This window comes from Uliginosibacterium flavum, assembly GCF_040566545.1.
GTDB lineage: Bacteria > Pseudomonadota > Gammaproteobacteria > Burkholderiales > Rhodocyclaceae > Uliginosibacterium > Uliginosibacterium flavum.
The window spans coordinates 1-55,652 of record NZ_JBEWZI010000008.1 but is presented as its reverse complement, the minus strand read 5'-3'; the positions used below and the strand labels follow the sequence as shown (position 1 = coordinate 55,652).

At 60.3% G+C, this 55,652-nt stretch carries 52 protein-coding genes, 4 tRNA genes and 1 pseudogene (1 of these 57 running past the window's edge); 27 read left to right on the top strand and 30 right to left on the bottom strand.

Annotated elements, in window-relative coordinates:
- The 4 genes from ABXR19_RS09030 to ABXR19_RS09015 form a co-directional block, all read left to right on the top strand.
- Positions 1-448, top strand: the 3' portion of a protein-coding gene (locus ABXR19_RS09030; protein WP_435594312.1) for an NADH-quinone oxidoreductase subunit B family protein. Its footprint begins 311 nt before the window's first position; 448 of the gene's 759 nt are visible here — the last part of the coding sequence; the start codon falls outside the window, past its left edge; it ends in the stop codon at positions 446-448.
- Positions 445-852 (top strand): formate hydrogenlyase maturation HycH family protein, encoded by a 408-nt coding sequence (locus tag ABXR19_RS09025; RefSeq protein ID WP_354600791.1) that lies wholly within the window; start codon positions 445-447, stop codon positions 850-852. The genes ABXR19_RS09030 and ABXR19_RS09025 overlap by 4 nt, the downstream gene beginning before the upstream one ends.
- The gene (hycI, locus tag ABXR19_RS09020; RefSeq protein ID WP_354600790.1) at positions 845-1,300 is read left to right on the top strand and encodes a hydrogenase maturation peptidase HycI; all 456 of its coding nucleotides are present in this window, start codon (positions 845-847) and stop codon (positions 1,298-1,300) included. The genes ABXR19_RS09025 and hycI overlap by 8 nt, the downstream gene beginning before the upstream one ends.
- 173 nt (positions 1,301-1,473) lie before the next feature.
- On the top strand, positions 1,474-2,763 hold the full coding sequence (locus ABXR19_RS09015) for an MgtC/SapB family protein (protein ID WP_354600789.1): 1,290 nt from the start codon (positions 1,474-1,476) through the stop codon (positions 2,761-2,763).
- Here ABXR19_RS09015 and ABXR19_RS09010 read toward each other — a convergent pair whose 3' ends face one another.
- The gene (locus ABXR19_RS09010) at positions 2,764-3,120 is read right to left on the bottom strand and encodes an ArsR/SmtB family transcription factor (protein WP_354600788.1); all 357 of its coding nucleotides are present in this window, start codon (positions 3,118-3,120) and stop codon (positions 2,764-2,766) included.
- Positions 3,121-3,260: 140 nt separating this feature from the next.
- Here ABXR19_RS09010 and ABXR19_RS09005 point away from each other — a divergent pair, with 140 nt between their 5' ends.
- From ABXR19_RS09005 to xisR, 8 genes are all read left to right on the top strand, one after another.
- Positions 3,261-4,274 (top strand): efflux RND transporter periplasmic adaptor subunit, encoded by a 1,014-nt coding sequence (locus ABXR19_RS09005; protein WP_354600787.1) that lies wholly within the window; start codon positions 3,261-3,263, stop codon positions 4,272-4,274.
- Entirely contained in the window at positions 4,271-7,492 is a 3,222-nt protein-coding gene (locus ABXR19_RS09000) for an efflux RND transporter permease subunit (protein ID WP_354600786.1), read from the top strand. The genes ABXR19_RS09005 and ABXR19_RS09000 overlap by 4 nt, the downstream gene beginning before the upstream one ends.
- A 14-nt stretch (positions 7,493-7,506) precedes the next feature.
- Complete coding sequence (locus tag ABXR19_RS08995) at positions 7,507-7,731, top strand: YgaP family membrane protein (RefSeq protein WP_354600785.1); 225 nt, start codon at positions 7,507-7,509, stop codon at positions 7,729-7,731.
- Between the two features lie 38 nt (positions 7,732-7,769).
- Positions 7,770-8,006, top strand: coding sequence for a YgaP family membrane protein (locus ABXR19_RS08990; RefSeq protein WP_354600784.1), 237 nt, complete (start codon positions 7,770-7,772; stop codon positions 8,004-8,006).
- Between the two features lie 82 nt (positions 8,007-8,088).
- Positions 8,089-8,165, top strand: a tRNA-Pro gene (locus tag ABXR19_RS08985).
- 59 nt (positions 8,166-8,224) lie between these two features.
- A tRNA-Arg gene (locus ABXR19_RS08980) sits at positions 8,225-8,301 on the top strand.
- Positions 8,302-8,329: 28 nt separating this feature from the next.
- Positions 8,330-8,405 (top strand) — tRNA-His (locus ABXR19_RS08975).
- A 498-nt stretch (positions 8,406-8,903) separates the two neighbouring features.
- Complete coding sequence (gene xisR / locus ABXR19_RS08970) at positions 8,904-9,140, top strand: excisionase family protein (protein WP_354600783.1); 237 nt, start codon at positions 8,904-8,906, stop codon at positions 9,138-9,140.
- Here xisR and ABXR19_RS08965 read toward each other — a convergent pair.
- The 7 genes from ABXR19_RS08965 to ABXR19_RS08935 all read right to left on the bottom strand — a co-directional run bounded on the left by ABXR19_RS08965 (position 9,115) and on the right by ABXR19_RS08935 (position 15,872).
- Positions 9,115-9,774, bottom strand: coding sequence for a hypothetical protein (locus tag ABXR19_RS08965; protein WP_354600782.1), 660 nt, complete (start codon positions 9,772-9,774; stop codon positions 9,115-9,117). The genes xisR and ABXR19_RS08965 overlap by 26 nt on opposite strands.
- Before the next feature lie 393 nt (positions 9,775-10,167).
- Complete coding sequence (locus ABXR19_RS08960; protein WP_354600781.1) at positions 10,168-10,428, bottom strand: hypothetical protein; 261 nt, start codon at positions 10,426-10,428, stop codon at positions 10,168-10,170.
- Positions 10,421-10,903, bottom strand: a complete 483-nt coding sequence (locus tag ABXR19_RS08955; protein ID WP_354600780.1) for a hypothetical protein — start codon at positions 10,901-10,903, stop codon at positions 10,421-10,423. The genes ABXR19_RS08960 and ABXR19_RS08955 overlap by 8 nt, the downstream gene beginning before the upstream one ends.
- A gap of 58 nt (positions 10,904-10,961) precedes the next feature.
- Positions 10,962-11,390 carry a hypothetical protein gene (locus ABXR19_RS08950; protein WP_354600779.1) on the bottom strand — a complete coding sequence of 143 codons (429 nt, stop codon included), beginning with the start codon at positions 11,388-11,390 and terminating at the stop codon, positions 10,962-10,964.
- Positions 11,391-11,604: 214 nt separating this feature from the next.
- Positions 11,605-14,448: a hypothetical protein gene (locus ABXR19_RS08945; RefSeq protein ID WP_354600778.1), complete on the bottom strand. Its 2,844-nt coding sequence runs from the start codon at positions 14,446-14,448 to the stop codon at positions 11,605-11,607.
- Between the two features lie 8 nt (positions 14,449-14,456).
- Positions 14,457-14,666: a hypothetical protein gene (locus ABXR19_RS08940; RefSeq protein ID WP_354600777.1), complete on the bottom strand. Its 210-nt coding sequence runs from the start codon at positions 14,664-14,666 to the stop codon at positions 14,457-14,459.
- Positions 14,667-14,798: 132 nt separating this feature from the next.
- Complete coding sequence (locus ABXR19_RS08935; protein ID WP_354600776.1) at positions 14,799-15,872, bottom strand: site-specific integrase; 1,074 nt, start codon at positions 15,870-15,872, stop codon at positions 14,799-14,801.
- A 60-nt stretch (positions 15,873-15,932) separates the two neighbouring features.
- Between ABXR19_RS08935 and ABXR19_RS08930 the strand changes: the two genes are divergently transcribed.
- Positions 15,933-16,008, top strand: a tRNA-His gene (locus ABXR19_RS08930).
- Positions 16,009-16,078: 70 nt separating this feature from the next.
- On the opposite strand, the gene ABXR19_RS08925 is transcribed toward ABXR19_RS08930, so the two are convergent.
- The 11 genes and pseudogenes from ABXR19_RS08925 to ABXR19_RS08880 form a co-directional block, all read right to left on the bottom strand.
- Positions 16,079-16,930: an alpha/beta hydrolase gene (locus tag ABXR19_RS08925; RefSeq protein WP_354600775.1), complete on the bottom strand. Its 852-nt coding sequence runs from the start codon at positions 16,928-16,930 to the stop codon at positions 16,079-16,081.
- Between the two features lie 216 nt (positions 16,931-17,146).
- On the bottom strand, positions 17,147-18,229 hold the full coding sequence (mltB, locus tag ABXR19_RS08920) for a lytic murein transglycosylase B (protein ID WP_354600774.1): 1,083 nt from the start codon (positions 18,227-18,229) through the stop codon (positions 17,147-17,149).
- A complete protein-coding gene (locus ABXR19_RS19690; protein ID WP_435594311.1) occupies positions 18,226-18,501 on the bottom strand; it encodes a DUF4129 domain-containing protein in 276 nt (91 codons plus the stop codon). The genes mltB and ABXR19_RS19690 overlap by 4 nt, the downstream gene beginning before the upstream one ends.
- A gap of 288 nt (positions 18,502-18,789) precedes the next feature.
- Positions 18,790-20,181: pseudogene (locus tag ABXR19_RS08915) on the bottom strand (transglutaminase TgpA family protein); the annotation flags it as partial.
- A 45-nt stretch (positions 20,182-20,226) separates the two neighbouring features.
- The gene (locus ABXR19_RS08910; protein WP_354600772.1) at positions 20,227-20,442 is read right to left on the bottom strand and encodes a hypothetical protein; all 216 of its coding nucleotides are present in this window, start codon (positions 20,440-20,442) and stop codon (positions 20,227-20,229) included.
- 362 nt (positions 20,443-20,804) lie between these two features.
- Positions 20,805-22,223 (bottom strand): ATP-dependent RNA helicase DbpA, encoded by a 1,419-nt coding sequence (gene dbpA / locus ABXR19_RS08905; RefSeq protein ID WP_354600771.1) that lies wholly within the window; start codon positions 22,221-22,223, stop codon positions 20,805-20,807.
- A gap of 212 nt (positions 22,224-22,435) precedes the next feature.
- Positions 22,436-22,987 (bottom strand): hypothetical protein, encoded by a 552-nt coding sequence (locus tag ABXR19_RS08900; protein WP_354600770.1) that lies wholly within the window; start codon positions 22,985-22,987, stop codon positions 22,436-22,438.
- A gap of 178 nt (positions 22,988-23,165) precedes the next feature.
- Positions 23,166-23,657 (bottom strand): hypothetical protein, encoded by a 492-nt coding sequence (locus tag ABXR19_RS08895; protein WP_354600769.1) that lies wholly within the window; start codon positions 23,655-23,657, stop codon positions 23,166-23,168.
- A 276-nt stretch (positions 23,658-23,933) separates the two neighbouring features.
- Positions 23,934-25,505 carry a hypothetical protein gene (locus ABXR19_RS08890; protein WP_354600768.1) on the bottom strand — a complete coding sequence of 524 codons (1,572 nt, stop codon included), beginning with the start codon at positions 25,503-25,505 and terminating at the stop codon, positions 23,934-23,936.
- Positions 25,502-26,074 carry a sigma-70 family RNA polymerase sigma factor gene (locus tag ABXR19_RS08885; RefSeq protein WP_354600767.1) on the bottom strand — a complete coding sequence of 191 codons (573 nt, stop codon included), beginning with the start codon at positions 26,072-26,074 and terminating at the stop codon, positions 25,502-25,504. The genes ABXR19_RS08890 and ABXR19_RS08885 overlap by 4 nt, the downstream gene beginning before the upstream one ends.
- A gap of 185 nt (positions 26,075-26,259) precedes the next feature.
- A complete protein-coding gene (locus ABXR19_RS08880) occupies positions 26,260-28,026 on the bottom strand; it encodes a vWA domain-containing protein (protein WP_354600766.1) in 1,767 nt (588 codons plus the stop codon).
- Between the two features lie 174 nt (positions 28,027-28,200).
- Between ABXR19_RS08880 and ABXR19_RS08875 the strand changes: the two genes are divergently transcribed.
- Positions 28,201-28,782, top strand: a complete 582-nt coding sequence (locus tag ABXR19_RS08875) for a phosphatase domain-containing putative toxin (RefSeq protein ID WP_354600765.1) — start codon at positions 28,201-28,203, stop codon at positions 28,780-28,782.
- Between the two features lie 27 nt (positions 28,783-28,809).
- Here the strand turns inward: ABXR19_RS08875 and ABXR19_RS08870 are convergent, their stop codons facing one another.
- Entirely contained in the window at positions 28,810-29,229 is a 420-nt protein-coding gene (locus ABXR19_RS08870; protein ID WP_354600764.1) for a hypothetical protein, read from the bottom strand.
- 180 nt (positions 29,230-29,409) lie between these two features.
- On the opposite strand from ABXR19_RS08870, the gene ABXR19_RS08865 reads away from it, so the two are divergent.
- Positions 29,410-30,234: a GGDEF domain-containing protein gene (locus tag ABXR19_RS08865; RefSeq protein ID WP_354600763.1), complete on the top strand. Its 825-nt coding sequence runs from the start codon at positions 29,410-29,412 to the stop codon at positions 30,232-30,234.
- A 208-nt stretch (positions 30,235-30,442) separates the two neighbouring features.
- Here ABXR19_RS08865 and ABXR19_RS08860 read toward each other — a convergent pair whose 3' ends face one another.
- The 6 genes from ABXR19_RS08860 to minC form a co-directional block, all read right to left on the bottom strand.
- A complete protein-coding gene (locus ABXR19_RS08860) occupies positions 30,443-31,711 on the bottom strand; it encodes an ATP-binding protein (RefSeq protein ID WP_354600762.1) in 1,269 nt (422 codons plus the stop codon).
- Entirely contained in the window at positions 31,708-35,028 is a 3,321-nt protein-coding gene (locus ABXR19_RS08855; protein ID WP_354600761.1) for a CHASE domain-containing hybrid sensor histidine kinase/response regulator, read from the bottom strand. Before ABXR19_RS08855 ends, ABXR19_RS08860 begins: the two co-directional genes overlap by 4 nt.
- Positions 35,028-36,002 carry a Bug family tripartite tricarboxylate transporter substrate binding protein gene (locus tag ABXR19_RS08850; protein WP_354600760.1) on the bottom strand — a complete coding sequence of 325 codons (975 nt, stop codon included), beginning with the start codon at positions 36,000-36,002 and terminating at the stop codon, positions 35,028-35,030. Before ABXR19_RS08850 ends, ABXR19_RS08855 begins: the two co-directional genes overlap by 1 nt.
- A 538-nt stretch (positions 36,003-36,540) precedes the next feature.
- Positions 36,541-36,807 carry a cell division topological specificity factor MinE gene (minE, locus tag ABXR19_RS08845; protein ID WP_354600759.1) on the bottom strand — a complete coding sequence of 89 codons (267 nt, stop codon included), beginning with the start codon at positions 36,805-36,807 and terminating at the stop codon, positions 36,541-36,543.
- Between the two features lies 1 nt (position 36,808).
- Positions 36,809-37,624 (bottom strand): septum site-determining protein MinD, encoded by an 816-nt coding sequence (gene minD / locus ABXR19_RS08840; protein ID WP_354600758.1) that lies wholly within the window; start codon positions 37,622-37,624, stop codon positions 36,809-36,811.
- Positions 37,625-37,671: 47 nt separating this feature from the next.
- Positions 37,672-38,436, bottom strand: coding sequence for a septum site-determining protein MinC (minC, locus tag ABXR19_RS08835; RefSeq protein WP_354600757.1), 765 nt, complete (start codon positions 38,434-38,436; stop codon positions 37,672-37,674).
- Between the two features lie 249 nt (positions 38,437-38,685).
- On the opposite strand from minC, the gene ABXR19_RS08830 reads away from it, so the two are divergent.
- Genes ABXR19_RS08830 through ABXR19_RS08790 form a run of 9 tightly spaced genes read left to right on the top strand, consistent with a single transcriptional unit; the run spans position 38,686 to position 48,017 of the window.
- Positions 38,686-39,843 (top strand): methyl-accepting chemotaxis protein, encoded by a 1,158-nt coding sequence (locus tag ABXR19_RS08830; protein ID WP_354600756.1) that lies wholly within the window; start codon positions 38,686-38,688, stop codon positions 39,841-39,843.
- 21 nt (positions 39,844-39,864) lie between these two features.
- Positions 39,865-40,233 carry a response regulator gene (locus ABXR19_RS08825; RefSeq protein ID WP_354600755.1) on the top strand — a complete coding sequence of 123 codons (369 nt, stop codon included), beginning with the start codon at positions 39,865-39,867 and terminating at the stop codon, positions 40,231-40,233.
- An 11-nt stretch (positions 40,234-40,244) separates the two neighbouring features.
- Entirely contained in the window at positions 40,245-40,559 is a 315-nt protein-coding gene (locus tag ABXR19_RS08820) for an STAS domain-containing protein (protein ID WP_354600754.1), read from the top strand.
- Positions 40,552-42,573: a chemotaxis protein CheA gene (locus ABXR19_RS08815; protein ID WP_354600753.1), complete on the top strand. Its 2,022-nt coding sequence runs from the start codon at positions 40,552-40,554 to the stop codon at positions 42,571-42,573. The genes ABXR19_RS08820 and ABXR19_RS08815 overlap by 8 nt, the downstream gene beginning before the upstream one ends.
- A 9-nt stretch (positions 42,574-42,582) precedes the next feature.
- Entirely contained in the window at positions 42,583-44,220 is a 1,638-nt protein-coding gene (locus ABXR19_RS08810) for a methyl-accepting chemotaxis protein (protein ID WP_354600752.1), read from the top strand.
- An 8-nt stretch (positions 44,221-44,228) separates the two neighbouring features.
- Entirely contained in the window at positions 44,229-44,753 is a 525-nt protein-coding gene (locus ABXR19_RS08805; RefSeq protein ID WP_354600751.1) for a chemotaxis protein CheW, read from the top strand.
- An 18-nt stretch (positions 44,754-44,771) separates the two neighbouring features.
- Positions 44,772-45,617 (top strand): CheR family methyltransferase, encoded by an 846-nt coding sequence (locus ABXR19_RS08800; protein WP_354600750.1) that lies wholly within the window; start codon positions 44,772-44,774, stop codon positions 45,615-45,617.
- A complete protein-coding gene (locus tag ABXR19_RS08795; RefSeq protein WP_354600749.1) occupies positions 45,614-46,762 on the top strand; it encodes a protein-glutamate methylesterase/protein-glutamine glutaminase in 1,149 nt (382 codons plus the stop codon). The genes ABXR19_RS08800 and ABXR19_RS08795 overlap by 4 nt, the downstream gene beginning before the upstream one ends.
- 10 nt (positions 46,763-46,772) lie before the next feature.
- Positions 46,773-48,017 carry an EAL domain-containing response regulator gene (locus ABXR19_RS08790; protein ID WP_354600748.1) on the top strand — a complete coding sequence of 415 codons (1,245 nt, stop codon included), beginning with the start codon at positions 46,773-46,775 and terminating at the stop codon, positions 48,015-48,017.
- Between the two features lie 109 nt (positions 48,018-48,126).
- Here the strand turns inward: ABXR19_RS08790 and fliR are convergent, their stop codons facing one another.
- From fliR to fliO, 4 genes are all read right to left on the bottom strand, one after another.
- Positions 48,127-48,915, bottom strand: coding sequence for a flagellar biosynthetic protein FliR (gene fliR, locus ABXR19_RS08785; RefSeq protein WP_354600747.1), 789 nt, complete (start codon positions 48,913-48,915; stop codon positions 48,127-48,129).
- 113 nt (positions 48,916-49,028) lie between these two features.
- A complete protein-coding gene (gene fliQ, locus ABXR19_RS08780) occupies positions 49,029-49,298 on the bottom strand; it encodes a flagellar biosynthesis protein FliQ (protein WP_354600746.1) in 270 nt (89 codons plus the stop codon).
- 88 nt (positions 49,299-49,386) lie between these two features.
- Positions 49,387-50,133 (bottom strand): flagellar type III secretion system pore protein FliP, encoded by a 747-nt coding sequence (fliP, locus tag ABXR19_RS08775; protein ID WP_354600745.1) that lies wholly within the window; start codon positions 50,131-50,133, stop codon positions 49,387-49,389.
- The gene (fliO, locus tag ABXR19_RS08770; protein WP_354600744.1) at positions 50,123-50,533 is read right to left on the bottom strand and encodes a flagellar biosynthetic protein FliO; all 411 of its coding nucleotides are present in this window, start codon (positions 50,531-50,533) and stop codon (positions 50,123-50,125) included. The genes fliP and fliO overlap by 11 nt, the downstream gene beginning before the upstream one ends.
- 619 nt (positions 50,534-51,152) lie before the next feature.
- Between fliO and parC the strand changes: the two genes are divergently transcribed.
- The 3 genes from parC to ABXR19_RS08755 all read left to right on the top strand — a co-directional run bounded on the left by parC (position 51,153) and on the right by ABXR19_RS08755 (position 55,566).
- Positions 51,153-53,513, top strand: coding sequence for a DNA topoisomerase IV subunit A (gene parC, locus ABXR19_RS08765; RefSeq protein WP_435594310.1), 2,361 nt, complete (start codon positions 51,153-51,155; stop codon positions 53,511-53,513).
- 153 nt (positions 53,514-53,666) lie between these two features.
- The gene (locus tag ABXR19_RS08760; RefSeq protein ID WP_354600743.1) at positions 53,667-54,317 is read left to right on the top strand and encodes a class I SAM-dependent methyltransferase; all 651 of its coding nucleotides are present in this window, start codon (positions 53,667-53,669) and stop codon (positions 54,315-54,317) included.
- A 496-nt stretch (positions 54,318-54,813) separates the two neighbouring features.
- A complete protein-coding gene (locus ABXR19_RS08755) occupies positions 54,814-55,566 on the top strand; it encodes a hypothetical protein (protein WP_354600742.1) in 753 nt (250 codons plus the stop codon).
- Positions 55,567-55,652: the final 86 nt, after the last annotated feature.

Genomic DNA, 55,652 nt, shown 5'->3' with positions numbered 1-55,652 from the left:
TTGCAGCGGCGGCATCTTCCATGACCTCTACAGCGTCTGGGGTGGTACCGATCAGATTGTGCCGGTCGATGTTTATATTCCCGGCTGCCCGCCGACCCCCGCGGCCACGATTTACGGTTTCGCGGTCGCGCTGGGGCTGCTCAGTCAGAAGCTCAAGGGCACGCATCACGAAGAGGTTCCAGGCGAACTGGCCAGTTTGCGTCACCCCGGCGTTCCGCTCGATGTGCGCGTACTGTTGGAGCGGGAAGCCCGGCGCATGGCGGGCTATCTGCACGGCGGGCAGATTGCGGATGATTTCATGGGATTGCTGGCCTCCGCCGGAACGCCTCAGAACTTCGAAACGCAGGTGCATCAGCACTTGGCCAGCAAGGACGATCCACGCCTGAGCGAGATTTTTGGAAGATTGCAGGTGCTTTGCTCATCAGCTATCGGCGCTAGTCCGACATGAGCGGCAAGGTCATTTTCTATCAGCTTGGCCAGAAATTTCTGGATCGCCAGGAGGATATGCCGGACGAGGCGAAGCAGGTGGTGTATTACTCGCTGGCCATCGGTCATCACATCGGGGTGATTGATTGCCTCAAGCCGATTCTGGAGTGCCCTTTGCCGGGGTACGAGCAGTGGATTGCCCGACTGCCCGCCGGGGATGCGCGGAGCAAGCTGGAAGGGCTTCTGAAATGGGGCGAAATCACCATCGACAGTACCCACACGCACATGCTGGCGAGTGCGCTTGAAGCGGCGCGTGACCAGTTTTCAGCTGAAGAGGCGCAGTGGGCCGGGCAGTTGATTCAATCGCTGGCTGCGATCGAAGCTGAGCCCGCGATTTACCTGATTGCGAAGCGGCGCGATGCATAAAGTCATTTTGACCGTCGGCAACAGCATGATGGGCGATGACGGGGCAGGGCCGCTGCTGGCAGAGCTGCTGACCAAAGCGCCTGCATCGGGCTGGACCGTGATTGATGGCGGTTCGGCGCCCGAGAACGTGGCGCACCAGGTGCAGGAACTGGCGCCCCAACTGGTGGTGGTTGTTGATGCGGCCGACATCAATCTTGAGCCCGGCGCAGTGCGATTGATCGACGATGCTTGCATCGCCGACATGTTCATCATGACCACGCATAATCTGCCGCTGAGTTTCCTGATCGAACGTCTCAGGGAAACCGTGCCGGAGGTGCTCTTCCTCGGCATTCAACCCGACGTGGTTGTCTTTGGTTTTCCGATGACCGATCCGGTTCGGTTGGCGGTGGAGGCCATACATGCGGACTTGTGTTCAGGGCAGGCGCCGCAAGCTTACGCCAGGCTGTAAAGCTACTCTGGTCGGCGCTCTTCGGTGTGGGTTGTGTGGAGATGATTGTTCCGCCAGGCTGTGCAGGCACATTGCTTGAAGATCTTTGTCTGGTGGGGCTCTTCGATGCACGCTCAGGTGCCGTTGGTTTGCTGCCGTTATAGTGCTCAAGAATTCTGCGAGAGGAATCCGGCATGTTTGAGCAGACGCCCGAGTTGGGTACCGCCCAGTTGTTTGCGATTGCCCTGCTGATCGGTGCGCTGGTCGGCACCGAGCGCGAGAAGAAAAAGGTCGACACCCAGCGCCCGTCTTTTGCGGGCATCCGCACCTTCATGCTGCTCTCCGAGGCCGGCGCTCTGTCGGCCTGGTTGTCGGTACAGACGAGCATGCCGCTGATTTTTGGCGTGACGCTGACGGGCTTGCTGATCCTGATCGCCTCGGCCTATCTGCTGGAGAAGCGCGCTGACCCGGCTTCGGTCGGCCTGACGACCGAATTGGCTGCACTAACGGTATTCCTGCTTGGCGCGGCCGTCATGTTCGGGCACGCGGCGGTGGCGGTGGGGCTCGCGGTGGTGAACACCTCCTTGCTGGCCTTCAAGGATCCGCTGCATGGCGCAGTGCAGAAACTGGGCAAGGAAGATATTTTTGCCGGTCTCAAGCTGCTGATCGCCAGCTTCATCGTGCTGCCCCTCTTGCCACATCAGGCCATCGATCCTTGGAACGCGCTGAATCCTTACAAGCTGTGGTTGCTGGTGGTGCTGATCTCGGCGCTGTCGCTGATCGGCTACGTTGCCACGCGCTGGCTGGGCAGCGCACGCGGTGTTGCGGTCACCGGTTTGACCGGTGGGCTGGTGTCATCCACCGCCGTCACCTTGTCGATGGCGCGCGAGAGCCGTGCGGGGGGCGAGGCTGTGAAGGATGATGCCTATGCGGCTGGCGTGCTGATGGCTTGGATCGTGATGTTCGCGCGCGTGCTGGGGATGGTGGCGCTGCTCAATCCCAGCCTGCTGAAGCCGCTGCTGTGGCCGTTTGGCGCGATGCTGGCGGTGAATGTCGGCTTTGCCGGCTGGCATTACCTGCGCAGCCTGAGCGCTGCCGGGCATCAGGCCGACACGATGGGCGAGGTGCCTCTGAAAAATCCGTTCAGCCTGTGGGCGGCCACCAAATTCGGTTTGCTTTTTGCCGTCGTGTTGTTGATGGTCGAGATCGCCCGGCGCAGTTTCTCGACGGCCGGGCTGATGTATGTGGCCGTGCTGGCGGGCACCACCGATGTGGATGCGATTACCTTGTCGATGGTGGATTTTGCGCGTGAGCCGGGGCTGCTCGGGACTGCCGCGCAGGCCGTCGTGGCCGGCGTGCTCTCCAATACCGTGGTCAAGGCAGGGCTGACGGTGGTGCTGGGCAGTCGTGGTCTGGCGCGGCGCATGATCATCGCAACCGTGGCGATGATGGCGGCTGGCTTGTTGGCGATCTGGCTGGTCTGATCAGCCTTTGGCGACTTTGCCGAGCTGTTTTTTGAGTGCCGTGGCGCTGCTGACTTGTTGATCGACGATGCGCGCGACATTGCCGCAGACGAGGTCGCACAGGTCGAAGGTTGCTGCATCGGCTATACCGTAGAAGACGGCCGTGCCGTGCGCGGCGCGGGTGACGAGGCCGGATTCGAAGAGCAGGGCCAGGTGTTTCGAGACGTTGGCCTGGCCGCAGCCGGTCAGTTCGGTGATCTGGCCGACGTTCTTCTCGCCGTCGCGCAAGGTGTTGAGGATGCGCAACCGGGTCGGCTCGGAGAGCGCACGGAAATAGGTTGCGACGTGAGTGAGGGCGGATTCGTCCAGTGCCTGCATGCAGAAGTGTCCTTGTGTTGAGCCTGCGTCCATGGCTGTTGTCCTCATTATATTGCGTGTTCGGAAATTTTCTTTGATTGACAATATAACTATGTGGTTATAAGGTAGATAAAGTCAAATTCATTTCGCGGGAGGAAGCCATGTGGGTCAAGTTGCTGGGGAGCATTGTGGTGCTTGCGCTGGGCGCGGGCAGCACGTTAGCGGCTGATCCGCTGGCGACGGCGGACGTCGCTTTGCGCCAGGTGCCCACGGCCTATGCCACCGATGGCTTGGTGCAGGCCGTACGCCAGAGCCAGATCGCGGCGCAGGTGCCGGGCCGGATCTTGCAGGTAGCCGTGAAGGCTGGTGATCGCGTGGCGGCCGGGCAGTTTCTGCTGCGCATTGATGACCGTGAGCAGGCGCAGAACGTGGCGGGCCAGCAGGCGCAGGTTGCCGCAGCACAGGCGCAACTGGCGAACGCCGAGGCCAACCTGACGCGCACGCGCGAATTGGTGACAAAGAAATTCATGAGTTCGGCCACCCTGGATCAGGCCGAGGCGCAGGCGCGTTCGGCGCGTGCGCAGGTTAGTGCTCTGCAGGCGGGCGCCGGTGCGGCCAGCGCGGGACGCAGCCACACGGTGATCAGCGCGCCGTATGCGGGCGTGATTTCGGCTGTGAATATCGAGCAGGGCGACATGGCGTCGCCTGGCGTGCCGCTGATGACGCTGTACGCGCCGGGTGATTTGCGGGTGTTGGCGCAGGTGCCGCAGGCGCGGCTGGCTGCGGTGCGCAGCCAGAGCCGGGCGCAGATCGAGGTGGCGCCGGGCAAATGGCTGGCCGCTGGCGCGGTGAAGCTGATGCCCGCTGCCGACGCGGCAACCCAGAGTACCGAAGTGCGTCTGGAGCAGATCCCGCAGGAGGGTTTGCTGCCTGGCGCCTCGGTGCGCGTGCTGCTGGCCACGGGCGAAGCACAGCGTCTGGTGATTCCGAATGCGGCGGTGTTGCATCGCGGCGAACTGGTTGCGGCTTATGTGCAAACTGCGGATGGCCGCTTCCTGCAGCGTTTGCTGCGTTTGGGTGAGCAGTTTGGCGCAGCCGGTGTCGAGGTGCTGGCTGGGCTGAGCGTGGGTGAAAAAGTCGCGCTTGATCCGGTGCGGGCGGGGATGGCGCGATGAACCCGAAAACCACATTGGGAATTTCCGGGCGCATTACTGCTCTGTTTCAGGACAATGCGATCACTCCGCTGCTGGCCCTGGTTTTGTTCCTGCTGGGGGTGTTTGCCGTCGGCGTGACGCCGCGCGAGGAGGAGCCGCAGATCGACGTAACCATGGCGAACGTGTTGGTGGCTTTTCCCGGCGCCTCTGTGGGCGATGTCGAGTCCATGATCGCTACGCCGGCCGAGCAGGTGCTCTCGCGCATGCCGGGGGTGGAGCACGTGATGTCCGTGTCGCAACCGGGGCAGGCCATCATCACGGTGCAGTTCAAGGTCGGCGTGCCGCGCAGCGAAGCGCTGGTGCGGCTGCACGACACCCTGCAGAGCAATCGCGACTGGCTGCCGCGCAATCTGGGTGCGCAGGAACCAGTTGTCAAACCGTCCGGCATCGACGATGTGCCGGTGCTGGGCCTGACCCTGTTCTCGCGCGACGAAAAAATCTCGGCCTTCGATCTGGAACGCGTTGCGCATGCGCTGGAGGTGGAGCTCAAGCGCGTGCCGGGCAGTCGCGACATCCGCACGATTGGCGGACCGGGCCAGGCCGTGAATGTGTACATGGATGCGGATCGCATGCGCCGCGCCGGGGTGTCGGTCGGCCAGATTCAGGCGGCCTTGAATCTGCGCAACGCGGGCGGGCCATCCGGTGCTTTGGTTGAGGCGAATCGGCGTCTGGTCGTTGAGACCACGAGCTTCCTGCAGTCGGCGCAGGACGTGGCCGAAGTGGTGCTGACCGTGCGCGCCGGCAAGCCGGTGTTTCTGGGTGATGTGGCGCGCGTGGAAGCCGGTGCGCCGCAGGCTGAACGCTATGTCTGGCATGGCGTGGTGGAGCAGGGTAAGGCGACTGAATACCCGGCGGTGACGCTGCAGGTCACCAAGAAACCGGGCGAGAATGCGGTGGACGTGACTGATCGCCTGCTGGCGCGCGTCGAGGCGCTGCGCAACACGGTGCTGCCGGCCAGTGTTGAGGTCACGGTAACGCGCAACTACGGCGAAACCGCCAATGACAAGTCGCAGAAACTGATCCAGAAGCTGCTCTTTGCCACGCTATCCGTGGTCGTGCTTGTGTGGCTGGCGCTGGGCCGGCGCGAGGCGGTGATTGTCGGCGTGGCGGTGATTCTGACCCTGGCAGCGACTTTGTTCGCAAGCTGGGCCTGGGGCTTCACGCTGAATCGCGTCTCCTTGTTCGCGTTGATATTTTCCATTGGCATTCTTGTGGACGATGCCATCGTCGTGGTCGAAAACATTCATCGCCACCGCCTGCTTGATCCGCACGCCAGTTTTTTCGAGCTGATGCCGCGCGCGGTCGATGAGGTGGGTAGCCCGACCATTCTGGCCACACTGACCGTGATCGCCGCGCTGTTGCCGATGGCCTTTGTTACCGGCTTGATGGGCCCCTACATGGCGCCGATCCCGATCAATGCCAGCCTTGGCATGCTGATCTCGCTGGCGGTGGCCTTTGTGGTGACGCCCTGGCTGGCTGGCAAGCTGATGGCTCATGTGGCGCATGCCAGTCCGGAGAACGGCTCTCAGCCTGCCTCTCGGCTGCATGTGCTCGCAGAGCGCCTGTTTACGCCATTCTTCGATCCGCGGCGGGGTGCGCGCAATCGTCTGCTGCTGTGGCTAGGCGTTCTCGCCCTGATCCTGATTTCGCTGGCCCTGCCAGTGGGCAAGCTGGTGATTCTGAAGATGCTGCCCTTCGACAACAAGAGCGAATTCCAGGTGATGGTGGAGTTGCCCGCCGGCACGCCCTTGGAGCGTACGGCTGCGGTGACGCGCGAGCTGGCCGCGCAGATTGCTACGCTGCCGGAGGTAACGCGCTATCAGGCCTACGTCGGTACGGCCAGCCCGATCACCTTCAATGGCCTGGTGCGTCAGTACGCCCTGCGCACGCAGCCGGAGCAGGCTGATATTCAGATCGAACTGGTCGACAAGCATCATCGCAGCCGCCAGAGCCACGCCATCGCGCAGGCGATCCGGCCGGCGCTGGAGGAAATCGCAAAACGTGCCGGGGCCAAGATCAAGGTTGTCGAAGTGCCGCCGGGGCCGCCGGTGATGGCGCCCATCGTCGCAGAAGTTTATGGCCCGGATGCGGCGGGTCGGTTGAGCGTGGCGCGGCGCATTGAGGCAACTTTCGCCAGCACCGCCGGCATCACCGCCGTGGATGGCAGTGCGATTGCCGATACGCCCAAGCTGCGCCTGCACGTGGATGTGCGGCGCGCGGCCAGCCTGGGTGTGAGTCAGGCGCAGATCGCCGAGACCCTGGGTACGGCGCTGGGCGGGCTGGATGTGACCTACTTGCGCGACGGCCAGGCCAAGTACCCAGTACCAGTGCGCCTGCGACTCGCCCCGGAACAGCAGGCGCGTATCGAGGACGCATTGCGTCTGAGCGTCAGCTCGGCAACCGGCGCGCAGGTGCCGCTCTCCGAAGTGTTGCGTGTCGAGCAGGGTCTGCTTGATCAGCCGATTTATCACAAGGACCTGCTGCCGGTGAGCTATGTCGTGGGTGATGCCGGTGGCACCATCGACAGCCCGCTCTACGGCATGTTTGCGCTGCGCGAGAAACTCTTCAATCATGCGCTGCCCGAAGGTGGCGAGCTGGCCGAATGGTGGATTCATCAGCCCGATGATCCCTATCGCGGCTACGCCGTCAAATGGGATGGCGAATGGCAGATCACTTTCGACACCTTCCGCGACATGGGTACCGCCTATGCCGTCGGCCTGATCCTGATCTATCTGCTGGTGGTCGCGCAGTTCCGCTCGTACCTAGTGCCACTGATCATCATGGCGCCGATTCCGCTCACCATCATCGGGGTGATGCCCGGCCACGCCATCATGGGTGCGCAATACACCGCGACTTCGATGATCGGCATGATCGCGCTGGCCGGCATCATCGTGCGTAATTCCATCCTGCTGGTCGACTTCATCCAGTTGCAGGTGGGCGAGGGCACGGGCTTCGATGCTGCGGTGATCAATGCCGTGGCCGCGCGCGCCAAGCCCATCGTGCTGACCGCGCTGGCCGCCATGCTCGGTGCCCTGTTCATTCTCGACGACCCCATCTTCAATGGCCTCGCCGTGTCGCTGCTGTTCGGCATCGCTGTGTCGACCCTGCTTACTCTGGTCGTGATTCCGCTGTTGTATTACGTCGCGTATCGCCCCAAAACCCAAGCACCCAACTTGTAAAAGGAACACACTCCATGACCACCGAACGCATCGTCCGTATTGCAGCCGGCGCATTTATCCTGATTTCACTCGCCCTTGGCGCTGAAGCCAGCCCGCTTTTCGTGAGCAAGCATTTCCTCTGGGTTACCGCCTTCGTCGGCGCCAACCTTTTCCAGAGCGGCTTTACCGGGTTGTGCCCGCTGGTGAATATTCTGCACAAACTGGGTATCAAGGATTCGGCAGGCTCTTGCTGTAAATGAGCGCTGCCGCCAATACACGTCATCTCAAGGAGTGAGACATGAAAGAAAACGTAGGCAGTAAAGATCGCGCTGTGCGCATCGCGGTGGGGGCGGTTCTGGTGCTGTTGTCCCTGTTGGATAATATCGGCTTGATGAGTTCCATCGGCTCATGGGGCTGGATCGGCATTGTGCCGCTTGCGACCGGTCTGCTCAATTTTTGCCCGCTGTATTCAGTGCTGGGCTTCAGCACCTGTCCGGTCGAAAAGCAGCACCATTTCGGCGAGAAGCAGGACTAAGCGGCGCAATGCTGCCGGCGCGAGAAATACTTTCGTGCCGGTCTTTACTTGCTAGGGGCGCTTCGCATACAATTTCGTCCCTCGGGGCGTAGCGCAGCCCGGTAGCGCGCTTGCTTTGGGAGCAAGATGTCGGAGGTTCGAATCCTCTCGCCCCGACCAAGGCCCCCCAAGCCGCAGGCTTGGATGGTCAATACCCGAGGAAACTGTTCGACGAGGAACTGCCCGTAGCTCAACCGGATAGAGCAACGGCCTTCTAAGCCGTAGGTTAGGGGTTCGATTCCCTTCGGGCAGGCCAGTAAGGTGCAGTAAAAGTTTTACCAGTGGCGGCATTAGCTCAGTTGGTAGAGCACTGGATTGTGATTCCAGTGGTCACCGGTTCGAACCCGGTATGTCGCCCCAAGAATACAAGCACTTAGGCCAATCTTAACGGATTGGCCTTTTTGCTTTTTGGGGTTTGATTTGATCTGCTCAAAAGGTCAATACAAGGTCAGGTTTTTGTTCTGACCTGCGCGTAGCAATCTGCGCTTACCGCACAAAAATTGCCACACCCCTATCTCAACAAGCGACTGACTCTGGCGACGAAGCTTTTGTTTGAGCATCGCGCTGTTTGCCGCATGAAGCAGTCTAGCAAACCGGGTACTCATTAGCTGGCTGGACAGGAGGTCTCACTTCCCTGGGGGTGCTCAGATTTTTTTTGGCCATTTTCTGAAAAATGTCCTCTTTTGATTATTTTTGTCAGTGCTTGGGCGATGCACAGCTCCAGTGTAGGTGGATTCTTTGCGTGTGGTTGAGGAGACATAAGTCATTCAGATCCACGTCAAGCATTCGAATGACGCGCCGCTGCCAGTCTTCCCGCTCAAAGATAATTCAGATTTCTAGCAGCTGGGAGTGCATTTCATGACATCCATCGACATCAACTGGATCCGCGCCGATGCGTGGGCAACGCTCACAGGCAACACCTCAGACTTTGTCAGGCAGCGTATCGAGAACGATTGGATCGAGGGCGTGCATTACAAGCGCACCGGCTCACGAACACTTTGGCTGAACGTCAAAGCAATCGATAGCTGGGTGGAGAAGCACGAGTGTGTTCAAAGCGAGGACCGCTGTCTTAGAGCTCCGGTCCGGCGGCGGTAGGGTAAGGCAAGGTCTGCGCCTCGCTGTCCGAGCCACGCTGTTCCAGCCGGCGGGCGGTGTGCCAGGCCCAAACACTGACGATCCAGACGGAGTCGCGCTCCACTACTTGCGGCTCGGGGCTTGGGCTGTTGATCTCTTGCCGGACGGCTCGGATCCACTTCATGCCTGTGTTCTCGGCCACGCCGTGCTTCCGGATGGCTGCGGCTTGGGTCATGCCGCCGAGGAAGACATCGTCAATGAGGGTGTCGCGGATGGTGGCGCGGTTGGCGGCGCTGGCTCGGGCTTTGGTGTCGCTGTTGTTTGGTATCAGTAGGCCCGGAGTGCCGTTTAACGCGTACTTCCTCGGGGCGCGCTCCCCGCGCAGCCTGGTAAAGTAGCTGATGCTGATACCCAGCCGCTGTGCGGCAGCCTCGCGGGTGATGGTCTTGCCTGTGGCGGGGTCGGGGTAAAGGTAGGCATCGACGGCGTTGTCGATGGCGGTTTGGTCGAGTTTGGATGGGAAGCCGCGCCGACCGAGCCAACTAGCCTCTGCTCTCTTCTCTGACGTCCAGTCTCCTGTGGCCCTTACGAATGCCTCGGCGATGCGCCGTAGGGCCTTGCGCGGTAGGCCTGTTCTACCACTTATTTTACGCATAGCCAGTCTGGTGAAAAACGTTCTCCCCGGTTCCGGCATCTCTTGTAGGTCGTGGACTCTGCTGCTAGCCCAGTCTGCCGCAGACAACCACTCGCGCAGCGCGTCGCACCTCTCGCATAGGCTTCGGTCTCTCATTACCCCAGCCTGTAGGTCCTCTTCGGCTTGCTCCCGCAGCGCTGTCAGATGCTCTACATCGTCTTCTGTGACGTACGCCTGAACGAGCTCCGGGCTATAGCTGATGCGATTCAGATCTGACCGAAATAAGCGGTAGTGCAGTACATCCAGCCACGCGGCCAGACTCACGCCTGTTCTTTCCTCTGTGAGCTGAAGGAGCGACTCTACTTCGCTGTCTGGTCTCACTCTTGGCCTGTCTTGAGGGCTCTCGTCATGAACTTAATCATTAAGGTTTTTCAATAAATGCGCAATGCGTTGCATCAGTTTTTTGCTGTCGCGAAGCATTGCGTAGGATGCCTGTCCTGTTGTGCCGTAAAAGTCATGTTTTCGGCTAATCATTTTCTGCGCCCGTTCGCGGAGTTGTTGGCGACGTTCTTCCGTCATTTTTCGAGTGATGTATTCCCATGGCCTAGTTCTGAGTGCGGTTTCGCGCGAGCGAACCCGGTAGGCGTCGTCCCGTTCGTAAACCCCCTTAGCCATCGTGAGTTCCTGCGGCGGGCGGTGTCGCTTGGGGCGATGCAACGTTGACCTGAATTGCGGTATTGGGGGTACGGGGTTGCGTAATGCGTATTTGTACTTCTGAAATTCGGACAACCTCGCGTAGCAAACTCAGCGCGTGGCTAGATAGGCGGTGCTGGGTGTCGCGCGGAGTGCCTTCATGTACAGATAATTCTTGCCAGTGTGCCGCAGCTACCAATAGTGCTTTGCGCATGGCCGTTAGGTCCGCCTGGATGTCCAACAAATCCCCGCTTTCAAGTTTTCGCGCCGCTTGAGAAAGGCTGATGTTGAATGCCTCGGGATCAAGTTCTGCTTTTGCTTTTTCGTCTGTGAGCGAATGACAGAGCAGCAAGCTACCCAGCTTTAGACTGTCTTGTGCAGTGAAGCGCCTTGCGATTGTTGCTGTGTGATGATGTGTGTTGCGAGCCACAAGCTGTGTGTTGGTTTTGTTGTTCATCTTGGGTCCTTGTCGGTTGGCGTAGCAGCCTGCCTTCAGGCAGGCTGCGAAGGAGCGATTAGCCGCCAGGTGCTTGATAGTGAGGGACGGTGATTTTGTAATATCTGAAATGCCGTCTGTCTCCGTGAATGATCTCCTCCCAAAAATTCCAGAAATGTTCGGGTGTGTCGTGCAGAACGCCAAAAACGGGCGGGCTGGCAATTCCAAGAATTTTCTTTGCCAGAGCTAACCGGCTCTCCGGCTCATCGAGTTGGGAAAGCTGAAAGGCCGCGCCTTGCTGGTATAGCGGAAACTTTCCTTTTGACGCGAGTGGGTAGTCAAAAAACGCATCAGCATCTTCGAAAAAAACCGGGTTTGGTGTGCCGGGAGCGATCCTGATCCACACGCCTTCAGCGAAGGTTGATATTTCGACCATGTACGTTGGAAAAACAGGATCGCCTGGGGTGTGGCCTTTGCAAGAAAGTCCGCTTTTAGAGCAAGTTTTCATTGGTAATACTCCATAGCCGCATTGTTGTTAGAAGCCTTGAGTCTTTGCGGCGTGATGCCCAAGGTCTTTGTTGTGAAAACGTTGTGTTTGGTGCGGCTTTCGGAGCAAGAGAGCAAGAGAGCAAGGGATAAAGTGGTTATAGGGGGTGGTATTGATACACAGCAGAAAAAATAATTGTAGGTAGATAGGACTGAAAACGAGCCCCCCAAACCCCTTAACCCTCGGACAGGGTTGCACCTGCGCGCTCAAGGCTAAATACCCGCGAACCCTCCCGCATGCCGGCATCAACGAGCTTTCTCCCGGCCACCACGACACCAATCAGCCCAGCCAGCCAACGTCCAAGTGCGCGCGAATTCGGTTTACCGTTCAGTGCCGCGACTTGTTCCAATACGTCAAAAAGAGCGTCGGTATGTCCAGAAAGCTCTCCAGTCGATGCTGGTTGCAAGTAGCCATGCTGATCGCAGCGGGCGTTCTGCCATAGGGAGATGAGATCCCCCGCTTTGGTGCGTTTGTTGCCAAAGGACTCATACCATGCGTCGTGCAGTACGCGCAGCCGTTCGGTTTCAGGGCTGGTTCCCATGTTGTCAATTAGTGTGGCGATAGGGTCTGCGAGTGTGGGGATGTCAATTGGAAGCGAACCGGCTGTAGCTTGCTGATCTACCCACTGAGCGAGCCACGCTAATGGAGCTCGAACGATGGCGTCCCATTCGGGAAACGAACCGAGTGCGTCTTCTGGCATTGGAGAGTTCGCACTCTTCCATCCACGATAAATGGTCAAGAATGCGGCCAAAATTGCTTGCCTGTTTTTGTGTACAAGAGCGGTTGGGATGAAAGGAAATTTACGCAGAGCGGGGTTTTCATCGTTGGTGGAGAGCCTAACTAGCAGACAGCGGCGGCTGTTGTCACAGGAGACGCGTATGTTGTTGCCGGTCAAAATAATCTGCATGCGATTTGCAACGGTCTGTGTTTTCGAGTGCCCGAGGATGCGTCCCGAAATTGTCGATGACGTGGTGTAAGCCGATACTGTTGCAGAACCAAATTCGCTGCCAGTCTTTACGTTGTCGAGAGTTACAACACCGCCACCGTTGAGACATTTCGCAAATAAGAGTTTGTCGAGGTCTGGCTCTAGTAATGTTCCTGCGCTAACGAGTGAAGGAGCGCTATGACCAAGAATTCCGCAAAGCTCAGCCAGCATTGTTTTTCCGCTTCCTGCCGTGTGCGCGACGAATGCGGCCATTGGGACTGTTGAGCAGGCGCTACGCCAAGCACTTGTCGCTAGTGTGGCAACGAATGCGGCGCGATCTTCGGGCGTACTGAAAGGAAATAGGCGGATGGGTCCAAGAATGACGCGGAGAGCGTCAAACAGAGCCGCGTCGTCAGGCTGCATATCAACAATGCCCCATTCCTGATCTGAGAGTTGAATGCCGAGTGTTTGCGTGGCTTCGTCATAGCCTGGCGTTAGCATGGGTCGGCCGTCTGGCAACACGCAAGGGCCTGTGACAAGATTTCGTAATGGAGGTAGGGCGAAGCTGCCTGCCATTATCAGTATGTCAGTCACCAGTCGATCAGGCGCGTTGATCCGGATGGGTTCGTTGCCGCCAGCGCGGTGCTTCTTAAAGACACAAAGGTTCTCAAGCAAAAGCCGAAGCTGCTCAAGCGAGGCTCGCTTGGCATTGCCTCCACCATCAATGCTGACGAGTGACTCATTCATCCAGAACCATTCGCCGGTTAGTCCGAGTGATTTTGCACAGGTTCGTTCTGCTTTGTCATATTCCCCTTCGTGCAGGACAACCGTGGTGCGTTGGTGTTGAAGACGGTATTTCGTGCCGCCATGGGCATGGCTATAAATCACGGGGCAGCGGCCATCAACGCAAAGAAATACCGCGATATCACCTTTCCCGTCACGATATTCAGGCTCTAATGGATCGTGGAAGTAGCGGCCGTGCCATTGCTTGGGGTTTTCGAGCAGATTTGAAACTAGGATTTGTTGCCCGTCCTGTGTTGTTAGCACAAAGTCAGGCGTCAAGACTTGATGAACCACCGCTACGCGAGTGGTCTCCTTGGCGATTTCATACGATGTCCCGCGATCCATCATCTGGCGAGCCGTGCGCTCACTCCACTCGGCGCGTTTAGCGCCACACTCAGACGTGATTTTGTCACGCTCTCTGCGCTTTATGGCCTCGATTTGTTTGTGTTCGGTGGGCGTAAGGTCTGCGATGCAGGATGTGTCAAGCGGGGAGGCTTCATGGTGAAACGATTCAATGACGCGATGCTGTTCAAGCCCCACACCCATTTCTGCCCCGAAGGAATACCAGAGGCGTTCAGGTTGAAAGACGCAAAAGTCGATTTGTGCTGCTACAAGCGCCTGGCCGACCTTTCCAACTTTATATTTGGCCTGATCGGCAAGCCAGCAGCGCCCTTTGATAATAAGGGCGAGGCGTGAAATATCGCTCTGGTTTTTTAGCATGATAAATACATGCCAACCGCGGCCTGACGTCAGCGAGGTGTTGCCCTCACTGATGAATGATGAGGATGAGGACACTACAAGTATGCCGGCTGCCTCAAACTCGGGAAACAGTTTGACGATAGCTTGGCGTACTTCGTTTGCGGAATTAAAGTTGCTGTCGTCTAAATCCAATCCAAGCAAACCAGTGCAAGGGGACCAATGGATGCACTCACGGCTACGAGTGAGGCCGCCATCGGTTGCGCGAGATTTGGTTGTAAAGCGCTGTGCTGCGCCGTCTGTGTCAGCGAATTGCCCTAGGACGAGTGCTTCTCGCGAAGGGTTGCCTTCGCGAAGTCGCTGTGACAGATCTGCCAAAGTTACTGAGATAGATCGTTCGGTGCCATTGCTAAGTGAGCCACGAACCTCTTTTTCGAGGGAGCCCTCTTTGAGCGAATACATTTTGCCGATGTCCCGGCTGCTTTTGATGATGGTGACTGGAAAGCAAGATGCCATGATGTGAGTACCCTTGTGTTTTTTTTGTTGGGTATGGACGATCTGGTTTTTGAAGCAGTGCCGAGGCCTCGTCAAAAAAACGGCGATGCCTGACTGCACGGTAGATGTCAGATCGTGAGTTCTGCTGCGTTTAGCGCGCGCCCGAGGACGCGTTCTAAATCAGCTTTACGTATGCCGCGATGACGAGTGGATATTGCGACGATCGGGACGGTTAGTGTCCGACGGCGCGCAGCAGCGCGAAGTGCTTCAAGTGTCTTGCCCAGCAGGCGTGCTGCAACAGGCAGGCTGACGATGTCAGACGTGATGGCGTTTTGCATGAATTACCCTTGTTGTTTTTTTTATCGGGGAGAGACAGCTGCCCAAGTGTAGATCTCCGAGTTTGCATAACGCAAGGTGCTTCTGGCTGACTCTGTGCAGCACAGTACAACGGGAGTTCGTTCCTCGTGCTATTACCCCAGCTTTTTGGCGAGATCCTCTGCGCGGGGATGGTAGTACCGCTTGAGCATCCGAACATCGTTGTGACCGCTGACGGCGGCAAGTTCAACGATGTTGGGCAGTTTGTCTGCGAGCCGAGTGACCGCGATGTGGCGTAGGTCGTGGAAATGCAGATCAGTTAGCATTCGTGGATTTTCGGCGCAGCCGCTCTCTGTGATCTCCTCTAAATAGGCTTTCTGGGCGCGAGCGATCGCCCGTTTGAAGGACAGGTGTAGCGAGTTTGCGGTGATCGGAAATACAGGGCCACTTAGCGAGCGCGGGAGGGAGTGAAAAATCGCCAGTGCTCTGGTCGAGAGAGGCACGTCACGGCTTTGACCATTCTTGGTTATGGGGAGATGCGCAACTTGGCTTCGGAAATCGATATTCTCCCAGCGGAGAGTAAGTAATTCGCCGCGCCGCATGGCCGTTTCTAGCGCAAGTTCAACCGTTGGCTTCAGCCAGATGTTTCGGGCGGCTTCGCAGAACTGGCCGTTTTCGCAGCGTATGGCGGTGTCCATTGCTGCGAGCAGAAGCGCTTCCTCGCCATCAAGGAATAATCGATTTCTGGCGTTCGTGACCACAGGCATACGGATCGACTTGATTGGGTTCTGCAGCGTCGTGAAGCCCCACTCTTTCCGAGCGATGGTGAATAAGTGTGAAATTAAAGCAAGTTCAAGACGTGCTGTTGCGGGCGCTGCGCCTTCGCGTAAGCGGCCGTCGCGGTAGCTCGCGAAGTCAGAAGGTTTGAGTTTTGAGAGTGCTGTAGAGCCTAGTTGGTGCTTCTTCCACTTCGCGATCCGGTGCTTTTCGATGGCAGCCCCGCGTTTGGTTATCGTCACTTCCTTTTCGTAACGTGCTAGGGCAACGCGAAGAGTCGTGGTGTCAGCTTCTGTATGCTTGATGAAGGTGCCACGGATCATTTCTGACTCGGTGATTTTTGCCCAAGCCTCGGCGTCGCATTTTCTTGTGAATGTCTTTTCTAGCGCAGGGAAGTCGTTACGTTGAATGCGAGCTTGGTAGCGCTCGCCGCGTTTGCGAATTGATGCCATTCTTTGCTCCCGAAAGGTCAGGAGCAGGTCAAATCAACAGACAGTAGCAGTAACCCAGTGGCGGCATTAGCTCAGTTGGTAGAGCACTGGATTGTGATTCCAGTGGTCACCGGTTCGAACCCGGTATGTCGCCCCAAGAATACGAACGGCCCTGTGAGTGATCACAGGGCCGTTTTCATTTCCGGGTCCGGTGAAGTCGATCCGGTTTATGGTTTTGTGTTGGGCTTCACTCCTGCCAGCTTTACCATCAGTGCCTCAGTGTAGGCTGGAAAAGTGTGGATGTCGTTGTGGCCGGCGTCCGGCAGGATCAGCAGTTCGGCATCGGGTCGTAGGGCTTTGAGTTGCTGGCTGTGCTTGACGCTGACCAGCGGGTCTAGTGCGCCGTGGATCATGAAGATCGGCTCGCTGACTTTGGCCAGCCATTCATCCGCGCGCATCGGGTAGCGCGTGGCGAAGGCCGGAATCCACGGGTAATGATCCTGACCGAGCTGCACGAAGCTGCTATAGGACGAGACGAGGATGAGCTGGGCGGCCTCGACTTCGGCGGCGAGTTTAACGGCCAGCCCGCTGCCCAGTGAGCGGCCATAAATGACGATGGGACGGCCGGCGTATTCTCCTGCGATGCTATGCCAGGCGGTCAGTACGTCGGCGTGCAGTTCGGTTTCGCTGCCGATGTGGCCGCTGCTTTTACCGAAGCCACGGTAATCGATCATGAACAGGTCGTAGCCGGCATGGCGGTAGAAATCGGTGCCAGGCAGCCAGATGTCCAGATTGCCGGCATTGCCGTGCAGGAAGAAGATCAGGCCTTTGGCGTTCGGCTGGCGAAAATGCAGAGCCGAGAGTGTGGCGCCGGGGACTTCGATCTGGCGTTCGATCACATCCGGCTTGTTGAACTGGAAGTCTGGCGCGAGCTTGACCGGGAAGAACAGCGCGGACTCCTGGCGTGCCAGCATCAGGCCGATGAGGGCGGCGTAGAGCAGAACGATGCCCAGCACGACAAGCAGGGCGATGTGCCACCCTGCGATGCGGGATGTCCTGGCTTTCGGGGCGGCGTTCATGGTGGGAGTGACCGGTTATAAAGCGTGGTGTGAGTGCCTCTCAAGAAACATAAACGTAAGTTACTGTTTTTATTAAGAACACCTATTCCACGATTTTGGTGGGATTGGGGTGCTGAAGAGCCGCATGCAGCTTGGCTCTTCAGCCTGCCTGCCGTGAGAGCGAGGCTGGGAGCGCCTCTTCAGTGCATGAGGCGCAGGGCCTCATCTGGCAGTTCTTCAGCGTCGCTTGGCGGTTTTGCCGGGCTTGCGTGGCGCAACCTTGCGGCCTTGCGCTGGCGAATGGCTCAGCTGTGTCAGGTCGCGGCGCGCTTCAAACTCCAGCTTCACGGCTTGCCCCAGATCGTGGACCGACATGGCGTAGAAGCTGCTGCGGTTGTAGCGCGTGATGACGTAGAAATTCTGGAAGCCGAGCCAGTATTCGGTCTGAAAACCGGGGCTGACCATGTCGACCAGGGTGACCAGTTCGCTGGCCTGCTCGGGCAGATTGCTGTGCACGCCGGCCTGACGCAGCATCTGGCCATTTACGGCGGGCAGGATGCCGGCATCGACCAGCACTTTGGCCTGGGCTTCGTCCTCGACTTGTGCTGCCATTACGATGCGCGCGCCGCGCTGCCAGCCGTGGCCGGCGAGGAAGTTGCCGACGCTGAAGATGGCGTCGCGGGGGCTCTCGCGCAGGTCGATGCGTCCGTCCTGGTCGCCGTCGACAGCAAAGTTGCGGATGCTGCTGGGCAGGAATTGCGGCTGGCCGAGCGCGCCCGCGTAGGAGCCGCGATAGTCGCGCACGTCGCGGTTTTGCTCACGCGCCAGCAGGAACAGGGCTTCGAGTTCGCGGCGAAACAGCTCGGCGCGCGGCGGGTAGTCGAAGGCCAGCGTGCTGAGCGCCGACAGGGCGCTGAAGTTGCCCATGTTGCGGCCATACACGGTTTCCACGCCGATGATGCCGACGATGATTTCGGCCGGCACGCCGGTTTTGGCTTCGGCGGCGGCCAGGCTTGCGGCATGTTCGCGCCAGAACTGGACGCCGGCCGAGATGCGCTGGTTGTTGATGAAGCGCGGGCGATAACGCTGCCAGCTGCGCACACCGGGATTGCTCGGTGGGCGGATCAGTTCGATCACCTTGGGCAGTTCCTGGGCGTCGTCGAAGGCGGCTTGCAGGATTTCAGGCTGAAAATTTTCGCGCTGCGCCAGATCGCGGATGAAGCTCTGAACGTCTTCGCGCTGGCTGAAATAGCCGGCCTGGGCGCTGAGGGGCAGGAGCAGGCTGGCGCACAGGGCCAGCAGAATGGGCTTGGTGTTCATGGTTTGAATTGTTGCACGGCGGCTTTGAGAGCGGCCAGTTCTTGTTGGTGATTGGCGGTGAGCGGGCCGTAGCGCAGTGCGGCATAACGCTCGGCGATAGCGCTGATTTCTTCGGCATGCTGCGGCAGGGCTTGCGCGGCGCGTTGGGCGAAGCTTGTCGGTGCTTCCCAGAGCTGGCGGCGCAGGCCACGCCGGGTCAGTTTGCGGCAAGCCTGCTGCCAGCAGCGATCCAGCGCATCACGGCGCGCGTGGCGCGGCCACAGGCGGATCATCAGCCACAGCAGCCAGGCTCCTGCGAATGCGCCGAGCAGGCCGGCGAGTTGGCGCCAGTCCGCATCCGGCAGGCCCAGCGAACGCATCAGTTCGATCTGGCGCTGGGCGTTGTAGCCGAGCACCCACTGATTCCAGCCGTTGTTCAGCGCTTCGAAGCGGTAGCGCAAATTGCGCAGCCATTCGGCATTTTCGCGCAGCATCAACGGCATCTCTTCACCCTGCGGCAGGGCGCTGGCAATGCCATCGTCGATGCGGCGCGGGGCACTGGCGGCGGTCGGGTCGACGCGCAGCCAGCCACGGCCAGCCAGCCAGACTTCGGCCCAGGCGTGGGCGTCGGACTGACGCACGATCAGCGTGCCGTCGATGGGGTTGAGATCACCGCCCTGATAGCCGGTGACGACACGTGCCGGTACGCCAGCGGCGCGCATCAGTACGACGAAGCTGCCGGCGAAGTGTTCGCAGAAGCCGCGTTTGCTGTCGAAAAGGAATTCGTCGGCGCCATGCTGGCCGAGCAGCGGCGGATTCAGGGTATAGGCAAGGCGTGCGCTGCGCATGAAGGCAATAGCGGCGTCGATGCGCGCTGCAGGATCGCCATGAGATGCCTGAAGAGCCGCGCCCAGAGCGGTTGTACGAGGGTTGCTGGCAGCAGGCAAGCGTAGTGCGGCGCCCAGGACGTATTGGCGTTCGTCCAGACCGACCGGCGTGGCCGGGTAGGAGCTCAGCGAATAGCGGATGCGGCTGCGTACCGCCCGGCGTGAGAGCAGGGTCAGGTCGTCGCCATACAGCGCGTTGTCGACGCCTGCGCCGGGATAGTCCAGGGCCAGCAGCCAGCCCCGGTTGTGCGCCTCCAGCGTCATGCTGTAGCGGTAGGCCGGGCCTTCTTCCGTATAGTTGGGCTCGCGGCGCATGGTGCTGTCACGCACCTTCCATTCGCGCCCGTCAAAATCCGTCAGCACCGGCCCACGCCAGTAACGCTGGGCGGGTGCCGGCGGCGTGCCGTCGAACTCGACACGAAAGGCGATTTCGCCGGACTGGATCAGTTCCGAGATCGAGCCGGGCTGCATCCGATCCGACAGGCCGGTACTGCCCGCCGTGGCGTCCAGCGGCATGCCCCACAGTGGGCCGTTGATGCGCGGAAATAACACGAAGAGCAAGAGCATCAGCGGCACGGCGCCGCCGAGCAGGCGCAGTGCGGTTTGCAAGGCCGGGCGCAGTGCCAGCGCGGGTTGCTCCAGCTTGGCGCTGCTAGCCACAATCGCGGTGGCGCAAAGCAGCACGAACGCCGCTACGCCCATTCCCTGCGCATTGAGAAACTGGCCGCTGAGCATGAAGCAGCACAGCAGCAATGCCATACGTCCGTCGCGGCGCGTGCGCGCTTCGAGCAGTTTGAGCGGCAACAGCATGGCAAGCAGAGTCAGACCAGGCTGCTTACCGAAGAGAATGTGGTATTCGCGCAGGGTCAGGATTGCGCCCAGCGCGGCGACCAGCAACAGGGCGAAACGTGATGGCGGCGCTGATTCGCGGTAACTCAGCACACCTCGCCACAGCAGCAGCAGGCCGGCGAGCAGGCCCATGCTCCAGGGCAGGTAAGGCAGAAAAGGGGCAAGGCCCAACGCGGCCGTGGCGAGCAGGAAATAGCTGGCTTGCCGGGATAGCGGAGGGCTGGGGTTTGCAGGCATGGTGCGCCTCTATGAATGCCTTGGATTCACCATCGTACCCTTGGCTCAGGGCTTGCGGCTGCTACGCGGCTTGCCGATCTTTGCGGCGTCCTGATGGGCGCGCTCAAGGGTGCGCAGGCTTTCATTCTCGTCGTGTTCGACGAAAAAGTCTGCCTCCTGTGCTGCCATCACTTGCTGGATGGCAATCTCATCGCTTGTGCCGTATTTCTCGGTGATGAGGGTGGTGACTTCGTCGAGGAATTCTTCGTAGGTCATGCTCATGGTGACTGTCCTGAAGGAGGGTGTGGATTCTACGCTGAAGGGCAAGTCGCAAGTCGCAAGTCGTGGCCCGAACATTCCCTCCCCTTTTTAGGGGCGTAGCAAGGAGTTCGGGAGGCACGCCTCCCGCTTGCGCAGCCGGCCGGCAGTGCAATGCCGGCAGTGGGGCGCAGAGCGCGGGCGAGGGTGGGGGTAAAAGCGTCAAGCCAAGGACATGCCTTGTCGGACGTAACAACCCCCATCCCAGCCGGAGGATCGAGTTTGCACACTCGATCCGCTTCGACGGCGCAAGGCTTGCCTTACGCAACCCCGTCTTAGCCCCCCTATTAGGGGGGAAGGAGCCGTTCGGCCCGGCATTGCGGCATTTACAGCCGGCGCACCTTCACCGTCTTTCCCTTGAGCTTGCCGGCGCCCAGCTTGCGCGCGGCATCGCCCGCCAAGCTGCGTTCGACTGCGACATAAGTCGTCTGATCGGTCACGTTGATTTTGCCGACCTGCTCGCGGCTCAGGCCGGCTTCAGCGGCCAGGGCGCCCATCACGTCGCCGGGGCGGATCTTGTCTTTCTTGCCGCCGAGGATCTGCAGGGTGCTCATCGGCGGCAGCAAGGGTTCTTCGCTGGCAGAGACGAGGGATTCCAGCGTATGCCATTCCGGCACGATGCGGCTCATCTGGGCGATGCCGGTGATCTTGCGCTCGTCCGCTGCGCTGCCCAAAGTCAGGGCCCAGCCATGCTGATCGGCACGGCCGGTGCGGCCGATGCGGTGGATGTGCACTTCCGGATCGGGCGTCACATCCACGTTGATCACCGCTTCGAGCTGGTCGATGTCCAGCCCGCGCGCGGCTACGTCGGTGGCCACCAGCACGGAGCAGCTGCGGTTGGCGAAGCGGATCAGCACCTGATCGCGTTCGTGTTGTTCCAGCTCGCCGTGCAAAGTCAGCACATGGAAGCCTTCATGGCGCAGCACGTCGAACAGCGCCTTGCACTGCTGACGCGTGTTGCAGAAGGCCAGGGTGCTGGTCGGGCGGTAGTGGCGCAGCAGCGCGCCGACGGCTTGCAGGCGGCCTTCGTGGCTGACTTCGTAGAAGCGCTGGCGGATCTTTTCCGGCTCGTGTGTTTCGGCGAGTTTCACTTCTTGCGGATTGCGCAGGAAACGGGCGGCCAGCTTGGCGATGCCGTCCGGATAGGTGGCGGAGAACAGCAAAGTCTGGCGCCCCGGCGGGCAGCGGCTGGCGACCCACTCAATGTCCTCGATGAAACCCATGTCGAGCATGCGGTCGGCTTCGTCCAGCACCAGCGTGTTGAGTCCGTCGAGTTTGAGACTCTCGCGCTGCAGGTGATCCATGATCCGCCCCGGCGTGCCGACGACGATGTGTGCGCCATGCTCCAGACTCGTCATCTGCGCCCGCATCGGCGCGCCGCCGCACAGGCTCAGAATCTTGATGTTGTCCTGGGCGCGGGCAAGGCGGCGGATTTCCTGCGAGACCTGCTCGGCCAGCTCGCGCGTCGGGCACAGCACCAGCGTCTGCACGCCGAAGTGGCGCGGGTTCAGGCGCGACAGCAGGGTCAGCGCGAAGGCGGCTGTCTTGCCGCTGCCGGTCTTGGCCTGGGCAATCAGATCATGCCCGGCCAGCGTCAGTGGCAGGCTGGCGGCCTGGATCGGCGTCATCTCGAAATACTCGAGCTGCTGCAACACGGCAAGCTGCCCGGGCGAGAGCGGCAGATCGGCGAAGGCGCGGCTGAGTGCTGCGGTTGGGGCGGGTGGGCTGCTGAGGTCTGCGGTCATGGAAGTGCGTCCTGAAGTGAATCTGCTTTACCGCAAAGGCACAAAGGGCCGCGAAAAAACATGGAAATAGTGAGTGTGAAAGCGATGGGGCGAAAGCTGCTTGTTCGGGCGTAGGGCGGGTTAGGCGAAGCCGTAACCCGCGCGGTCAGGTCGTGGATTGTCGCGATTAGCCTTGTGCGGAGGTTTCGTCCGCGCGGGTCAAATGACCCGCCCTACAAGGCTTCGCGCTGACGAAACCACTCAGAATACGACAAAGTACTTTTGCTCTTGCGATGCTCACGCAGCAATGCCATTTGGTTGTCAATCCCAATTTGTTTTTGCTGCAAACTCCAGAACACTGATTCTATTTGAGCGCTCGACTGAACATACTGCACTGAACGGTGGCCGTTTAACTTCCAATTATCCCGCCTTAAGGAAACGCTAGACTGCCCGATCCGGTTTGGAAGAGTCCCGATTTGCAGGAATACCTGCCTAAGAAGTGTTGCAGTAAAGCAGGAAAGTAGTTCATCAATGTCTTTGCTTGCCTTGGCACACTCTTCACCTCGAGCAATATTTTGGGCGACAGAGTCGAACCATGCTTGGTCTCGCACCTCGACAGACTCTTCAACACTAATGCGAATGGCCTTGAGTAATTTCAGGACATTCTTTCGCCATGGTGAAAGGGATGTCGTTTCCTTTAGTTCATACCAAGCCTCACGTCCAAGTAGCTGCTCTATCGCTGACTTCAGCATAATAATGTGAGAAGTGTCGTATTTGAGTGGCATTTGTGTGGCCCAGCAAGGATAAAAATGTTGTTCATGCCTAGCAAGTAGGGAGGGTTCGCGAAGCAACCCACCATGAGCTTTGCCGATACGCGATGGTGGGTTGTCGCTGCGCTCCGAACCCACCCTACGAATGACCGCTTTTGGCGCGTCGGCCTGAGCGATTACCCGCCCATCACCCTCAATGCGACGTACGCGGCCGGCCCGGGCGGCCGAAGGCCTTGTTGTTGGCGCGCGTGATTTCTTTTTCTTTCTCTTTGCGCGCTTCGAATTTTTCGGTCTTGGTCAGCGGCGGAATCGAGGCGCGCCAGGCGATGATGGCTTTGCTCAGATCCAGCGGGATCGGCTGCACCGGCGTCTGATCGCCTGCGCTGGGGTGGGCGGCGAGTTTTTCCTTGATGCGATAGACGCGCTCGTTGGCGTCGCTCTTGGGTGAGATGCCGGCCATGATGTATTGCGCTTCGGTGCTCAGGGTGTAGCCCTCGCCTTGCGCCAGCACCAGTCCGTGGCTGGAGAGGCGGACGAAGGCTTCGAGCAGCTTGGCTTCGGTGGGCAGGCGCGGCTGAATCATGGCGACGGCGACTACCACTTCGTCGATGGTGGCGGGCTTGCGCTTGGAGGCGAGGGTAATGGCCTGGAGCAGGAGCACATCGGCGTCGTGGATCTGTTGCATGAGCGGTTTCCGGAGGGAGAATTGAAAGTTGACCCGCGAGGGTAAACCATCTGGGCGGTTGGCGGCGGATTGTTTGTGTCGCGGGGTGGGCGCTTCGCATGAGTACGGCGAGCATTCCTGCCGAACCTTGAGTGGGGACGGTGGTTTTGCTCCCCTCGCCCTTCAAGGGAGAGGGGCAGGGGGAGAGGGTGTGCATTCACGCCGCTCGGGCCTGCTCGATCCCTCTCCCGGCGCTGCGCGCCACCCTCTCCCGCAAGGGGCGAGGGGAAAAGGGCTCTACGGCGCGAGTGGTGGCGGCATGATGCGCAGCGCATCCGGCGGCCCATCTTCCTTGAGAATCACGAAGTGGTCTGGCCGGTGTCTGGCGGGAATGCTCTTGCGCAGCGCCTCGAGCCAGGCGCGCAGTTCAGCCCGTTCGGGGGTTGGACTGTAGACGGCCCAGCTTTGCCCGGCCGGGCGCAGTGGCAGGCGGGCGGCGACATCGGCCGGTGCATCGCCAAGACGGGCGCTGACACTTTCCCGCAGCGCATCGAGTTTGTTGGTGATATCCCGTGCAGGAGTAATTGCCGCAGCCGGAGCGGGGGCCATCATCGGCGCGGGGGCGAGGCGGATTGCGGCGGGTGCGACCCGGGATGCCTTGGCTTCGGCCATTGGTGCGTCCTGACGGCTTGAGCTGAATCCGGGATTGTTATCGGGCGCCGCTGCCGGGGCTGCCGCGGGTGCGCGAGCCATTGCTGGAGCCGGACTGAGCTTTTTTGCTGCAGGTTGTGCGCGCTCGGCTTCCTTTGAATCGTTCAGGGCGATTTCTCCGATGGCCCGCTCGCGGCGTTCCGGCGGGTCGACTTCTCCACGCATACTTGGAAAGCCGCCCGCAACGGACTTGTCCAGACTACCTGTCTGCACAGGGGCGATGGGCGCGGCGGACAGGGCAGGCTGTGCGGAGAGTGACTTTGCGTGCGGCTCTGCAGGCATGCCTCCGGCGATTCCTGTTGGTTTGGGGGCGCTGGCGATCAGATGGGCCGGTGGGCCGATTTCAGCGGGTGCGGCGGCCTGGGCAATTTCGGGTTTTTGCTTGTGCGTCAAGGCTTCAGGCTCAACGCGGGTCTTGGCTTTGTCCTGCTGCAGAGCCAGGTTCGCGGCCTGAGCGCGATCCAGCGCGCTTTGCGCGTCGGCGAGTGAGCGTTCAGCGGTTTGCGCAAGATTGCGGGCTTCTGCAGGCACTTCGGCCGCAGTCGGCGCGGCAGGTGCAAGGGCCTCCTGGAAGACATCCTGCACGGCCACTTGCTGCGGGCTGGGCTGGTATTTGAGCACGAGTTGCACGCCGACCGCAGCGAGGATGGTGGCTAGCCCGGCCAGACGCAGATCGAACCAGCTGAAGCCGAGCCAGCCTGGTTTGCGGGTGGGCTTTGCGGCTTTAGCCGGCGTGGTTTGCGTTGCCTGTGCGCTTAGCCATTTTGCGGTGGCAGGCTGCAGAGCCGCACCGATGGCGGCTTTTGGCGAGGCTCCTTTGGCGATGTCCGCCAACAGGGCGTCTCGGCGGGGGGCCTGTGCCGCGTCAATGCGGGCGGCCATCTTCAGGAAGCTGGCTTCGAGGCTGGCAGGCGGGGTGAAGCCTTGCGGGTCAGGCTGGTTTTTGTAGGAGCTAGCGAAGCTGGCGATAGTACGAGTCCCCTGGTCCAGACTCAGATCGCCAGCTTCGCTAGCGCCTACGTCATGGGCTGTCTGTGCCGCCCGCGCCGCTGCCGCAAACGCCGCTTCAAATTCCGCGCGGGGCTCATACGCCGGCAGTGCCTGCAGCAGGCCTGCCAGCCGGTCTTCGCCCGCGAGAAAGCGTTCGAACGCGCTCACGCCGCCTCCTCCAGTTCGCGGCGCAGACGCGTGAAGGCGTAGCGCAGGCGGCTTTTTACGGTCTCGAAACCTTCGCCGACAGTGTGGGCGATTTCTTCCAGACTCATTTCGCTGAAGAAACGCAGGACCACGACTTCGCGCTGATTCGCCGGCAGGGCGAGCAGGGCTTTGTGCACCTGCGCGAGGTTCTGGCGCAGAGCGAGTTCGGCTTCCTGGGTGAGGTCGTGATCCGGCGTTTCGGGATGGGTTTCGTCGAGTTCTTCACGCAGGCTTTCGGCGGAGGAGCGGCGCAGATCCAGCCACAGATTGCGCGCGATCTGGAACAGGAAAGTGCGGAAAGCGGCTTGCGGTTTGTAATCGGCACAGCGCGTCATGAGCTTCTCCCAGCTGCGCTGGGCAATGTCCTCGGCTTCGGCGGCATTGCCCTGGCATTGCCAGGCGATGAAGTTGTACAGCGCCCGGTTGTGGCGGCGGAACAGTTCGGTGGCGGGCGCTTCGATGATGCCGCTGGCCACCAGCAGCATCAGGTCTTCGTCCGGCAGATTTGCGAGTTCGGCGGCATTCTTCATGCCGCGAAGTATAGCCCGCAGGGCCTGTACTGCAGGAGCGGCTTCAGCGCGAAAGCCTTCGCGGCTGAAGCCGCTCCGTGGCTTATCGACACCACGTTTCCGTAGGGCCGACCCTTCGACAAGCTCAGGAGAGCCTTCAGTCGGCCAACCGAGCGTGGCGTGCGACTGAAGTCGCACCTACCGGATCATTTCGTCGCTTTCGTGCTGAGCGAACTGGCCAGATCAATCAGGCGCAGGAACTCGCCGCGATAACCGAACTTGTCCTTGCCGAGGTTGTTCATCGCCAGCTGACGGGCATCGGCATAGGTCCAGCTGCCGGTGTATTTGCCGCCTTTCAATATCTGGCCATAGGCGGCCACAGCCGTGGTGAAGCGGAATTCGCTGCTGGCAGCGTCCAGCGACTTGATCGCGTTGCGTTGCAGGGCGAAGTCGATGAGCTGGCTGTTGCTGGCTTCGGGCAGTTTGTAGCGCAGCTTGAGGTGGCCGAGTTCATTGGCGCGCGGGCCTTCCGTGCTGGCTTGCGGGGCATAGCGCAAGGCATCCACGCTGGGTTTGCCGCCGACCAGGGTCAGCTCATACAGCGCGGTGACGGTGTGGCCGGCACCGATATCGCCGGCATCGACGGCATCGTTGTTGAAATCTTCACGCGCCAGCTGACGGTTCTCGTAGCCGATCTGGCGATACTCCTTGACTACCGCCGGGTTGAACTCGATCTGCACCTTTACGTCCTTGGCAATGGTCGCGAGGGTCGAAGTCATTTCATTGACCAGCACCTTGTGGCCTTCCATCAGGCTGTCGATGTAGGAGTAAGCACCGTCACCCACATCGGCGATCTGCTCCATCATGGCCTCGTTGTAATTGCCCGTGCCGAAGCCGAGTGTCGACAGCGAGATGCCGGATTTGCGTTTCTCTTCGATCATGCTTTTGAGCTGACGGTTATCGCTGATGCCGACATTGAAATCGCCATCGGTGGCCAGCAGGATGCGGTTGATGCCACCCTTGATGAAACTCTGCTGTGCCGCGCTGTAGGCCAGCTGGATGCCGGAAGCGCCGGCTGTGCTGCCACTGGAGCGCAGTGCGTCAATCGCGGCGTTGATCGTGGCCTTCTCGTTGCCGGCTGTGGGTGAGAGTGCGACGCGCGTGCCATCAGCATAGGTGACGAGGGAGAGGCGATCCTGCTCACGCATCTCATTCACCAGCAGCTTGAGCGAGGATTTGAGCAGGGGCAGTTTGTCCGCGCTGTTCATCGAGCCGGAGACGTCGACCAGAAACACCAGATTGGCGGGTGGCAGCGCCTGCTTGGCAATGTCCTGGCCCTTGATGGCAATGCGCAGCAAGATGCGCTCGGCATTCCAGGGTGCCGGCGCCATTTCGGTGTGTACGGCAAATGGCCGCCCGTCCTTCGGCAGAGCGTAGTCGTAGGGGACGTAGTTGATCAGTTCCTCGACGCGCACCGCGTCGCTGGGTGGCAGGTGACCGGCATTGAGCATGCGCCGCACATTGCTGTAGCTGCCCGTATCCACGTCGATGCTGAAGGTGGAAACCGGCGCCTCGGCGACCTGTTTGACCGGGTTGTCCTTGAGCTGGCCGTAGCGTTCGCGATCATCCTGTGGCTGCTGGCGGATGGCTTCATATACGGCGGGTGCGGGCTGCGTTGCGTAGGCCATCATCTTGTTGGCGCTGATGTCACGCTTCATCTCGCCTTTCGGCGCATCCCTGCGGGGGGCTGTGGGGGCGGCAAGGGCGCCTGCGAGAATGGATTCCGCAGGTTTCCCTTGCGTGATCGCTGGCTGTGGCTGTGGCTGCGACGCTAGCTTGATTTCGTTCTCGCTCCGGTGAGCGATGCCCGGCTGCGATTGGGCGGACGTGCCGTCCTGCTGGGTGACTGCGCAGGCGGCGAGCAGGCCGGCCAGCAATAATGCGAGCAGGCGGGGAAGGGTGCGAGGTTTCATGTTCAGTCTCCTGGGTTGAGCGATGCGTGAGACTGAAACGGACGAGTACCGGGAAATGGGTTGATGGTTTTGTCGCAAGTCGCAAGGCGCAAGGCGCAAGGCGAGGAACGGGCTTGCCGCTTGGCGCCTTAGTCGCCAGAATCGGCACCTTGGATTCGCCACCGGAGAGTGAACGTGCGTGCTTTTACCCTGATCGTTTTGGGCCTGACCCTGAGCTTGCAAACCGCACTGGCGGCACCAGAGCTGCGTCCCGAAAAGTGGGCACGGCCAGTGATCGATACTTCGGTTGGCAATCTGTTTCAGGTGGCGCCGGATCTGTATCGCGCCGAGCAGCCGGGCAAGTCGGATGTTGCAGACCTGAAGGCGCTGGGTATCAAGAGTTTCATGAATTTACGCGAGTATCACAGTGACTCAGCCGACTTCGAGAAGCAGGGCTTTACGCGTTTGCGCCACGCGATGGCGGCAGGTTCGGTGAAGTCCGAGGATCTGGTGATCGTGCTGCGCCAGATCAATCAGGCGGCCAAGCCGGTGCTGGTGCACTGCTGGCATGGCAGTGACCGCACCGGTTTCGTGATCGCTGGCTACCGTCTGGTGTTCCAGGGCTGGAGTAAGGCGGAGGCGATTGACGAGTTGCGGCGCGGTGGCTTCGGTTATCACGAACGAACCTATCCCAATGTCAAGAAGACCATCGAGGCGCTGGATGTGGAGGCGATCAAGCGTGCGGTGTTTGAGGACAAAGCCGCCTCCGTGCGCTGAAACCGCCCTGAAACTCTTGCTTGCCGACTATCTGATATCGACCGAGAAGGTCCGGCTGTCCGAGTAGCCGTTTGCCTTGACCTTGATTTTGAACCAGACCGGTCCGGTTTGATCCGGTGCCGTGACGTGGAAGGTGACCTTGTGGTTGTCATCGGAGAGCGTTTTAGTCACGCTGCCAATATCGTGGCCGCTGGTCTGGTCGAGCGACCAGTCAATGTCGCCGCCAGAGATCTCGCCCATGCTGGATGCGCGGGCTTCGATCTTGATGTCATCGTTGGTGTACTCATCCGACGGATAGCTCAGATCGGTGATTGAAATCGAGGTGTAAAGCGCCGCCAGTGGTTTGTCGCTGCCGCCACCACACGCAGCGAGCAGGGCAATGAATGCGATCAGGGCTGCGCGTCGCAGCAGGGTTCGGCGAAGTGGGGGGCATGAATGGGTCGTCATCGCGGTGTCCTTACGAACGAGATGGGTCTGAGTGAGTCTTTTCCCCAAGTATAGTCGGCGCATGTTTAGCTATAAGTGCCACAAAGGGATGCAAACTTCGTCGGTGCAGCTTTGCTGGCGCAGGCATGTAAAAAGCCGCACACTTAATCTTACGGCAAAACTAATTTCGGGATCGTTCGCATGCCCCCTCGTTGGCGCGCTCTTCGCCGCTGGTACCAGGATCATCAGGTCGGCGTATTCGACTTGATGGCGCTGGCGGTCGCCTGCGTGCTGGTGTGCGGGCTTATCTTCTCAACGGAAATTGCCGTGCCGGTGCTGCGTTATGCACGTGAGCATTCGGTCTGGCAGCTTGAGTCGGTGTTTTTGTGTCTGGCGACAACCTGGGGCTTTCTGGCGATTTTTGCCTGGCGGCGCTGGCGGGATGTCATTCATTTGCTGGAGGCTGCCGAAACCGATGTTTTGACCAGTCTGGCAAACCGGCGCAAGACCTTGCGCGTGCTGGCGCATGAATTTGATCGCGCCGAGCGTTATGGACGCCCGCTGTCGCTGGTAATGCTGGATATCGATCACTTCAAACAGGTGAATGACAGCTTCGGCCATCCGGTTGGGGACGAAGTACTCAGGGCCGTGGCGCGACGCATCCAGCGCAAGATGCGGGTGTCGGATCATTTTGGCCGCTGGGGTGGCGAGGAGTTCTTGCTGATTTGCCCGGAAACCGATGATGCAGGCGCGGTCCGGATTGCCGAGCGTATGCGCCGTGCAATCAAGCAAAGCAGGGTAGGACGTGCCGGTCAGGTGACAGCCAGCTTTGGCGTCAGCACCTATCTGGGTGAAGGCGACTGCGAGAGCTTGATCGAACAAGCCGATCGGTATCTGTATGCGGCCAAGCAGGGCGGCCGCGATTGCGTGATGAGTACTTCCTCTAGCACGCGTTCATCGGCCCCGACAGAGTTGCTTTCTGAAATGGACATGCCCCGGGTAAAACCAGTGCGGCGCCGTATCTGAGTTCAGACGCAGCCAAGGGTTGTGGGGCATTCACTTCAGGAGCCGCCCGGACAGCCTCGCCCAGCTTGCTTGCGCAGACTGCCATGCTGAAGAGGTAATAGGGGCGGGGTTCTTCGGGCCGAGGGGTTTGTCGCTGCTGCCCCTCTCCCTGCCAAGAAGAGGGGGCCGAGCGGGCCCATGACTTGCGACTTGCGATTAGTCCCTCGCCCTAAGGCGCAGGCGTTTCTGCCGCGACGGGAGCCTGGCGCGGCAGGCGGATGCTGAAAGTGGTGCCGACGCCGAGGGTGGAGTTGACGCTGATGTTGCCGCCCAGGGTCTTGCTGATCAGGCTTTCGACGATGGTCATGCCCAGTCCGCTGCCGCCTTTTCCGATCTTGGTGCTGAAGAAGGGCAGGAACAGTTTTTCAAGATTTTCGGCGGGAATTCCGATGCCATTGTCGCTGACGCGCAGCGTGACTTGCTGCTCATCGGCGCTGGCGCTGAGGGTTAGCAGGCCGTCTGAGCGCCCTTCAAAGGCGTGCAGGTAGGCGTTGTTGATCAGATTTATGCAGACTTGGCCGAGAGGTCCCGGCTGGCTATCCATCAGGATGCCCTTCGGAATGTCGACGACGAGTTTGTGCGGATGGCGTTTGAGGCTGGGTTGCAGGCTGGCAACGATTTCGTGGATGACTTCGCCCAAGTCGAATTCGCGGCGTTGCTCGCTGGCCTGATCGGCGGCGACTTGTTTGAAATTGCTCAGAAGTTCGTTGGCACGCTGCAGATTGCGTTGCAGGATGTTGAGGCCGTCTCGCTGCACAGAAAAATAGTCGGTGAGGTTGCTGCGTTTGATCTGGCCGCTTTCCATCAGGTGTTCCAACTCGCGCGTGGCGTCATCCAGAGTGCCGGCGGTCATTACGCTGTTGCCCAGTGGCGTGCCGAGTTCATGGGTGATGCTGGCCACCATGATGCTCAGGGCTGCGCGGGCTTCGCTGCGCGCCAGGTCTTCCAGCGAGTGTTGCAAGGCGGCGTTGGCGGCGTCCAGCTCTCGGCTGCGCTGGGCGACGCGCGCTTCCAGCGTTGCGTTGAGTTCGCGCACCCGGTCTTCGGCCTGCTTGCGGCGCAGGATGTTGTGCACCCGGGCTTGCAGCAGGATGTGATTCACGGGCTTGGTCAGGTAGTCATCGGCACCGAGTTCGAAGCCGTCCAGTTGGCTGCGCTCGGAGTCGTCTGCGCTGAGGAAGATCACCGGGATGGCGGCCGTATGTGGATCTGCGCGCAGGGCGGTGAGCACTTCGATGCCACTCATGTCCGGCATCATCACGTCGAGGACGAGCAGCTGGGGCTGTTCCTCTTTGTGACAAAGGGCGATGGCATCCGGCCCGTTGGTGGCGAGTTTGAGGCGGTAATCGTGTTTGAGGATGGCGGCCAGTACATGCAGATTGCTGGGCGTGTCATCCACCAGCAGGAGCAGCGGTTTATCTGCGTGTTCTGCACTCATGATGAAGGCTCCTTACAAAGTTTTGCCTGGATCCGGCTCAGGCTGGCCAGTGCGCCCTCGTGATCGAAACGGTCGAGTTGTTGGGCAAGTTGTTGCAGCGCTTCGCTGTGTGTGGGGGTTTGTCTGAGCACGTGCAATTGGGCGATCAGCGTTTCAGGGATCAACTCGTACTCCTCTAGATATGGGCGCAGTGCCTTTACCCAGGCCAGAATCGCGGCCGATGTATTTTCGTTTGCGGGTGCTTGTACGTGTGGAACGGCAGACTGTGCCAGCGCGGCGGGGAGCCATTTCAGGAGCACGCGAGCCAGCTCTTCCGGTTCGATCGGCTTGGCCACAAAGTCCACCATTCCGGCCGCAATGCAGCGCTCCTTGTCCGCCTGCATCACGGCAGCGGTCATTGCTATGATCGGCAGATTGGCCAGACCCGGTAAAGCATGGATGATTGTGCTGGCTTCGCAACCATCCATGGTGGGCATGTGTTGATCCATCAGAATGAGATCGAAGCACTCTTGCGCCACAGCCTCCACGGCCAGACCACCATGCTCAACCACGACAGGTTCGACCCCATGCTGCTTGAGCATGCCGATTGCGACCAGCTGATTGATGCGGTTGTCCTCGACCAGCAGTACACGCGCACCGGCAAAGCTCTGGCACGCATCGTTCAGTCCAGTGCTGCTGCTGTGGGTATGGGCAGAATCGCTGGTGTGATGCGGAGCTTCCTGTAAGGCGACGGTGAAACTGAAGTTGGCGCCCTTGCCGGGTTCGCTGGAGACGGTGATTTCGCCACCCATCAGGCTTACCAGACGCTGGCAGATGCTCAGCCCCAGTCCGGTGCCGCCAAAGCGCCTGGTGATGGAATTGTCAGCCTGCGCAAAGGCCTGAAAGATGCGCGCCGATTGCTCGGGGCTCAGGCCGATGCCGCTGTCTTTGACGCTGAAGCGCAGGCTTGAGCCCGTGCCGGTTTTCGTCATCAGTTCCAGCTGCAACTGGATCTCGCCGTGCTCGGTGAATTTGATGGCATTGCCGATCAGATTATTGAGGATCTGTCCCAGGCGCAGCGGATCGCCCACAACGGCCTGCGGCACATCCGGGGCAATGTGGACGAGGAGTTTCAAGCCCTTGCGCTCGATTTCAGATCCGAACAGGTCGGTGACGTCGGCAAACAGGGCGTGTGGTGACAAAGGGGTCAGGCTCAGCTCCAGCTGGCCGGCTTCGATCTTCGAGTAATCCAGAATGTCGTTGAGGATGCCCAGCAACGAGCGCGACGAGCCGAATACCTTCTCCAGATAATCCTGTTGCTGGGGCTGCAGCGGGGTGTTCAGCACCAGCTGGGTCAAGCCCATGATGGCGTTCATCGGCGTGCGGATTTCGTGGCTCATGTTGGCCAGGAATTCGCTTTTTGCGCGGTTGGCGCGTTCGGCGGCTTCCTTGGCTTCCAGCAAGCGCTCTTCATGCAACTTGGCATCTGTGATTTCGTAGCGGATGGCGATGTACTGTTCCGGTTTGCCGTCCATATCCAGAATCGGCGCAATCGTGGTGTCCACCCAGTACAGACGCCCGCTTTTGGCCTGATTGCAGATCTGTCCACGCCAGGCGTGGCCGCTGCCAATGGTCTGCCACAGCTCGGCGAAAAAGTATTTCGGATGATGGCCGGAATTGATGATGCGATGATCTTTGCCCAGCAATTCGTCGAGTGAGTATCCGGAGACCTCGCAAAATTTGTTGTTGGCATAGGTGATGCGCCCGGCCTTGTCGGTGATGGCGACGATGGCGTGGGCGTCCAGTGCGCCTTTCAGATCGATCAGCGACTGGGTCAGGCGTTTTTGTTCGGTAATTTCAACTTGCGTGCCAGCGATCCATTCCGGCAAGCCCTCGGCGGTGTGCGAGAACAGCCGGCCATGCGAGGCGATCCATACCCATTTGCCATTTTTGTGGCGCATCCTGAATTCGCTGGCAAAGTAGGGCAGGGTATTGTTGAAATGCTGTACCAGCAATTCGCCGGTGCGGACAAAATCGTCCGGATGGATTAGCGCCTCCCAGGTCTGAATGCTGATGGGTGACAGCTCGGCGAGGGTGTAGCCGATCATCTGTGCCCAGCGTTCGTTCAGCTTGACCTCGCCGGTTTGCACGTTCCATTCCCAAGTGCCGGCGTTGGTGCCATCGACCACATTGGCCAGATGCTGACGCTCTTCCGCCAGGGCGTGTTCGGCGTGCAGACTGGCGGCCTGACTGGCCTCGATCAGCCGACGGCTGCGCAGCAGCCAGAACAGGGCGGCGGCCAACAGTAGCGTGGCGATCAGGCCGCCGGACAGGACTGACTGGCTGTTGCGGTGCGAGTTACGGGCCAGAAATTCGGGGCGGGGGTGCAGAACGAGCTCCCATGGGCGAGAGCCGACTTCGATAGTCAGGGACAAATCCTGCTCGCCCGCGACGGTGTTTATCAGCGCAGGCGATGTGTGCCAGTCGCTGTCTTCGCCAAGCGCCGAAAGCAGCAGTTTGCGTGATGCATTGGCCTGATCGAAAACGAGCAGATCAAAGCCCCCGCTGTCGGCGCGCAGCGCTGTTTCACGCAGCAGATTGGCGATCAGGATGACGCCTGCGACATAGCCTTGCAAAGACGCGCGTCGCGCCTCGACGGTATTCGGGTTGGCGTCGCGATATACGGCCATCGAGATTGCGAAGGCTTCAGCCGCCTCGGATTGTTTACCGTCGCTGATGAGCCGGAATGATTCCGAGGCGATGGCGCGCCCCGTGTCGCGGGCCATCAGTTTGGACGTCATGCGTGCCGGGTCGAAACCCATATCCACGCCAATCGCGCCCGAGGCTTCTGGCCAGGCGAAGAGTACCGGCACGTATTCCGCACGCGGGCGCACCGGGATGAAGCGGCCTTCGGCCGGTTCGGTGACGCGGAAGTCCGGCAAGCCATCGGCGCGGACTCTGGCTTCGAAGGCTGCCAGCTGCGGGGCTGGCACAACAGGTTGCCATTCCAGAAAACTGAAAACCTGGGAGCCTGAGGATACCCGATTGGTGTAATCCAGGAATTCTGTGCGGCGCAGCTGGTCTTGCGAGGCAATCATCAGGCTGGTGCTGCGCACCGTTTCCAGCGCGCGCTTCAAATCCAGATCGAAGGCGTCGATGACGGCCTGGCCAGCGGCAGTCAGGCGCTCGCGGCGCTGAAGATCGACGGTGGTGTCCAGACTGCGATAGAGCAGCCATGAGCCGCCGCAGCCAAACAGCAGAATGATCGTCACCAGGCTGAAATCAAACCAGGGCACGTTCAGCAGAGCGCGCCAAGCTTGGGCAAGGCTTCGTCTCATCACTGGCGCAGACCCTGGGTGGTGATCAGCTGGTCATATAAAACGTACTGGTCGCGAACGAATTTTTCAGGATCCTTCACGTTCAGCAAGGCCGATTGGGCGCCCAGCTGGATATTGCCAGCCAGCCACTGCGGGTCTTTGGCGAGTTTGGCCAAGACTGTCTTCCATTTGCTGGTGACTTCGGCAGGAAGCTTGGCGGGGCCCATCAGGGCCGTCCAGCCCTGAATCTGCACCATGTCGCGCAAGCCGGCTTCGCGTGCGGTGAGCAAATCGGGCGCTTGGGTCATGCGCGCCGGCGCGGTGGTGAATAGTCCGCGCAGCTTGCCGGCCTGCATGCCGGGGAGCACCGTGTTGGCGTTGTTGCAGACGAAGTCGACGTGCCCATTAACCAGATCCTCTGTGGCAGTGGCGCCGCTGGTGGAATACCGCACCTTGGCAGCTTCGGGTTTGAGACCACCGAGGGCGAGCAGATATTGCGCGGCCAGATTCTGGATGGTGCCGGCCCCGGATGTCCCGTATTTCAGTTTTCCCGGCTGCTGACGAATTGCCGCGAGCAGATCGCGGGAGGTTTTGTAGGGCGAGTCTTTGCGTACGGCGCAAATCAGCGGGTTCGTTGAAAGGATCGCCAGGGTGGTGAATTCATCCTGATCGTAGGGGCGCTTGACTTCTATTGCCGGCGCAATCGCATGCGTCCCGACGCGGGCGATGAGCAATGTGTAGCCATCGGGCGCGGCCGCGCGCACCCACAGCGAGGCCGTGAGTCCGGAGGCTCCCGTGCGGTTTTCGAATACCGGTGCGCGCGCGTTCATATCCGGATGGGTAAGACTGCCGAGCATGCGCCCTATTACATCCGTATCGCTGCCCGCGGCATACGGAATCACCAGCGTGATGGGACGGCTGGGGTAGGGCTCGGCGGCCTGAGCGCTGGCCTGCAATAGTCCCCAAATAATCAATAGTCCGACTGCGCGAAACATGAGCGCCCTCTCCATCCCGAATGTCGTGCGCAGGCCAAGCAAGGCCGGTGCTACGAAGGTTTACGGGGTGGGCCGGGTTTTCTTGAGGGATGCAGCCTGAAAGGTCGCTTACATCATGTGCTCGAAGAGTCGCTCTGCACTTGGATCTTCAGATAGGGATGGTGTAGAGGCAGGTCGGGTGCGGGTCTTCGGGGGGGGGCTGGGGGTGTCGCAAGTCGCAAGTCGCAAGTCGCGAGTCGCAAGACCCGCGCCGGTTTCGTCATTCCGGACTTGATCCGGAATCCAGAGGAGGCGTGGCGAAGGGCGCTGCGCGTTAATCGCAACTCGCGCCCGGACGGTCTTCTTTCCCTTGAAGAGGATCGAGTTTGTAAACTCGATCCTCCCGCTGGGGTGGGACCGTGTTTTTTCGACTTGCGACTTGCGACTCACGACTCACGACTTTCGGCTGTAGCCCGAAGAGCCGCGACCAGCCTCGCTCTTCAGGCCATAAAAAACCCGCCGGGCGGCGGGTTTTGTCAGGAAACGGGGCTGGCAGTGCTCAGCGCGTACCCGGTTCCGGCATCACGATATTGATTTCCAGTACTTCGAAATTGTCCTTCTTTTCGAGCAGCACCTTGATGTCGTCGGCGTTCACCTTGACGTATTTCGAGATCACGGCGATCAGCTCTTTCTGCAGGGCTGGCAGAAAATCAGGCGCGCCGCCCTCGTCGGCACGCTGGTGAGCGATCACCAAGGTGAGGCGCTCTTTGGCGCGCTGGGCGGTTTTCGGTTGGGCAGTGCCGAAGATTTTTTCGAGCCAGGACATGTCAGGCCCCCCCGAATATGCGCTTGAGCAGGCCGGGCTTCTCGTAATTCACGAAGCGCATTTCGCGCTCTTCACCAAGGAAGCGGGCGACCAGATCCAGATAGGCGTCGGCGGCTTCGGAATCCTTGGTGTGAATTACCGGGGCGCCGGCGTTGGAGGCCTGCAGTACGGTTTCGGATTCCGGGATCACGCCCAGCAGCGGCACGCGCAGCAACTCCTGCACGTCCTTGTAGGACAGCATTTCGCCTTCTTCGACGCGCTTGGCCGAGTAACGCGTGATGATCAGGTGTTCCTTGACTGCTTCCTGGCCTTCCTTGGCGCGCCGGCTCTTGCTTTGCAGGATGCCGAGGATGCGGTCCGAATCACGGATCGAGGACACCTCCGGATTGGTCACCACCAGGGCCTCGTCGGCGAAGGTCAGGGCCATCACGGCGCCGTGTTCGATGCCGGCAGGGGAATCGCAAATGATGTAATCGAAGCCCATGTGCTCCAGATCTTTGAGGACCTTTTCGACACCTTCTTCGGTCAGTGCATCCTTGTCGCGCGTCTGCGAGGCCGGCAGTACGAACAGGTTCTCGCAGTGGCGATCCTTGATCAGGGCCTGATGCAGATTGGCTTCGCCCTGCACCACGTTGATCAGGTCATACACCACGCGGCGCTCGCAGCCCATGATCAGATCCAGATTGCGCAGGCCGACGTCAAAGTCGATGACGGCCGTCTTGAAGCCGCGCATGGCCAGCCCGGAGGCGAAGCTGGCGCTGGTGGTGGTCTTGCCGACACCACCCTTGCCTGAGGTTACGACGATGATACGGGTCACAGATTTCTCCCTGGATTATTCCGGGGGCTTTTCGAGCCCCCTATTAATTAGTCGAGCTGAAGCGGCTCCAGCACGAGCGATTGCTTGTCATCGTCACCACGCAGCTGCGCCTGAGCAGGTTTGCCGGCGACTTGTTGCGGGATGCCTTTTTCGAAAGTACGGAAAACGCCGGCCACCGAGATCAGCTCCGGGCCGAAATTGCTGCTGTAGATACGCGCCTTCTTGTCGCCATTGGCGCCGGCAATCGCCCGGCCACGCAGCGGGCCGTAGCAGTGGATGCTGCCGTCGGCGATGACTTCGGCACCGTTGCTGACCGCGCCGAGAATCACCAGATCGCCGCCCTTGGCGTAAATCTGCTGACCAGAGCGGATCGTGCGGTCAACGACCATTGCTCCGACAGCCGCGCTGGGCGTGGCTTGCGGGGCAGGTGCCGTGGAGACAGGCTCTGCGCGCGGCTCTTCAGCCATGGGTAGTTGAATATCGCTGGCGGCCTTGATGCTGGCGGCTTGCTCCGAGAGGATCGCCAGCCCGGCCTTGCGCGCGCTGGCATGCAGATGTTCGGGTGCGCCACGCAGGGCAATCGGCTGCAGGCCGTAACGGCGCAGCAGGCTTAGCGTGCCGGCCCAGTCAGCCTTGTCCGGGAAGGTCTTGACCTGGCTGACGTCGATCACTGTGGCCTCGCCGGCGAAGAATTCGCCCATGCCGCCGAGCATGACTTGCAGTGCGTCGGACAGACGCACATTGTCGATTTCGCGCAATACGGCGCTCATGGCGCTCAGGCTGCCAGCCTTGAATTCAATGGGTTTTGCCATGGGCGGCGTGAAATCTGAATGTAATCAAGCGCCCGAGTCTACTTTTTGAGGCGCCCGGGGGCAAGGTGTATGTGCCTCGGCCCGGCATTCAGTGTGCGCGGACCTTATCCGGGCAAGGGAAATCAGGCATTTCGTGCCCGAAGGGGTATTCAGCATGCGTAGTTTCCTGCCGTTAAGCCTGACACCTACCGCAGAAGGTGGGCGTGAAGGGCAAACAAGCCGGCGCGATGCGTCATGGGGTGAAAAGAAATGCACGACTCTTCCGGAAATGCGGGGCGCTCAATCAGTCTGCCCGTGGTGGCCGGCTTGGCTGTGGTCAATTTGCTCTTGATGCTGGGCCTGGCTCGCATCTGGTGGTTGGGTTTGCTGGCTGGTTTGGTGATCGGCGCACTGCTGATCTGGCGTGCGCGCGCAACCGTGACGACGGCAGCGCCGCTGGCGTTCCGGACGGAGCCTGCGGCAGTCCCTCAGGTGGATGCCGCACACCGTTATCTGTCGATCGTGCATGGCGTGGTGCCGCTGTGGCGGCGACATGTGGTGTCTGTGCAGGATCAGAGCCGCGAAGCTATCGAAGATCTGAGCGGTCGCTTTGCTGATCTGGCGCAGCAACTGGGGCAGGTGGATGCCGGCGCTGCCGGCAGTGGTGCCGCCCTGGAGGCCGTGACGCGGGCGGAGGGCGGTCTGCAGAAAATCTCTGCGACGCTGGGCAAGACCCGCGAGGTGACTGACACCCTGGTGCGTGAGATTGGTCAAGTGGCGGGTCACATGGACAGCCTGCGGAAAATGGCGGATCAAGTCGGCGCGATTGCCAAGCAAACCAATCTGCTGGCCCTGAATGCGGCCATCGAAGCGGCGCGGGCGGGTGAAACCGGGCGCGGCTTTGCCGTGGTGGCCGATGAGGTGCGCAAGCTCTCATCGCAATCGGCAGACACGGGCAAAAGCATCAGCCAGACCGTGAAAACGGTTGAGGATTCGATGCAGCAGGCGCTGCTGCAATCGCGGCGGGTGGCCGATGAACAGCAGGATATGGTGCGCGATTCCGAGGTAACCGCGCAGCAGATCGTCAGTGAATTCGAGGCAGTCACCAGCGCCATGCAGAACGACGTGGCTACCCTGCAGCAAGAGCGTCAGGCGGTGCAGGCCAATGTCGAAGCGGTGCTGGTCAGTTTGCAGTTTCAGGATCGCATCAATCAGGTGATCGAGCACGTGAGCGCCGATATGGCGCGCTTCGACGAGTTGTCGCAGAGCGTCTCGGATCGCGGTTTTTCCGAGGTCGAGATGAGCTCGGCCGAGGAGTGGCAAGCTCAGCTCGCGGCCAGTTACACCATGCTGGATCAGCATCAGGTGCACCGCGGCGCGACAACAGGCAAAGCCGCTGCCGCTTCGCCTGCGATTACTTTCTTCTAGTGCTGCAAGGGATTTCCTGTCATGGCCAAGTGCATTCTGATTGTTGATGATTCGATGAGCCTGCGAACGACGCTGGGCATTGCGCTCAAAAGTTCCGGTTACGACGTGGTTGATGCGGTGGATGGCAAGGATGCGCTGACCAAGCTGGACGGGCGTAAGTACAACCTGATCATCTCCGACGTGAACATGCCGAACATGGACGGCCTCACTTTCGTTAAAGCGGCCAAGGCCATGCCGGCTTACCGCTTTACCCCGGTGCTGATGCTCACCACCGAGGGCGACGCGGCCAAGATGGCTGAGGGCAAAGCGGCCGGTGTCCGCGCCTGGGTCATCAAACCCTTCCAGCCGCCGGCCTTGCTGGATGCCGTCTCCAAACTCGTTTCCGCGTAAGGGGGCTGAGCATGTCTTTCATTACGCTGGAAGCCGGCCCGCAGATGCGTATTGCGCTGAACGGTGACCTGAGCATTGCCGAAGCCGCCGAAGCGCGCGACACGCTGGCGCTGGCGCTGACGACCTCGGAATCGCTGGATCTGGATCTGGGCGGACTGGAAAACGTAGACGTGGCCGGTTTGCAGATTCTGCTCGCGCTGGCGGGCGAGAAGCATCCTGTCAGCCTGACGAATCCATCCGCAGCCTTGCTGAATGCGGTTGAATTTTTGCAGCTGGACGGTTTGCGCGGCGCGTTTGTGCGTAAAGGAGAGGGCGCTCATGATTGACATGCAAGCTGCACGCGGGATGCTCATTGAAGAGTCCCGCGAACTGCTCGACGCCATGGATACGGCGCTGCTGGAACTGGAGCAGGGCGGGCGAGATTCCGAGCACATCAATGCCGTGTTCCGCGCGGCCCACACCATCAAGGGCTCGGCCGGCCTGTTCGGTCTGGATCTGATTGTCGGCTTCACACATGTGATGGAAAGCCTGCTGGTGCGCGTGCGCAATGGCGAGGTGGCGCTGGAGCCGGATCTGCTCTCCCTGATTTTTGACTGTGGCGCGTACATCCGTAGCCTGATTGAAGCCCTGGCTGAAAGCGAAGTGCTGGCCGATCCCGATCCGGTGTTGCGCACGGCCCTGCTGGCGGGTTTGAACAGTTACCTCGGCGAGCGGGCTTCTGCCCCGGCCGCCGCACAAGCGTTAGCGCCGGCACAAGGTGGTGTGTATCGCTGGCATTTGTCTCTGGCTTTTTATCCCGATGTGCTGCGCGATGGCATGGACCCTTTGTCCCTGATCCAGTATCTGGGGCGTCTGGGTGAAATCCTGAGTGTGCGTACGGACACGTCCCAGCTGCCTTCGCTTGCGGATATGGACCCCGAGTGTGGCTATCTGCGTTTCGAGGTGGAGCTGGAGTCTGCCGCCAGTCGTGAGGAAATTGCCGCCAGTTTTGATTTCGTGATGGAGGGCAGCGACATCCGCATCGAGCAACTGGCTGCGGTCGCCCCGGAGCCGCTTGTGCCGGTGGTGGCTGAACTTGCAGCAGGCGATCTGGATGAGACTGATCAAGTGCCTTCGCCGGACCGGCGCATTTCAACGCGGCAGACCATGGTCAAGGTCGAGGCGCGCAAGCTGGATGAGTTGATCGATACCGTCGGCGAACTGGTGATTGCTGCCGCCAGCGGACGCATGTTCGTCAGCAAGAAACAATTCGATGTGGTGCAGGAAGTGATGGGCGAGATCGAGAAACTCGTCGAGCACATCCGCAACAAATCGCTGAACCTGCGCATGACCCCGATTGGTGACATCTTCCAGCGCTTCCCGCGCATCGTGCGTGACGTGGCCAAGGATCTGGGCAAGAAGATCGACCTGCAGATCAGCGGCGCGGATGCCGAGCTGGACAAGCTGATGATCGACAAGCTGGCCGATCCGCTGCTGCACGTCGTGCGCAATGCCATCGATCACGGCATTGAGCCGGTCGAGGCGCGTCTCGCGGCCGGCAAGGCCGCCACCGGCACGCTGCGTCTGCATGCCTATCAGGATGCCGGCAGCATCGTGATTGAAGTCAGCGACGACGGGCGTGGCCTCGATCAGGCGCGCATCCGGGCCAAGGCGGTGGAGCAGGGCATCATCACGGCCGATGCGGTCATGGATGAGCAGGCCGTGTTTGCGCTGATCTTCCATCCCGGCTTTTCCACCGCCGAAAAGGTCAGCGATCTGTCCGGGCGCGGCGTCGGCATGGATGTGGTCCGGCGCAATATCGAACAGCTGCGCGGCGAGATCGAGATCGAATCGACCTTGGGGCAGGGCGCCGTTTTCCGGATTCGCCTGCCCCTGACCCTGGCCATTATCGATTGTTTCCAGGTGGCCGTTGGAGGCTCCAACTTCGCGATTCCGCTGGAACTGGTCGTCGAGTGCATCGATCTGGAGGAGCCGCTGGATGACTACAACATCGTCAATCTGCGCGGCGAGCCGCTTTCGTGCATCACGCTGTCCGATATCTTCAGCATTCCGGCCCAGCCGACCGGCGTCCGTTGCATGGTCGTGGTGCAGAGCGGGCGGCGTCGCGCAGGCATTCTCGTGGATCGGCTGGTGGGCGAGCTGCAGGCCGTGATCAAACCTCTGGGCTATCTGCTGCAAGGCGTGCGTGGTCTGGGGGGCGCAACGATTCTTGGCGATGGCAAGGTCGCGCTGATTCTGGATGTGCCTGCCTTGCTTAATCTGACCTCGCAGCAGGAGGCTGGCAAAGTGCGTCAGACCGAACGTGGCGGCGAGAGTATTTCGATTTCAATTCAGTCGTAGGAGACGGACATGAAACTTGTATACAAAATGGTGTTGTTGATCGTTGCCGCTCTGGTCGGGATCGTTTTCCTGACCTGGTTTTCGGCCAGGGAAATGAGCAAGGTTTATGAGGCAACCAACTTTGCCAACGAGAGCACCGTGCCCGCGCTGCTCATTACCAATGACGCAATTGATCCCTATGCCAAGAATCGTGTGCTGTTGTGGCGGGTGGCAATTTCAACGGATCAGAAAGATCGCGACAAGCTGATCAAGGATATGGCCGACAACGAGGTGAAGATCCAGAAAGCCTTGGCTGATTACGAGCCCTTGTTGGCTGGTGAGATGGATGCGCTGAATTTCAAGGCCTTGCAGTCTGCGTTTACCGAATATTTCGGTTTCAAGAACAAGGTGGTCGATGCGGTTAAACAAACTAACGCTGATCGGCTCGACAAAACCGAGAAACTGGTTGTCCTGATGAAGGAACATGCGGTTTATACCGCCAAGCTCTCGAAGGCTTTTGACGAATTGCAGACCAACAATGCCACGATGGGCAAGGATCGGGCGGCAGAGGCCGAGAAACTGCGGGCGCAGGCCGCATCTGTATCCTGGATCGTTTCCGGTATCTGTTTGCTGTTTGTGTGCGGCATCGGCACCTATGTGGTCATCAGTGTGCAGCGCCAGTTGGGTGGCGAGCCGGATTACGTGGCAGAGATTGCTCGCCAGGTAGCCCAAGGCAATCTCGCTCTGGAGGTGAAGGCGCGTTACAAAGGTAGTGCCTTGACGGCCATGAAAGTGATGGTCGAACGCCTGTCGGCCGTGATGCATCAGGTGCGCTCCTCGGCAGATGCTTTGGCATCTGCTTCCGAGGAATTGGCCTCCTCATCAACGTCCCTGGCACAGAATTCCGGCAATCAGGCTGCAGGCGTAGAAGAAACCAGCGCCTCGATGGAGGAAATTTCCGCCACCGTGATGCAGAACGCCGAGAACGCCAAAGTTACTGATGGCATCGCCACTAAATCAGCCGAAGAAGCACGGCAGGGTGGCTCGGCAGTGGCCGATACGGTGGTTGCGATGCGACAGATCGCCGAGAAGATCGGGGTGGTCAACAGCATCGCCTACAAGACCAATCTGCTCGCGCTGAATGCGGCGATTGAGGCCGGGCGCGCTGGCGAGCATGGCAAGGGCTTTGCGGTGGTGGCTTCGGAAGTCGGCAAACTGGCGGATCGTAGCCAGGCTGCGGCCGAGGAAATCAGCGCGCTGGCCAGCAAGAGTGTGTCCATGGCCGAGCGCGCCGGGCGCTTGCTGGATGAAATGGTGCCTTCGATTACACGCACCTCGGATCTGGTGCGCGAGATTTCAGCCGCTTCGGGTGAGCAGCAGAATGGCGTGGTGCAGGTCAATCAGGCCATGAGCCAACTGGCCCAGAGCACCCAGTCGAATGCGGCAGCATCGGAAGAGTTGAGTGCGACTGCTGAGGCCATGAGTGCCCAGGCGCTGGAGTTGCAGCAGGCGGTGAAGTTCTTCCGGCTTCGCGGCGCGTCGGATTCCGGTGTCGGGCAGTACGAGACCGCCAGGCATGTGCCCTCGCGCAGTGGCTCGGAAGGTGATGTCACGATCAGGACGACCAAGCCCGGCGAGGTCGACGAATCCTCCTTCACCAACTTCTGAGGTGTGCCATGGCTGCAGACGAACTAGCTTCGCGCCGCTACCTCACCTTCAGCTTGCGCAAGGAGGTGTTTGCGGTGCCGGTCGCGCCGATCCGGGAGATCATCGAGTATCCCGGCGTGACGGAAATACCCCTGGCGCCGGACTTCCTGCGCGGGGTGATCAATTTGCGCGGCTCGGTGGTGCCGCTGATCGATATCGCTGCGCGCTTCGGGCGCGGCGTGTCGGAGATCACCTGGCGCACCTGCGTGATCATTTTCGAATCTTCGCAGGAAGATGCACTGCACCAGTTGCTGGGCATCATGGTGGATACCGTCTACGAGGTTGTGGATGTGCCTGCTGCGCAGATCGAACCACGACCTGAATTCGGCACGGCCATGCGCACCGAGTTTGTGGATGGCATGATCAATCGCAACGGAAAGTTCATCATCGTGCTGGATGTTGACAAGGTGCTGAATGCTCAAGAGCTAAAGCACCTGATCGAAACCAGCGAACAACAGCATGGGCTCGAACAGGCCGTGACGCTGGATGCCTGAGGGAGGCGGATCTTGAACATGGCGGTGGATGTCCCCTCCCTGAAGCTGAGTGAGCAGAGTTTCTACATTTTGCGGGAGCTCTTCGAGCGCGAGTGCGGCATTCATTTGCATACCGACAAGAAAATGCTCGTTGTAAGCCGCTTGCAGCGTCGTCTGGAACTGCGCCACCTGCAGGGCTTTGAGGATTACTGTGCGCTGCTGAAGCAGCCCGCCGAGGCCGAAGAGCGGCAGTGGATGGTGGATGCGTTGACCACGCATGAAACCTTCTTTTTTCGGGCGCCGAATCAGTTTCAGCACCTGACGCGACATGCCTTGCCGATGCTGGCGCACCGGCCACTGCGCATCTGGAGCGCTGCTGCCTCGACGGGCGAGGAGGCCTACAGCCTGGCCATGACGCTGGCGGAGACTTTGGGGGCAGCTGGCTGGGAGTTGCTGGGCTCGGACATCTCAGGGCGTGCCGTGTGGCATGCTGCACGCGGTTTGTACCCCTTGAGTCGGCTCGAAGAAATGCCGAAAGAGTATTTGAAAAAATATTGCCGCAAGGGTCTGGGCGAGTATGCCGGACAACTTCTGGTGAACCGCAGTTTGCGGGCGCGAACCCAGTTTTTTCGCCATAATTTGCTGGATTCTGCAGCAAAAATTGGTTCGTTTGATGTGATCTTCCTGCGTAATGTGCTGATCTATTTTGATCCGCCGCGGCGTCGCCAGATCTTGCGCAATATGTTGGCCCGACTGCGTCCGGGGGGCTATCTCTATATTGGTCACTCCGAGTCGGCGAGTGATGAACTGGTCGAACTGGAGTCGGTCGGGCATTCAGCCTGGCGCAGCAAGCAGACGAACGATATGCAAAGGATGGCGCCATGATTCGGGTAATGATCATTGATGATTCGGCGGTGGTCCGTTCGGTGCTGCAGGAAATCCTGCAAAAGCACGCGGGCATCGAGGTGATGGGTACCGCGCCCGATCCGATCTTTGCTCTGCAAAAGATGGAGCGTGACTGGCCTGACGTGATCGTGCTGGATGTTGAAATGCCGCGCATGGATGGCATCACCTTCCTGCGCAAGATCATGGCCGAACATCCGACGCCGACGGTGATCTGCTCCTCGCTGACCGAAGCCGGTGCCGAAACCACGCTGCAGGCACTGGAGGCCGGGGCGGTCAGCATCATTACCAAGCCGACGACCCGCCTGACCGAGTTTTTGCGCGAGTATGAAGAATCCTTCATCAATGCCGTGCGCGAAGCTTCGATGGCGCGTCTGGGTAATATCCGGCCGCTGGCGCGGATCTCGGCTGCTCCGGCGGCCGGCTTGACCCCAAAACCTGTTGCTGCAACCGGTTCAACACCACCCGGCAGCTTGCTGACGCGCGAAAAACTCAGTGCCGATGCGGTGCTGGCGCCGGGGAACGGACGTAGCGCTATGACGCGCACCACGGATCAGATCGTCGCCATCGGTACTTCGACCGGCGGCACGCAGGCGCTTGAATATCTGTTCACCAAGTTGCCGGTCACTTCGCCGGGCATCGTCGTCGTGCAGCACATGCCGCCGATGTACACAAAAAGCTTCGCCAATCGCCTCAATCAGCTTTCACAGGTCAATATCAAGGAAGCCGAAACAGGAGACCGCATCCTGCCTGGCCATGCCCTTATCGCTCCGGGTGGAAAGCATATGCTGGTGCGGCGCAATGGTGCGCAGTATGACGTAGAGGTGGTGGATGGGCCGCTGGTGTCGCGGCATCGTCCCTCGGTGGATGTGTTGTTCCGCTCGGCAGCGAAAGCGGCCGGGGCGAATGCGCTGGGTATCATCATGACCGGCATGGGCGATGACGGCGCGCGTGGCTTGAAGGAGATGGCCGAGGCAGGTGCCCGCACCGTGGCGCAGGATGAAGCCAGTTGCGTAGTCTTCGGCATGCCCAAGGAGGCGATCAAACACGGCGGCGTGCATGAGGTAATGGGCCTGGACGAGATCCCGGCGCGGTTGTTGAAACACGGCGGCTCACTTAAAGGCTAGAGGACAGGGAATGAGTATGCCCTCGCTGCACCCACTTCTGCAGTTGCATGGCGCGCTGGTCGTTGATGACAGCGCGCTGCAACGCATGAATGCGGTAGAGGTGCTGCGTCAGGCGGGAATACAGCGGATTTATGAAGCCGAGGATGGTCTTGCCGGACTGGATGCAATTCGTAACCTGTTTCCACCGCCGGCCTTGCTGGTCGTGGATCTGGAGATGCCACGGATGGATGGCATCGAGATGCTGCAAGCCCTGGCTACGGAGAATTACCGGCCACCAGTGCTGATTGCCAGCAGTACCCATGCCTCATTGGTGAGTTCGGTCGAAGCCATGTGCCACGAGCTTGGCCTGCCGATTCTGGGGGCTTTCGAAAAACCCTTTACGCTCGAAGTCCTGCAGCGCGCCCTGCTGTCCTTCGATCACATTCTGGATGTCCGGCAGGCGCATCGTCGAACCGAAACCGAAATTGGCGCAGATGAAGTGCGGGAGGCCTTGCGCAGCAGCCAGATCCTGCCGCACTTTCAGCCCAAGATCTGTCTGGTGACGGGCGAAGTCCTCGGGCTGGAAGCGCTGGCGCGCTGGATCAGTCCGGTGCGTGGCCCGGTTTCACCTGCGGCCTTCATTCCGGTGGCCGAAGACCACGGGCTGATTACCGAGCTGACGCTGAACATGCTGGATGCCGTGCTGCGACAAATGCTGGAATGGCAGGCTCAGGGCTTTATGCCCAGCGTGGCGGTGAATCTTTCGGCGCTATCTTTGACCGAGCGGAATTTCGTTGATGAAATCATCAAGCGCACGCGCGAAGCCGGCATCGATCCCGCGAAAATCGTGATTGAAATCACCGAGTCGGCGCTGATCTCCAACATGGGCGCCGGCCTTGGGGCGCTCGGGCGTTTGCGCCTGAAAGGCTTCGGCCTGTCGATGGATGATTACGGCACCGGCTTCTCGACCACCCAGCAACTCTCGCGCCTGCCGCTGACGGAACTCAAGATTGACCGCTCCTTTGTTTCCGGTGCGCCCAACAAGACCAGCTTGCGCACCATTCTCGCCTCGGTGATTCACATGGGAGGCGATCTGGGCCTGACGACTCTGGCTGAAGGCGTAGAAACGGAAAGCGAATTGCGGCTGGTGCAAAGCTTGGGTTGTCATCAAGTCCAGGGCTTTCTGCTGGCCAGACCCATGCCCGGCGACGCTGTATGGCCTTGGCTGCAGGAGAATGCGGCGCCGATCAAGGTCATGGTGATTGGCGCAGCGTAAGTCTGTACGGCATCTGCCCGCACAGCCGCTTCTGGCTTGAGTCTTCAACCTGCATGCCGCAAGAGCTAGGCGTAGTGCGCCTCTTCAGGCATGCTCGTTGCCGCAGGTTTCAGCGCGGCGGCACGGCCCGCAGGAAATAGCCGATGATCTCGAAGCCCTGATCGTAGATGCTCTGCAGCACCGGGGCGAAGGCGTTCAGCGAGACCAGAATGATCAGCATGCCGACCGTGGAGGTGATCGGGAAACCGACGGCGAACAGGTTCAGCTGCGGCGCGGCGCGGGTCAGCACGGCCAGCGACACGTTGGTGATCAGCAGCGCCGCGACAATCGGTAGTGAAATCAGCAGGCCGCTGGCAAAGGCCACGCTGCCAATGCGCGTGAGGATCAGCCAGGCAGAACCGTTGATCGTAGCGTCGCCGATGGGGACGAATTCGAAGCTGCGCACCAGCACGTCGATCATCAGCAGATGACCATTCAGGGCGAGGAAGGTCAGGGAGCTGAGCAGACCAAGGAATTCGGCCAGCACAGCGGTCTGGCCGGAGGAATTCGGATCGAAAAAAGTCGCGAATGACAGGCCCATCTGCAGACCGATGATATCGCCGGCGATATCCACGGCGCTCATTACCATGCGCAGGCCAAGGCCCATACCGATGCCGATCAGGATCTGCTGCACGAACACCGCCATGCCGAACCAGGTGCCTGGCTGGATTGTCGGCGGAGGTGGCAGCACCGCCGCCACGGCGACACCGATCACCAGCCCGGCAGCCAGGCGGATCTGACGTGGCATCGCCGCGCTGGCGAAGACCGGCGCGGTGGCGATCAGGCCGAGCACTCGGGCGATGGGGTAGGCCCAGGCCAGGAGCAGGGCGTCGAGCTGGAGGCTGGTGATTTCGAGCATATTAATTCTCTGCTGGGTCAAAACAGGCGCGAGGCGCGAAGACGAGCCGCAGCCAGTGCTGTTGCACGGCAAGGCGAAGTTGACAAAGCATCTCGTCTGTTTTGATTCGGCAGCTAGCCAATCATGTTCGGAATCGATGTAAACAGGCGGCGGATATAGTCAGTCAGCATCGTGATCATCCACGGCCCGGCGATCAGCAGGGTCAGGAACATCACGATCAGTTTGGGCACGAAGGACAAGGTTTGTTCGTTGATCTGCGTCGCCGCTTGCAGCACGCTGATGAGCAGGCCGGTGACCAGTGCGGCGATGAACATCGGTGCGGCCACCATCAGCCCGAGTTCCATTGCACCTCGGCCTAATTCCATTACGGTGGTTGGGGTCATTATCGTTTCTCCTGTGAAGGGGAAGGGGAAAGGGGGAAGGGTGTGACGGGCTTACCCTTCACTCTTCCCCCTTATCTCTTCCCTAAAATCATCCAAAGCTCTGAACCAGCGACGAAATCAGCAGCGTCCAGCCGTCGACCAGCACGAACAGCATGATCTTGAAAGGCAGTGACACGATCACTGGCGACATCATCATCATGCCCATCGACATCAGCACCGAGGCCACCACCATGTCGATGATCAGGAAGGGGATGAAGACGATGAAGCCGATCTGGAAGGCCGTTTTCAGCTCGCTGGTGACAAAGGCCGGGACGATCACGCGCATTGGCAGGTCGGCGGCCTTGTCCACTTTTGGCACCTTAGCCAGGGTGGCGAACAGCGACAGATCCGGCTCGCGGATCTGCTTGAGCATGAAGGCCTTCATCGGCACGCTGCCGCGATTGAGTGCTTCGTCAAACTGGATGCGGTTCTCGCTCAGCGGCAGGTAGGCTTCCTGATAAACCCTGTCCAGCACTGGCGCCATGATGAAAAAAGTCAGGAACAGCGACAGACCGACCAGCACCTGATTCGGCGGCGAGGTCTGCGTGCCCAGGGCGTGGCGCAGCAAGGAAAACACGATGATGATGCGTGTGAAGCTGGTCATCATCAGCAGCACCGCCGGCAGGAAGCTCAGCGCCGTCAGCGTCAGCAGGGTCTGGATCGGCAGGCTGTAAGTCGTGCCCCCGCCGGCAGCCGGTGAAGTCGTCAGCGCGGGCATGCCCTGGGCGGCGGCCAGCGCGGGCGTCAGGAGCAAGGCGAGGAGCAGCGCGGTGAGCCAGAGCTGTTTACTTTTCATGGCGACGCTCCAGCATCTGTTTCAGGCGCGCAGCGAACTCACCCGCGCCGGGCAGCGGTGCGGCGACCGGCGCCGCGGGCAGATCGGCCGCATCCAGCGTGTGCAGGGCCGAGATGCGTCCCGGCGCGACGCCGAGCACCAGTACCTGATTGCCGACAGCCACCAGCACCACTTTTTCGCGCGGGCCGACGGCGGTAGCGCTCAGCACGCGCAGCGCGCCGGGCTGGCCGGGGCGGGCGCCCTGCAGGCGTTTGAGCAGATACAGCCCGCCGAACAGCAGTGCCAGGGTGGCGCCGAGGCCGAGCAACATCTGCACCAGGCTGCCACCCGCCGAGGGCAGGGGTTCGGCCGCCAGAGCGGGCGTGGACATCAGCATGAGAAAAAGGAGGCGGGCGATCACGGCAGGCACCGGCGGTTTCGGGATGCTGTGATCCTAGCCCCGCAGCCTGTCGTGGCAGCGCCGGATAAGCGCGGCAAAAGGGCGGCAAATCCTGCCGGTGCTATCGCCTGCGGCGAGGACTGAGCAATGAGTGCTGAGGACTGAGTGGCTGGAGAACCGCGTGGGGTGGGCTTCTTCGGGCGGCTTGTCTGTACAGTGAGGCTGGGTGAGGCTTTGCGGTGGGGTGCTGCTGAGTTGGTTTGTCGGAATTTTCCTCCTCCACCGAGCCCGGCATAGAGGGCCGAACATTCCCTCCCTCTTTAAGAGGGAGGGCGAGGGTGGGGGTAAAAACGTCAAACCATGGACATGCCTTGTTGAACGTACAACCCCCATCCCAGCCGGAGGATCGAGTTTGCACACGCGATCCGCTTCGACGGCGCAAGGCTTGCCTTGCGAATTCCCGTCTCAGCCCCCCTGCGAGGGGGACGGAGCCGTTTGGGCGCGGCTTCCGATTTGTATGCCGCTCATCCTTGCGTCCGCAATTCACCGGTTCCCGCTGGGCCGCGACCCTGCGATAATCCGCCACCTGATTCACCCGAAGCCGCACGTGATGACTTTCCCCACCGATCAAGAACCCGACATGTTTGCCGACGAGCCCGTTCAGGCCCCGGTGCTGGAAATCCCCGCCGAGCCCGCCGCTCCGCCGCCGCCCATGCCGCCGACGCTGACCGAGTTGCCCGAGGACCATCTGCCGATTGCCGCCTTTGCCGAACGCGCCTATCTGGCCTACGCCATGAGCGTGGTGCGCGGCCGCGCCTTGCCGCAGGTGGAGGATGGCTTGAAACCGGTGCAGCGCCGCATCCTGTACACCATGCATTCGATGCGCCTGAGCCCCGGCGCCAAGCCCGTGAAGTCCGCGCGCGTGGTCGGTGACGTGATGGGTAAATTGCATCCGCACGGCGACTCGTCGATTTACGACGCCTCGGTGCGTCTGGCCCAGGATTTCTCGCTGCGCTATCCGCTGATTGATGGTCAGGGCAACTTCGGCTCGCGCGATGGTGATGGCGCCGCTGCGATGCGTTACACCGAAATGCGCCTGACGCCGATTGCCGAGCTGTTGCTGGGCGAAGTTGACATGGGGACGGTGGATTTCGGGCCGAACTACGACGGCAGTTTCGAGGAGCCCAAGCTTTTGCCGGCGCGCCTGCCGATGCTGCTGCTGAATGGCGCTTCCGGTATCGCCGTGGGCATGGCTACGGAATGTCCTCCGCATAATCTGCGCGAGGTCGCCGCCGCCGCCCAGCTCCTGATCAAGAAGCCGGACGCCACGCTGGAAGACATCCGCTTCGTGCTGCCTGCGCCGGATTTCCCCGGTGGCGGCCAGATCATCTCGCCCGACAGCGCGATCCGCGATGCCTATGCGGCCGGTCGCGGCTCGATCCGCATGCGCGCGCGCTGGCGCATCGAGCAACTGGCGCGCGGCGCCTGGCGCGTCATCGTTGATGAGCTGCCGCATGGCGTGTCGTCCTCCAAAGTGTTGTCGGAAATCGAAGCGGTCACCAATCCGCAGCCCAAGACCGGCAAGAAGGAAATCACCCAGGACGAGAAGAACAACAAGGCGCTGCTGCTCGGTGTGCTCGATGCGGCGCGCGACGAAAGTTCCGATCAGGCTGCCGTGCGTCTGGTGCTGGAGCCCAAGACCCGCACCCAGTCGCCGGATGATCTGATGCGCGTGTTGCTGGCGCACACCAGTCTGGAAGCCTCGGTGTCGATGAACTTCACTGTCATCGGCCTGGATGGCAAGCCCGCGCAGAAGGGTCTCAAAACGCTGATCCGCGAGTGGATCGATTTCCGCTACACCACCGTCGAGCGCCGCACCCAGCATCGCCTCGGCCAGGTCGAGCGGCGCATTCACATCCTCGAAGGCCGCCAGATCGCCTGGCTGCACATCGACGAAGTCATCAAGCTGATCCGCGAATCCGACGAGCCCAAGGCCGAGCTGATCGCGCGCTTCGGCCTCAGTGAAATGCAGGCCGAGGACATCCTCGAAATCCGCCTGCGCCAGCTCGCCAAGCTGGAATACATCGCCATCGAGAAGGAACTCGCCGGCTTGCGCGACGAAAGCGCCGGTCTGCGCGAGATTCTCGAAAATCGCAGCGTCATGACGAAGCTGATCCTCAAGGAAATCACCGAGGACGCCAAGAAACATGGCGACGAGCGCCGCACGCTGGTCGAGCCGGCCTTGTCGGTCGCCGCCATCGAGGCGCCAGTGCTGGACGAGCCCGTTACCGTGATGCTGTCGAAGGGCGGCTGGGTACGCACGCGTCAGGGCCACGGCATCGACCCGCAAACCCTCAGCTGGAAGAGTGGTGATGAAGCTTTCCTCGTTGCCGAGGCACGCACGCCCTGGCCGCTGATCCTCATCGATACCAGCGGCCGCGCCTTCTCCGTGCGCATCGGCGATCTGCCCGGCGGGCGTGGCGACGGCGTGCCGATCTCCAGCCTGATCGAACTGCAGCCCGGCGTGCGCATCGCGCAGGCGCTGGCGGACGAGCCTACGCGCGACTATTTCTTCGCCAACTCCGGCAGCTACGGCTTCATTGCCAAGCTTGAAGATCTGGTCACGCGCCAGCGCGCCGGCAAGGCCTTCATGACCTTGGAAGACAAGGAAGTCGTGCTCGCCCCCGCGCGCGTCGAAGGCGACTGGCTGGCTGCCGCATCGGGCAACGGCCGCTTGCTCTACTTCCCGCGTGCCGAGATGAAAGTCATGCCACGCGGGCGCGGCATGATCGTCATGGGCCTCGATGAGAAGGAAGAGCTCTGCGCCATCTGTTGCCCGCCGACCGATGCGGTGGTCGTGACTGGCGTCGGCCGGGGTAGCAAAGACATCGAAGTGCTGGTCAAAGGCGTCGCGCTGGAAGCCTGCCGCGGCAAGCGCGCCCGCAAGGGCGGCACGCTCGCACCGAAGGTCAAACCGGTGGCGGTGAAGGCGCCCACCTGATGTAGGGTGTCAATGAGCGTAGCGAATTGCACCATCTGCATCGCACATAACGGTGCAATTCGCTACGCTCATTGACACCCTACGCAAGCCCGCTGCATGCGGCTTTTCGGGCTGTTGTTGGAGACTGCTTTCACCCGTGCTCAAAGGATTGCCATGACACCGCTTCGCGACGACCTGCGCCTCATCACCGCGACAACCCTGAGTCACTACAACGAATCGGCGACCCAATTCTGGGAGGGCACGCGCGGGCATGACGTGCGGCAGAACATCGAGGCGCTGCTGCGGCATGTGCGCGCCACTTCACCCTTGAGCATCCTCGATTTCGGCTGCGGTCCCGGGCGTGATCTGGCCACGCTCCGGGCGCTGGGCCATGTGCCGGTCGGCCTTGAAGGCTCCTCAGCGCTCGCCGCCATGGCGCGTGAATACAGCGGCTGCGAAGTCTGGGAGCAGGATTTTCTTGCTCTGCAACTGCCGGCCGACCACTTTGATGGCATCTATGCCAATGCCTCGCTGTTTCATGTCCCCAGTCAGGAACTGCCACGGGTGCTGGCCGAACTACACGCTGCACTCAAGCCCGATGGTATCTTGTTCAGTTCCAACCCACGCGGCAATAACCAGGAGGGCTGGAGCGGTAGGCGCTACGGGGCGTATCACGAGCTCGACGCCTGGCGCGCCTTTCTTGATCAAGCCGAGTTCGTGGAACTGGAACACTACTATCGCCCGGCAGGCCTGCCCCTTGAGCAACAGCCCTGGCTGGCCAGTGTGTGGCGGAAGAAGAGCCCGGCCGAGCCTGCAGGCGAGTGAAGGATCAAGCCTGATTTTTCGGGCAGGCTGCCCGCAGAGCCGCGCCCGGCTTGCCTGTGCAGGGGGCTGCCCGAAGAAGCCCGCTGCGCGCGGCTCTTCGGGTTTTTGTTGGAGCGGGCTCTGGCCGCGAAGCACTTCTGTGGGAGCGACGTCCTCGTCGCGAAAGGTCTTCGCGACGAGGACGTCGCTCCCGCAATTGCATGCACGTTCGCGCCCTGTTTGACCGAGCCGTGGCGACGCGAAGAACGTAGGGCGTCAATGAGCGCAGCGAATTGCGCCGCATGGCAAATCCTGAATCAGACGCCTTAGTGAGTTCAAAAGCCGACCCTGTTCGGGCCAAGGAAATGCTCGTGCGTATCCGTCTGGAATGATGCCTGAAACATGCGGCGCAATTCGCTGCGCTCATTGACGCCCTACGAGGCGTGCCGGATCATCCTGTCTGCGCCGTACGCGGTGTCCAAATTAATAGTTACGCTTTCCATTCTGTGGTGACCAGATGCACAAGTTCAACCTCATTGAGAACGCCCGTGACTCTTTGGAGCATGCCCTCGAACACATGGGGCCGATCCAAAAGAATGGTGTAGGCGATTGGAAACGAATCATCGTTGGCTGTGCCCATGTGATTGAGCTTCTCTTTAAGGAGAGGTTGCGGCAGGTTCATCCGGCCTTCGTGTTTGAGAACATTGACAAGTACCCAAGCCTAGATGCGTTTACCGTAAGCGCTAAGACTGCCCTTGAAAGACTTCAAAAAATTGGCAACGTGGTTTTCACAAAAGAAGACATACGAGCCATTTCTGCGGCAAGAGAGAAACGCAACCAGATCGAACACTACGAGTTTTCAATAGCTGAGCAGGAGGCCAAGGCGTTAGTTGGACAAACCGTTTCTTTTATCTTCCGGTTTGCTGAAGACCACTTGGCACTAGGCTGGAAGAAAGACCACCTCAAGAACAAGAGTTGGGGAGTCCTCCGGCAATATACGGAGCTGTACGAAGATCTTTTGCACAAAGCAAATGAGAAGATTGAGGCTGAGAAGCTGGTCGTTATTGATTGCACTTCGTGTCGCAACGATACTTTCGATATTGACGCAGAGAAATGTCTTGTCTGCGGTCACGAGGAGGAAGTTCTTGATTGTAAACGGTGTAAATCTGCATATATCTACTCGTCTTGTGAGTACGATGAGGCTGCGGAACTATGTCCAATCTGCGAATACAAGGATGGCTATGCTTCGGCGAATTTTGAAAAGTACTAGCCGAGCCTAGTAGGGTAATGACATGGACGCCCCTACCTGCAACGGCATCGAAGTGCCAAAGTGGAGTTGTCGAAAAACCACTGAGC

Bases quoted from the DNA above. Each gene is read 5' to 3' on its own strand.
- ABXR19_RS08960 (WP_354600781.1), bottom strand. From the start codon at position 10,428: ATGGCTAAGGGGGTTTACGAACGGGACGACGCCTACCGGGTTCGCTCG.
- ABXR19_RS09010 (WP_354600788.1), bottom strand. From the start codon at position 3,120: ATGCAGGCACTGGACGAATCCGCCCTCACTCACGTCGCAACCTATTTC.
- ABXR19_RS08870 (WP_354600764.1), bottom strand. From the start codon at position 29,229: ATGACGACCCATTCATGCCCCCCACTTCGCCGAACCCTGCTGCGACGC.
- ABXR19_RS08865 (WP_354600763.1), top strand. From the start codon at position 29,410: ATGCCCCCTCGTTGGCGCGCTCTTCGCCGCTGGTACCAGGATCATCAG.
- ABXR19_RS08895 (WP_354600769.1), bottom strand. From the start codon at position 23,657: ATGCAACAGATCCACGACGCCGATGTGCTCCTGCTCCAGGCCATTACC.
- xisR (WP_354600783.1), top strand. From the start codon at position 8,904: ATGACATCCATCGACATCAACTGGATCCGCGCCGATGCGTGGGCAACG.
- ABXR19_RS09015 (WP_354600789.1), top strand. From the start codon at position 1,474: ATGTTTGAGCAGACGCCCGAGTTGGGTACCGCCCAGTTGTTTGCGATT.
- ABXR19_RS08860 (WP_354600762.1), bottom strand. From the start codon at position 31,711: ATGAGTGCAGAACACGCAGATAAACCGCTGCTCCTGCTGGTGGATGAC.
- ABXR19_RS08850 (WP_354600760.1), bottom strand. From the start codon at position 36,002: ATGTTTCGCGCAGTCGGACTATTGATTATTTGGGGACTATTGCAGGCC.
- parC (WP_435594310.1), top strand. From the start codon at position 51,153: ATGTTTGCCGACGAGCCCGTTCAGGCCCCGGTGCTGGAAATCCCCGCC.
- ABXR19_RS19690 (WP_435594311.1), bottom strand. From the start codon at position 18,501: ATGATCCGCCTGTGGCCGCGCCACGCGCGCCGTGATGCGCTGGATCGC.
- hycI (WP_354600790.1), top strand. From the start codon at position 845: ATGCATAAAGTCATTTTGACCGTCGGCAACAGCATGATGGGCGATGAC.
- ABXR19_RS08760 (WP_354600743.1), top strand. From the start codon at position 53,667: ATGACACCGCTTCGCGACGACCTGCGCCTCATCACCGCGACAACCCTG.
- ABXR19_RS08940 (WP_354600777.1), bottom strand. From the start codon at position 14,666: ATGCAAAACGCCATCACGTCTGACATCGTCAGCCTGCCTGTTGCAGCA.
- ABXR19_RS08995 (WP_354600785.1), top strand. From the start codon at position 7,507: ATGACCACCGAACGCATCGTCCGTATTGCAGCCGGCGCATTTATCCTG.
- mltB (WP_354600774.1), bottom strand. From the start codon at position 18,229: ATGAACACCAAGCCCATTCTGCTGGCCCTGTGCGCCAGCCTGCTCCTG.
- minE (WP_354600759.1), bottom strand. From the start codon at position 36,807: ATGTCCTGGCTCGAAAAAATCTTCGGCACTGCCCAACCGAAAACCGCC.
- ABXR19_RS09000 (WP_354600786.1), top strand. From the start codon at position 4,271: ATGAACCCGAAAACCACATTGGGAATTTCCGGGCGCATTACTGCTCTG.
- ABXR19_RS08800 (WP_354600750.1), top strand. From the start codon at position 44,772: ATGGCGGTGGATGTCCCCTCCCTGAAGCTGAGTGAGCAGAGTTTCTAC.
- ABXR19_RS08820 (WP_354600754.1), top strand. From the start codon at position 40,245: ATGTCTTTCATTACGCTGGAAGCCGGCCCGCAGATGCGTATTGCGCTG.
- ABXR19_RS09005 (WP_354600787.1), top strand. From the start codon at position 3,261: ATGTGGGTCAAGTTGCTGGGGAGCATTGTGGTGCTTGCGCTGGGCGCG.
- ABXR19_RS08815 (WP_354600753.1), top strand. From the start codon at position 40,552: ATGATTGACATGCAAGCTGCACGCGGGATGCTCATTGAAGAGTCCCGC.
- ABXR19_RS08830 (WP_354600756.1), top strand. From the start codon at position 38,686: ATGCACGACTCTTCCGGAAATGCGGGGCGCTCAATCAGTCTGCCCGTG.
- ABXR19_RS08925 (WP_354600775.1), bottom strand. From the start codon at position 16,930: ATGAACGCCGCCCCGAAAGCCAGGACATCCCGCATCGCAGGGTGGCAC.
- dbpA (WP_354600771.1), bottom strand. From the start codon at position 22,223: ATGACCGCAGACCTCAGCAGCCCACCCGCCCCAACCGCAGCACTCAGC.
- ABXR19_RS08955 (WP_354600780.1), bottom strand. From the start codon at position 10,903: ATGAACAACAAAACCAACACACAGCTTGTGGCTCGCAACACACATCAT.
- ABXR19_RS08880 (WP_354600766.1), bottom strand. From the start codon at position 28,026: ATGAAACCTCGCACCCTTCCCCGCCTGCTCGCATTATTGCTGGCCGGC.
- ABXR19_RS08900 (WP_354600770.1), bottom strand. From the start codon at position 22,987: ATGCCACTCAAATACGACACTTCTCACATTATTATGCTGAAGTCAGCG.
- ABXR19_RS08755 (WP_354600742.1), top strand. From the start codon at position 54,814: ATGCACAAGTTCAACCTCATTGAGAACGCCCGTGACTCTTTGGAGCAT.
- fliP (WP_354600745.1), bottom strand. From the start codon at position 50,133: ATGAAAAGTAAACAGCTCTGGCTCACCGCGCTGCTCCTCGCCTTGCTC.
- minC (WP_354600757.1), bottom strand. From the start codon at position 38,436: ATGGCAAAACCCATTGAATTCAAGGCTGGCAGCCTGAGCGCCATGAGC.
- ABXR19_RS08790 (WP_354600748.1), top strand. From the start codon at position 46,773: ATGAGTATGCCCTCGCTGCACCCACTTCTGCAGTTGCATGGCGCGCTG.
- ABXR19_RS08855 (WP_354600761.1), bottom strand. From the start codon at position 35,028: ATGAGACGAAGCCTTGCCCAAGCTTGGCGCGCTCTGCTGAACGTGCCC.
- fliQ (WP_354600746.1), bottom strand. From the start codon at position 49,298: ATGACCCCAACCACCGTAATGGAATTAGGCCGAGGTGCAATGGAACTC.
- ABXR19_RS08990 (WP_354600784.1), top strand. From the start codon at position 7,770: ATGAAAGAAAACGTAGGCAGTAAAGATCGCGCTGTGCGCATCGCGGTG.
- ABXR19_RS08810 (WP_354600752.1), top strand. From the start codon at position 42,583: ATGAAACTTGTATACAAAATGGTGTTGTTGATCGTTGCCGCTCTGGTC.
- ABXR19_RS09025 (WP_354600791.1), top strand. From the start codon at position 445: ATGAGCGGCAAGGTCATTTTCTATCAGCTTGGCCAGAAATTTCTGGAT.
- ABXR19_RS08805 (WP_354600751.1), top strand. From the start codon at position 44,229: ATGGCTGCAGACGAACTAGCTTCGCGCCGCTACCTCACCTTCAGCTTG.
- ABXR19_RS08965 (WP_354600782.1), bottom strand. From the start codon at position 9,774: ATGCGTAAAATAAGTGGTAGAACAGGCCTACCGCGCAAGGCCCTACGG.
- ABXR19_RS08950 (WP_354600779.1), bottom strand. From the start codon at position 11,390: ATGAAAACTTGCTCTAAAAGCGGACTTTCTTGCAAAGGCCACACCCCA.
- fliR (WP_354600747.1), bottom strand. From the start codon at position 48,915: ATGCTCGAAATCACCAGCCTCCAGCTCGACGCCCTGCTCCTGGCCTGG.
- ABXR19_RS08910 (WP_354600772.1), bottom strand. From the start codon at position 20,442: ATGAGCATGACCTACGAAGAATTCCTCGACGAAGTCACCACCCTCATC.
- ABXR19_RS08795 (WP_354600749.1), top strand. From the start codon at position 45,614: ATGATTCGGGTAATGATCATTGATGATTCGGCGGTGGTCCGTTCGGTG.
- ABXR19_RS08885 (WP_354600767.1), bottom strand. From the start codon at position 26,074: ATGAAGAATGCCGCCGAACTCGCAAATCTGCCGGACGAAGACCTGATG.
- ABXR19_RS08935 (WP_354600776.1), bottom strand. From the start codon at position 15,872: ATGGCATCAATTCGCAAACGCGGCGAGCGCTACCAAGCTCGCATTCAA.
- ABXR19_RS08825 (WP_354600755.1), top strand. From the start codon at position 39,865: ATGGCCAAGTGCATTCTGATTGTTGATGATTCGATGAGCCTGCGAACG.